The 57,671-nt window shown below is 49.5% G+C and carries 54 protein-coding genes and 1 pseudogene (2 of these 55 cut by a window edge); 27 read left to right on the top strand and 28 right to left on the bottom strand.

The window, feature by feature from the left end:
* The 3 genes from rpsB to pyrH form a co-directional block, all read left to right on the top strand.
* Window positions 1-242, top strand: partial view of a 30S ribosomal protein S2 gene (rpsB, locus tag FPG75_RS17750; RefSeq protein WP_143308396.1) — the 3' portion only. It extends 736 nt beyond the left edge of the window; only the last 242 of its 978 coding nucleotides appear in the window; its start codon lies beyond the left edge, outside the window; it ends in the stop codon at window positions 240-242.
* 118 nt (window positions 243-360) lie between these two features.
* A complete protein-coding gene (gene tsf / locus FPG75_RS17745; RefSeq protein WP_143308394.1) occupies window positions 361-1,185 on the top strand; it encodes a translation elongation factor Ts in 825 nt (274 codons plus the stop codon).
* Window positions 1,186-1,356: 171 nt separating this feature from the next.
* Window positions 1,357-2,070: a UMP kinase gene (gene pyrH, locus FPG75_RS17740; protein ID WP_143308391.1), complete on the top strand. Its 714-nt coding sequence runs from the start codon at window positions 1,357-1,359 to the stop codon at window positions 2,068-2,070.
* Between the two features lie 51 nt (window positions 2,071-2,121).
* On the opposite strand, the gene FPG75_RS17735 is transcribed toward pyrH, so the two are convergent.
* On the bottom strand, window positions 2,122-3,234 hold the full coding sequence (locus FPG75_RS17735; protein ID WP_143308389.1) for a DUF3298 and DUF4163 domain-containing protein: 1,113 nt from the start codon (window positions 3,232-3,234) through the stop codon (window positions 2,122-2,124).
* Between the two features lie 92 nt (window positions 3,235-3,326).
* On the opposite strand from FPG75_RS17735, the gene pdxH reads away from it, so the two are divergent.
* Complete coding sequence (pdxH, locus tag FPG75_RS17730; protein ID WP_201747980.1) at window positions 3,327-3,974, top strand: pyridoxamine 5'-phosphate oxidase; 648 nt, start codon at window positions 3,327-3,329, stop codon at window positions 3,972-3,974.
* 125 nt (window positions 3,975-4,099) lie between these two features.
* Here pdxH and FPG75_RS17725 read toward each other — a convergent pair whose 3' ends face one another.
* The 6 genes from FPG75_RS17725 to FPG75_RS17700 all read right to left on the bottom strand — a co-directional run bounded on the left by FPG75_RS17725 (window position 4,100) and on the right by FPG75_RS17700 (window position 9,974).
* A complete protein-coding gene (locus FPG75_RS17725; protein WP_143308387.1) occupies window positions 4,100-4,216 on the bottom strand; it encodes a 30S ribosomal protein THX in 117 nt (38 codons plus the stop codon).
* Window positions 4,217-4,369: 153 nt separating this feature from the next.
* A complete protein-coding gene (locus FPG75_RS17720; protein ID WP_012788562.1) occupies window positions 4,370-4,639 on the bottom strand; it encodes an HU family DNA-binding protein in 270 nt (89 codons plus the stop codon).
* Window positions 4,640-4,955: 316 nt separating this feature from the next.
* Window positions 4,956-5,258 carry a DUF4286 family protein gene (locus tag FPG75_RS17715; RefSeq protein ID WP_143308385.1) on the bottom strand — a complete coding sequence of 101 codons (303 nt, stop codon included), beginning with the start codon at window positions 5,256-5,258 and terminating at the stop codon, window positions 4,956-4,958.
* A 48-nt stretch (window positions 5,259-5,306) separates the two neighbouring features.
* Window positions 5,307-6,071, bottom strand: coding sequence for an exodeoxyribonuclease III (locus FPG75_RS17710; RefSeq protein WP_143308384.1), 765 nt, complete (start codon window positions 6,069-6,071; stop codon window positions 5,307-5,309).
* Window positions 6,072-6,164: 93 nt separating this feature from the next.
* Window positions 6,165-8,924, bottom strand: a complete 2,760-nt coding sequence (gene metH / locus FPG75_RS17705) for a methionine synthase (RefSeq protein ID WP_143308382.1) — start codon at window positions 8,922-8,924, stop codon at window positions 6,165-6,167.
* A 33-nt stretch (window positions 8,925-8,957) separates the two neighbouring features.
* Complete coding sequence (locus tag FPG75_RS17700) at window positions 8,958-9,974, bottom strand: homocysteine S-methyltransferase family protein (RefSeq protein ID WP_143308380.1); 1,017 nt, start codon at window positions 9,972-9,974, stop codon at window positions 8,958-8,960.
* Window positions 9,975-10,358: 384 nt separating this feature from the next.
* On the opposite strand from FPG75_RS17700, the gene FPG75_RS17695 reads away from it, so the two are divergent.
* On the top strand, window positions 10,359-10,577 hold the full coding sequence (locus tag FPG75_RS17695; protein WP_143308378.1) for a hypothetical protein: 219 nt from the start codon (window positions 10,359-10,361) through the stop codon (window positions 10,575-10,577).
* 134 nt (window positions 10,578-10,711) lie between these two features.
* Here FPG75_RS17695 and recR read toward each other — a convergent pair whose 3' ends face one another.
* The 3 genes from recR to FPG75_RS17680 form a co-directional block, all read right to left on the bottom strand.
* Window positions 10,712-11,332 (bottom strand): recombination mediator RecR, encoded by a 621-nt coding sequence (gene recR / locus FPG75_RS17690; protein ID WP_143308376.1) that lies wholly within the window; start codon window positions 11,330-11,332, stop codon window positions 10,712-10,714.
* Window positions 11,333-11,405: 73 nt separating this feature from the next.
* Complete coding sequence (locus tag FPG75_RS17685; RefSeq protein WP_143308374.1) at window positions 11,406-12,884, bottom strand: Ig-like domain-containing protein; 1,479 nt, start codon at window positions 12,882-12,884, stop codon at window positions 11,406-11,408.
* 48 nt (window positions 12,885-12,932) lie between these two features.
* Window positions 12,933-16,088 carry an ATP-dependent helicase gene (locus tag FPG75_RS17680; RefSeq protein ID WP_143308372.1) on the bottom strand — a complete coding sequence of 1,052 codons (3,156 nt, stop codon included), beginning with the start codon at window positions 16,086-16,088 and terminating at the stop codon, window positions 12,933-12,935.
* Window positions 16,089-16,179: 91 nt separating this feature from the next.
* Between FPG75_RS17680 and FPG75_RS17675 the strand changes: the two genes are divergently transcribed.
* A complete protein-coding gene (locus FPG75_RS17675) occupies window positions 16,180-16,653 on the top strand; it encodes an SRPBCC family protein (RefSeq protein ID WP_143308370.1) in 474 nt (157 codons plus the stop codon).
* Window positions 16,654-16,658: 5 nt separating this feature from the next.
* Here the strand turns inward: FPG75_RS17675 and FPG75_RS17670 are convergent, their stop codons facing one another.
* Both FPG75_RS17670 and FPG75_RS17665 read right to left on the bottom strand, forming a co-directional pair.
* Window positions 16,659-17,207, bottom strand: a complete 549-nt coding sequence (locus FPG75_RS17670; protein ID WP_143308369.1) for a hypothetical protein — start codon at window positions 17,205-17,207, stop codon at window positions 16,659-16,661.
* A 23-nt stretch (window positions 17,208-17,230) separates the two neighbouring features.
* Window positions 17,231-18,244 (bottom strand): lipid A deacylase LpxR family protein, encoded by a 1,014-nt coding sequence (locus FPG75_RS17665; RefSeq protein WP_143308366.1) that lies wholly within the window; start codon window positions 18,242-18,244, stop codon window positions 17,231-17,233.
* Window positions 18,245-18,386: 142 nt separating this feature from the next.
* On the opposite strand from FPG75_RS17665, the gene FPG75_RS17660 reads away from it, so the two are divergent.
* From FPG75_RS17660 to FPG75_RS17640, 5 genes are all read left to right on the top strand, one after another.
* Window positions 18,387-18,887, top strand: a complete 501-nt coding sequence (locus FPG75_RS17660; protein ID WP_143308364.1) for a GNAT family N-acetyltransferase — start codon at window positions 18,387-18,389, stop codon at window positions 18,885-18,887.
* Between the two features lie 46 nt (window positions 18,888-18,933).
* Window positions 18,934-19,506 (top strand): RNA polymerase sigma factor, encoded by a 573-nt coding sequence (locus tag FPG75_RS17655; protein ID WP_143308362.1) that lies wholly within the window; start codon window positions 18,934-18,936, stop codon window positions 19,504-19,506.
* A complete protein-coding gene (locus tag FPG75_RS17650) occupies window positions 19,497-19,985 on the top strand; it encodes a hypothetical protein (RefSeq protein WP_143308360.1) in 489 nt (162 codons plus the stop codon). The genes FPG75_RS17655 and FPG75_RS17650 overlap by 10 nt, the downstream gene beginning before the upstream one ends.
* 118 nt (window positions 19,986-20,103) lie before the next feature.
* The gene (locus FPG75_RS17645) at window positions 20,104-20,586 is read left to right on the top strand and encodes a hypothetical protein (RefSeq protein ID WP_143308358.1); all 483 of its coding nucleotides are present in this window, start codon (window positions 20,104-20,106) and stop codon (window positions 20,584-20,586) included.
* Window positions 20,587-20,712: 126 nt separating this feature from the next.
* Window positions 20,713-21,201, top strand: a complete 489-nt coding sequence (locus FPG75_RS17640) for a lipocalin family protein (RefSeq protein ID WP_143308356.1) — start codon at window positions 20,713-20,715, stop codon at window positions 21,199-21,201.
* Between the two features lie 76 nt (window positions 21,202-21,277).
* Here the strand turns inward: FPG75_RS17640 and FPG75_RS17635 are convergent, their stop codons facing one another.
* Window positions 21,278-23,359 (bottom strand): TonB-dependent receptor family protein, encoded by a 2,082-nt coding sequence (locus FPG75_RS17635; RefSeq protein WP_161596840.1) that lies wholly within the window; start codon window positions 23,357-23,359, stop codon window positions 21,278-21,280.
* 143 nt (window positions 23,360-23,502) lie between these two features.
* Between FPG75_RS17635 and FPG75_RS17630 the strand changes: the two genes are divergently transcribed.
* Together FPG75_RS17630 and FPG75_RS17625 are read left to right on the top strand one after the other, a co-directional pair.
* On the top strand, window positions 23,503-24,252 hold the full coding sequence (locus FPG75_RS17630; RefSeq protein ID WP_143308353.1) for a metal-dependent hydrolase: 750 nt from the start codon (window positions 23,503-23,505) through the stop codon (window positions 24,250-24,252).
* An 85-nt stretch (window positions 24,253-24,337) separates the two neighbouring features.
* A complete protein-coding gene (locus FPG75_RS17625; RefSeq protein ID WP_161596839.1) occupies window positions 24,338-24,772 on the top strand; it encodes a GNAT family N-acetyltransferase in 435 nt (144 codons plus the stop codon).
* A 16-nt stretch (window positions 24,773-24,788) separates the two neighbouring features.
* Here the strand turns inward: FPG75_RS17625 and FPG75_RS17620 are convergent, their stop codons facing one another.
* The 6 genes from FPG75_RS17620 to ispG form a co-directional block, all read right to left on the bottom strand.
* A complete protein-coding gene (locus tag FPG75_RS17620; RefSeq protein WP_143308349.1) occupies window positions 24,789-25,682 on the bottom strand; it encodes a LysR family transcriptional regulator in 894 nt (297 codons plus the stop codon).
* 131 nt (window positions 25,683-25,813) lie between these two features.
* On the bottom strand, window positions 25,814-26,725 hold the full coding sequence (locus tag FPG75_RS17615) for a molybdate ABC transporter substrate-binding protein (RefSeq protein ID WP_143308347.1): 912 nt from the start codon (window positions 26,723-26,725) through the stop codon (window positions 25,814-25,816).
* Window positions 26,726-26,734: 9 nt separating this feature from the next.
* The gene (locus FPG75_RS17610) at window positions 26,735-27,154 is read right to left on the bottom strand and encodes a DsrE family protein (protein ID WP_143308345.1); all 420 of its coding nucleotides are present in this window, start codon (window positions 27,152-27,154) and stop codon (window positions 26,735-26,737) included.
* A gap of 18 nt (window positions 27,155-27,172) precedes the next feature.
* Window positions 27,173-28,192 carry a c-type cytochrome gene (locus tag FPG75_RS17605; RefSeq protein WP_236652824.1) on the bottom strand — a complete coding sequence of 340 codons (1,020 nt, stop codon included), beginning with the start codon at window positions 28,190-28,192 and terminating at the stop codon, window positions 27,173-27,175.
* A 189-nt stretch (window positions 28,193-28,381) separates the two neighbouring features.
* Complete coding sequence (locus FPG75_RS17600; protein WP_143308343.1) at window positions 28,382-28,771, bottom strand: hypothetical protein; 390 nt, start codon at window positions 28,769-28,771, stop codon at window positions 28,382-28,384.
* Between the two features lie 75 nt (window positions 28,772-28,846).
* On the bottom strand, window positions 28,847-30,805 hold the full coding sequence (gene ispG, locus FPG75_RS17595) for a (E)-4-hydroxy-3-methylbut-2-enyl-diphosphate synthase (RefSeq protein WP_143308341.1): 1,959 nt from the start codon (window positions 30,803-30,805) through the stop codon (window positions 28,847-28,849).
* A 139-nt stretch (window positions 30,806-30,944) separates the two neighbouring features.
* Here ispG and FPG75_RS17590 point away from each other — a divergent pair, with 139 nt between their 5' ends.
* The 4 genes from FPG75_RS17590 (at window position 30,945) to FPG75_RS17575 (ending at window position 37,795) form a co-directional block, all read left to right on the top strand.
* On the top strand, window positions 30,945-31,805 hold the full coding sequence (locus tag FPG75_RS17590; RefSeq protein ID WP_143308339.1) for a helix-turn-helix domain-containing protein: 861 nt from the start codon (window positions 30,945-30,947) through the stop codon (window positions 31,803-31,805).
* 117 nt (window positions 31,806-31,922) lie between these two features.
* Window positions 31,923-33,338 carry a TolC family protein gene (locus FPG75_RS17585; protein ID WP_201747979.1) on the top strand — a complete coding sequence of 472 codons (1,416 nt, stop codon included), beginning with the start codon at window positions 31,923-31,925 and terminating at the stop codon, window positions 33,336-33,338.
* A 43-nt stretch (window positions 33,339-33,381) separates the two neighbouring features.
* A complete protein-coding gene (locus FPG75_RS17580; RefSeq protein ID WP_143308337.1) occupies window positions 33,382-36,627 on the top strand; it encodes an efflux RND transporter permease subunit in 3,246 nt (1,081 codons plus the stop codon).
* A gap of 43 nt (window positions 36,628-36,670) precedes the next feature.
* Window positions 36,671-37,795 (top strand): efflux RND transporter periplasmic adaptor subunit, encoded by a 1,125-nt coding sequence (locus FPG75_RS17575; protein WP_161596838.1) that lies wholly within the window; start codon window positions 36,671-36,673, stop codon window positions 37,793-37,795.
* A gap of 211 nt (window positions 37,796-38,006) precedes the next feature.
* Here the strand turns inward: FPG75_RS17575 and def are convergent, their stop codons facing one another.
* On the bottom strand, window positions 38,007-38,528 hold the full coding sequence (def, locus tag FPG75_RS17570; protein WP_143308334.1) for a peptide deformylase: 522 nt from the start codon (window positions 38,526-38,528) through the stop codon (window positions 38,007-38,009).
* 90 nt (window positions 38,529-38,618) lie between these two features.
* Here def and FPG75_RS17565 point away from each other — a divergent pair, with 90 nt between their 5' ends.
* A complete protein-coding gene (locus FPG75_RS17565; protein ID WP_143308331.1) occupies window positions 38,619-39,392 on the top strand; it encodes a helix-turn-helix transcriptional regulator in 774 nt (257 codons plus the stop codon).
* Here FPG75_RS17565 and FPG75_RS17560 read toward each other — a convergent pair whose 3' ends face one another.
* The 4 genes from FPG75_RS17560 to kbl all read right to left on the bottom strand — a co-directional run bounded on the left by FPG75_RS17560 (window position 39,393) and on the right by kbl (window position 43,541).
* Window positions 39,393-40,136, bottom strand: a complete 744-nt coding sequence (locus FPG75_RS17560; RefSeq protein WP_201747978.1) for a tetratricopeptide repeat protein — start codon at window positions 40,134-40,136, stop codon at window positions 39,393-39,395.
* Between the two features lie 42 nt (window positions 40,137-40,178).
* Entirely contained in the window at window positions 40,179-41,207 is a 1,029-nt protein-coding gene (locus tag FPG75_RS17555; protein ID WP_143308327.1) for a VWA domain-containing protein, read from the bottom strand.
* A gap of 227 nt (window positions 41,208-41,434) precedes the next feature.
* Window positions 41,435-42,247: a class D beta-lactamase gene (gene blaOXA, locus FPG75_RS17550; protein ID WP_236652823.1), complete on the bottom strand. Its 813-nt coding sequence runs from the start codon at window positions 42,245-42,247 to the stop codon at window positions 41,435-41,437.
* A gap of 106 nt (window positions 42,248-42,353) precedes the next feature.
* Window positions 42,354-43,541: a glycine C-acetyltransferase gene (gene kbl / locus FPG75_RS17545; RefSeq protein ID WP_143308325.1), complete on the bottom strand. Its 1,188-nt coding sequence runs from the start codon at window positions 43,539-43,541 to the stop codon at window positions 42,354-42,356.
* Between the two features lie 361 nt (window positions 43,542-43,902).
* Between kbl and FPG75_RS17540 the strand changes: the two genes are divergently transcribed.
* The 6 genes from FPG75_RS17540 (at window position 43,903) to FPG75_RS17515 (ending at window position 50,574) form a co-directional block, all read left to right on the top strand.
* Complete coding sequence (locus FPG75_RS17540; RefSeq protein WP_143308323.1) at window positions 43,903-44,388, top strand: RNA polymerase sigma factor; 486 nt, start codon at window positions 43,903-43,905, stop codon at window positions 44,386-44,388.
* A 27-nt stretch (window positions 44,389-44,415) separates the two neighbouring features.
* Entirely contained in the window at window positions 44,416-45,465 is a 1,050-nt protein-coding gene (locus tag FPG75_RS17535) for a hypothetical protein (RefSeq protein WP_143308321.1), read from the top strand.
* 16 nt (window positions 45,466-45,481) lie between these two features.
* Window positions 45,482-46,420, top strand: a complete 939-nt coding sequence (locus FPG75_RS17530; RefSeq protein ID WP_143308320.1) for an outer membrane beta-barrel protein — start codon at window positions 45,482-45,484, stop codon at window positions 46,418-46,420.
* Between the two features lie 31 nt (window positions 46,421-46,451).
* Window positions 46,452-46,820, top strand: coding sequence for a hypothetical protein (locus tag FPG75_RS17525; protein ID WP_143308318.1), 369 nt, complete (start codon window positions 46,452-46,454; stop codon window positions 46,818-46,820).
* A gap of 159 nt (window positions 46,821-46,979) precedes the next feature.
* A complete protein-coding gene (locus FPG75_RS17520) occupies window positions 46,980-49,922 on the top strand; it encodes a M16 family metallopeptidase (protein WP_143308316.1) in 2,943 nt (980 codons plus the stop codon).
* An 85-nt stretch (window positions 49,923-50,007) separates the two neighbouring features.
* Window positions 50,008-50,574 carry a L,D-transpeptidase family protein gene (locus FPG75_RS17515; RefSeq protein ID WP_143308314.1) on the top strand — a complete coding sequence of 189 codons (567 nt, stop codon included), beginning with the start codon at window positions 50,008-50,010 and terminating at the stop codon, window positions 50,572-50,574.
* Window positions 50,575-50,765: 191 nt separating this feature from the next.
* Here FPG75_RS17515 and FPG75_RS17510 read toward each other — a convergent pair whose 3' ends face one another.
* The 3 genes from FPG75_RS17510 to FPG75_RS17500 all read right to left on the bottom strand — a co-directional run bounded on the left by FPG75_RS17510 (window position 50,766) and on the right by FPG75_RS17500 (window position 54,175).
* On the bottom strand, window positions 50,766-51,707 hold the full coding sequence (locus tag FPG75_RS17510) for an alpha/beta hydrolase (protein ID WP_143308312.1): 942 nt from the start codon (window positions 51,705-51,707) through the stop codon (window positions 50,766-50,768).
* A gap of 51 nt (window positions 51,708-51,758) precedes the next feature.
* Window positions 51,759-53,672 carry an acetate--CoA ligase gene (acs, locus tag FPG75_RS17505; RefSeq protein ID WP_143308310.1) on the bottom strand — a complete coding sequence of 638 codons (1,914 nt, stop codon included), beginning with the start codon at window positions 53,670-53,672 and terminating at the stop codon, window positions 51,759-51,761.
* Window positions 53,673-53,893: 221 nt separating this feature from the next.
* Window positions 53,894-54,175, bottom strand: a complete 282-nt coding sequence (locus FPG75_RS17500) for a hypothetical protein (protein ID WP_143308308.1) — start codon at window positions 54,173-54,175, stop codon at window positions 53,894-53,896.
* Window positions 54,176-54,671: 496 nt separating this feature from the next.
* Here FPG75_RS17500 and FPG75_RS17495 point away from each other — a divergent pair, with 496 nt between their 5' ends.
* Window positions 54,672-55,289 (top strand): helix-turn-helix domain-containing protein, encoded by a 618-nt coding sequence (locus FPG75_RS17495; RefSeq protein ID WP_143308306.1) that lies wholly within the window; start codon window positions 54,672-54,674, stop codon window positions 55,287-55,289.
* A gap of 71 nt (window positions 55,290-55,360) precedes the next feature.
* On the opposite strand, the pseudogene FPG75_RS17490 reads toward FPG75_RS17495, so the two are convergent.
* Window positions 55,361-55,851 (bottom strand): annotated as a pseudogene (locus tag FPG75_RS17490) (5' nucleotidase, NT5C type).
* A 146-nt stretch (window positions 55,852-55,997) separates the two neighbouring features.
* Here FPG75_RS17490 and FPG75_RS17485 point away from each other — a divergent pair.
* Both FPG75_RS17485 and FPG75_RS17480 read left to right on the top strand, forming a co-directional pair.
* A complete protein-coding gene (locus FPG75_RS17485; RefSeq protein WP_143308305.1) occupies window positions 55,998-56,744 on the top strand; it encodes a DeoR/GlpR family DNA-binding transcription regulator in 747 nt (248 codons plus the stop codon).
* Between the two features lie 20 nt (window positions 56,745-56,764).
* On the top strand, window positions 56,765-57,671 hold the 5' portion of the coding sequence (locus FPG75_RS17480; protein ID WP_143308303.1) for an MFS transporter. Its footprint extends 245 nt past the window's final position; only the first 907 of its 1,152 coding nucleotides appear in the window; the start codon lies at window positions 56,765-56,767; its stop codon lies beyond the right edge, outside the window.

Below are 57,671 nucleotides of genomic sequence, written 5' to 3'. Positions count from 1 at the left end.
ATAAAGCACGCAAATTTGAAGTAGAAGGTGGTGAAGACCGCGAAAGAGGCCGTAAACCAGGTGGTCCTGGTCGTGGCCAGGGTGGTGCTAACGCTGGCCGTGGCGGTCAAAACCGTGGCGGTGGCGCAGGCGCTAACCGCGGTGGTGGCCAGAACCGTGGCGGCAACGCTGGCGGTGGTCAACGTCGTCCTTCTAACGCTGGCGGCGGTGGTCCCAGAAAACCAGGCGGCGGCGCTAAATAATATTCCGAATTATGAATTACGGGTTAAGAATTACGATCGATCGTAATTCTTAATTCGTAATTTGTAATTTGCAACAACTCCAATAAATCATTTCAATCTTTTAAACTTATTATAGCTCATGGCAACAATTACAGCAGCTGATGTAAACAAACTGCGTCAGCAAACTGGTGCTGGTATGATGGATTGCAGAAAGGCACTGGTAGAGAGTGATGGCGATTTTGAAAAAGCAGTAGACTACCTCCGTAAGAAAGGTCAGAAAGTAGCTGCGCTGCGCTCCGACCGCGAAACCAAAGAAGGCGTTATCATCGCTAAAACTGCGGCTGATGGTAAATCCGGCGTTATCGTAGGTCTGGGTTGTGAAACCGACTTCGTTGCCAAGAACGAAGACTTCATCAAATTTGCCCAGTCTATCGTAGACCTGGCACTGGCAAAAGGTATCTCCAGCGTAGATGCATTGAATGCAGCTGAACTGGATGGCGCAACTGTTGCCGACAAAGTAAACGACCAGGTAGCCAAGATCGGTGAAAAAATCACCCTCAATAAATTTGAGTACGTAACTGCTGGTGGCGTTACTGCCTACATCCACGGTAACTACCGTATGGGCGTACTGGTAGGTTTCACCAAACCTGTTTCTGAAGAAGTAGGTAAAGACATCGCTATGCAGATCGCTGCGATGAACCCTATCGCAGTAGATCCGGAAAGCGTTCCTGCTGAAACGATTGCCCGTGAAAAAGATATCGCTATTGAACAGGTGAAAGCGGAAGGCAAACCTGCTGAAATGGCCGAAAAAATCGCTGCCGGTAAAGTGAACAAATTCTTTAAAGAGAGCACCCTGATCCAACAGGCTTTCGTTAAAGATGCTAACAAATCCGTTGGCGACTATCTGAAGTCAGTAGACGCTGACCTGAAAGTGACCGGTTTTAAACGAATCGCTTTAGGTTAAGCCAATCATATTAAAAAAAAGGAGAGGATGAAAATTTCTCTCCTTTTTTTTGCGCTTAAAATTCTGGCGCCCGCAAATTGAAAGGCATTCGCCTTTTTCTGCTTTTAAGTTGTATCTTAGAAGACCGTAATTACACAAGCAAGTCACAATCTTACAATTCTTTATAGCGTCATGTTGCCAAAGTATAAGCGAATCTTGCTCAAATTGAGCGGTGAGGCCCTCATGGGGGAAGGAAATTATGGAATAGATCCAAAGGTGATAACACAATATGCCTATGACATCAAAGCAGTAACAGACCTGGGTGTTCAGGTGGCCATTGTGATAGGCGGTGGAAACATCTACCGGGGTATGAACGAAGCTGAAACAGGCATCGAGCGGGCACAAGGTGATTATATGGGCATGCTTGCCACCGTGATCAACGGAATGGCGATGCAAAGCGGTCTGGAGAAGATCGGCCTCTACACCCGTCTGCAATCCGCTATCAAAATGGAGCAGATCGCAGAACCGTATATCCGTCGCCGTGCGATCCGCCACGTAGAAAAAGGCCGCGTAGTGATCTTTGGCGCCGGTACCGGTAACCCTTATTTCACTACCGATACTGCCGCTTCCCTGCGTGCCATCGAAATACAGGCCGATGTGATCCTCAAAGGTACCCGTGTGGATGGTATCTATACCGCTGATCCGGAAAAAGATAAATCTGCCGTACGTTTCGAAACGATCACCTTTGCCGAAGTATATCAGAAATCTCTCAACGTGATGGACATGACCGCCTTCACGCTTTGCCAGGAAAATAAACTCCCTATCATCGTTTTTGACATGAACAAACCAGGTAATCTCCTGAACGTGATCATGGGCAAAAATGTAGGCACACTGGTGCAAGGGTAGCAATCATACAGCTGAAGAAAAGCTCCACTGCCAACGGCGGTGGAGCTTTTCTTATTTTAAAAGCGGCTTGAGGTCTTTGAAAGGAAGGAACAAGGTTACCTGCCCCAATACATAAGGTCCTATTTCGTAAGGTACATAGCTAAAGGCCACTCCCTTATCTGTCACAATAAAATTATCATTCGGCGGAATCGTTTGCACCAGCAGGTTTTGTCCCAGGGGCTGGTCGTCGCTCAGGTTGTACTTCTTCTTGAAAGCCTTGTCCAGCAAAGGACTCAGCTGTGTTTTGTAAGCAGGCTTGAAAATGTCTTCCGGCCGGAGTATTTTCTGTTTGGAGAGATCGAGCGTAACGTAAGTAACGCCCCAGTTGCCATGTGCGCCTCCGCTGAAATCATACACGTAGCGCTCCAGTACCAGCAATGGCCATTTGTTCCATACTACTTTGATATCGTTGTCGCTCGACCAGTTCCAGGAGGTGAAAGTGGTTTCATCTGCAAACTCGCTGCTGTCGGCCGTTAGCGCAGCTCCTTTGTAACTGGTAAGGAAGGAGTCTATACCCTTGCGCAGGAAGGCGACCGGGTTAGTATGTGCATTGCCGGTGATGGCGGCTTTGATGAAATCAGCCACTTTAGGGGCGGTTGTTGAATCAGGCCACAACATACTGGAAGCGATAGTGCCTACAGGAGAAGAAGCCCTTCCCGGCAGTAATTTGGCGGAATCCATCGCATAGAGCACGATGAAGGGAATGGCTTTATCCATGGAGGTATGCAGATCGAAATGATGAGAGGTACCGTCGCCATGCCATACGCCTTTGAAGGTGCCTTCATTGGTCAGCTGGCCACTGAAGAACCTTTCATTGTCGCCGGTAGTGCCTTCCTCGTAGATCTTCACCAGGCCTGAATCGCCGGTGCCGGTGAGGCTCAGCGGCATGCCGATGCTATCATAACAGTAATATCCGGTATAAGCATTGGGTGTAGTTCTCAGGAGTTGCATGGTGATGGGCTTATTGTCCATGCTGCCCTTGAGTTGTGTGTAAAAGAACGGGGTAGATACCAGTGGCGTTACGGCGGCCGAGGTGCTGTCGCTGTCGTGCTTAGCGCCGTTGTTCTGATAGCAGGAACCTAGCAAACCCGCTGCCAGCAGCAACAATAAGGATATTCTTTTCATAGTATGATTTATATCAGATCATCAAATTTACTATTATCCTTCCATACCTTTGTGTTAACTAGTGCTATCAGATAACAACTAATCAGTAAACCATGTTGAACCAGAAAATAGCAGATCTCCGGAAAGATTATAAGCTGGCTTCTCTGGATGAGCGGGATGTGGCGCCCTATCCTTTGCAGCAATTTGAAAAATGGTGGCAGGATGCCACTACGGGGGAAGTAGAAGAGCCCAATGCCATGACCTTGGCCACCAGTACGCCGGATGGCCATCCTTCGGCGCGTATCGTGTTGTTAAAGGGTTTCGATGAAGAGGGTTTTGTATTCTTTACCAACTACGAAAGCCGCAAGGGGCAAGAGTTAGCGCTGAACCCACATGTGTCTTTATTGTTTTTCTGGCGTGAGTTGGAAAGGCAGGTTCGTATAGAGGGCACCGTTAGTAAGGCGAGTGCGGGTATCAGTAATGATTATTATAATAGCAGGCCTGTTGGCAGCAGGATTGGTGCAATTGCATCGCCACAGAGTAAGGTGATACCTGGGCGCACATTCCTGGAAGAGCAGGTAGATCAGGTGGCGAGACAATATGCGCAAGCAACGCCGCAGCGACCTGATTACTGGGGTGGTTATGTGGTAAAGCCCAGCGTAGTAGAATTCTGGCAAGGCCGTAGCAGCCGTTTGCACGACCGTATCTTATACACCTTGATGCCAGGTGGCAGTTGGAAAATAGAACGGCTGGCGCCGTGAAAATGTGAGAATTTATTGATTTACGGATTTATGAATTTGAGGATTTACGGATTTGAGAATTTATTTGTCAATCCTCAAATTCATAAATCCGTAAATCCGTAAATCAATAAATTCTCACATACCGCTTAGGCTTTCTTATCTGCTTTTGCAGCAGTAGTTTTCCTGGTTTTTGCAGGTCTGGATTTACCAAAAGACTTGTTGGAAATCTTACCTCTTTTGGTTTTTACATCTCCTCTACCCATAACGAATAAATTGAAGTTTGTTGTTTAATATGATGTTGATAACAGCCTGCAAATTACTTTAAATCGCTGAAATAGCATACTGCTGGCGGTTTTATATAATAAAAAAAGCAAGAAACATGATTGTTCCTTGCTTGAATAAGTTGTGCTAACTGATTAGAGCTTGTCAGATAAAGCTTTACCAGCTTTGAATTTAGCAACTTTCTTAGCTTTGATCTTGATGATCTGGCCAGTCTGTGGGTTTCTACCGTTACGAGCAGCACGTTTAGAAACTGAGAAAGTACCGAAACCAACCAGCGTTACTTTACCACCTTTTTTCAGGGTATCAGCAACAGCTTTAGTGAAAGAATCCAATGCTTCGTTAGCCTGGGTTTTAGTAATGCCAGCATCTTTGGCAAGTTTGTCGATTAATTCGGCTTTGTTCATAGTTAGTAAGATTTAACTAGTGAAAAAATGTTTGATGTGAGCAAATATAGCGCGTTTTATCAGATTACCAAATTTTTTGCAACTTTTTTATACAAATTTTTATCGGCTGAAAAACGCTACTGGTAACGGTTACAGCTGATTGGTCGTTTTCCTGCTAAAGTGTAAAAGATTAGCAGGATCTTATAAAACCCTGTGCCCTAGCTCATTTGCCAGTCTTTTTACTATAAACGCACCTTTTTCCCAACTATTGTACCAGACTCCCAATGCCTTGAAAATAGTGAATTTCCTGTGGATAAGTTTCAAAACAACAGCAGTTTTATACCGTCTGCATCAAGGTAGAAAAGGCGATAAACTGATCGCCAAAGAGGTCGAAACCCCTTTGCCGGAGGGCGGTGGCGTGTTCTTCCAGGAAAGTGTTATAGTTCTCCATACTGTCAGTAAAGTACTGAATAGCATAGGTAGGCCCGTCTGCATCATCCTGCTCCAGCAGGCGGCATATGCGGTAATCATGGAAAAGCCCGGTGTTGAGCATGGCGGGTATCTGCTCATCCCGTATCCAGTCTAACCAGCGCAAATGCTGGTCTGTAGCCACTTTAACGGTAACGTTATAAATGATCATCTTGCTTGCAGATAGTTGAAAATTCAAATCAATATATGGTGAAACCGCTTACAGTGCCAGTTCCAGGAAAACCGGGCAATGGTCGGAATGTTTCACATCCGGGTAAATGGTGGCATGTTTCAGCTTCTCCTGCAGCGGGGCGCTAACATTGATATAGTCGATACGCCAGCCTTTGTTATTGGCCCGGGCATTGGCACGCACGCTCCACCAGCTGTAATGGTGCGGCGCAGGGTTGAAATGCCGGAAAGTATCTACAAAGCCGCTGTCAAAGAGCTTGTCCATCCAGGCACGCTCTTCGGGCAGGAAGCCGGAAGACTTCTTATTGCCCACCGGATCGTGGATATCGATCGGCTTGTGACAGATGTTATAATCGCCGCAAACCACCACATTAGGGCGGGTTTTCTTCAGTTCGGCGATATGCAGGAAGAATTCATCCAGCCATTGGTATTTATAGGCCTGCCGTTCGTCGCCACTGGTGCCGGAAGGGAAGTAGGTATTGACCAGCGTGATATCGCCGAAATCCAGCCTTATAAAGCGGCCTTCTGCATCACTCTGGACATAGCCATTACCGTACTGCACATGATCCGGTTTGATGCGGGTGAGCACTGCCACCCCGCTATAACCTTTTTTCTGGGCAGGGTACCAGTAATGCTCATATCCGAGCTGGTCGAACTGCGCGAAATCCACGTTTTCCTTGTGTGCTTTGATCTCCTGAAGACAGATAATATCCGCGGGATCTTCTGCGAGCCATTGCGTGAAACCCTTGTTCATGGCAGATCGCAGGCCATTTACGTTGTAAGTAACGATACGCATCTTTTGATTATTATAGGCTGAAAATTACGAATTAAAAAGAAACGGGTGTTTATACAAACACCCGTTTCTTTTGCAAAACCCTTTAGTAAAGGGTTACATATCATACTCCAGGTTAGGACGTAGCCATTTCTCGGCTTCTTCTATCGTCCAGCCTTTGCGCCGGGCATAGTCTTCCACCTGGTCTTTCTCTATTTTACCGAGGCCGAAATATTTTGCCTCCGGGTTGGCAAAATACCAGCCACTCACGCTGGCGGCGGGATACATGGCCAGTGATTCGGTGAGGGTGATACCGGTGTTTTCGGTGGCATGTAAAAGATCGAACAGCTTGTACTTTTCGGTATGTTCCGGACAGGCAGGATAGCCGGGCGCGGGGCGGATACCTGTGTATTCTTCTTTGATCAGATCTTCGTTGCTCAGATGCTCTTCGCTGGCGTAGCCCCAGAACTCTTTACGTACACGCTCGTGCATCAGCTCTGTGAAAGCCTCTGCCAGCCTGTCGGCCAGCGCTTTCAGCATGATGCTGTTATAGTCGTCGTGGTCTGCTTTGAAGCGGTCGAGCCATTTTTCAATACCAATGCCTGCAGTAGCGGCAAAGCCGCCGATATAGTCCTGGTAGCCGCTTTCAGCCGGTGCAATGAAATCGGCGAGGGAGAGGTTAGGCTGCCCCGGCGCTTTTTTGATCTGCTGGCGCAGGAATTCGAGCTTCACGGGCGCGATGCCTGGCTGCTCTGGTGTTACCTGTATAGTGTCCGGCGCTACGGCATTGGCGGGAAACAGGCCAATAACGGCGTTGGCGCCCAGCCATTTTTCATCGATGATCTTCTTGAGCAGGGCCTGTGCATCGTTGTAGAGGCGCGTAGCTTCCACGCCTACTACCTCGTCGGTCAATATCTGCGGGAATTTGCCATGCAGTTCCCAGGAGATGAAGAACGGCTGCCAGTCGATATAACGGGCGATCTCTCCGAGATCATAATCTTCAAATTTCCTGATGCCGGTAAAGGCAGGTTTCACCGGTTTGAAGTTTGACCAGTCGATCGCTGTTCTATTCTGTTGTGCTTCCGCAAAAGGCAGGTATTGCTTTACCGGCTTCTTGTTGCGGAAAGACTCATTCAGTTTATGGTATTCGGTCTGGATATCACCGAGGAAATTCTTTTTCAAAGCCTTGTTGAGCAGGCTGCCGGTAACGGTTACACTGCGGGAGGCATCGAGCACATGTACTACGCCATGCTCATATTCCGGTGCGATCTTCACCGCGGTATGGGTGCGGGAAGTGGTGGCGCCGCCGATGATCAGCGGGATATCAAATGCCTGGCGTTTCAGTTCACGGGCTACGTGTACCATTTCGTCCAGACTAGGCGTGATCAGGCCACTGAGGCCGATGATATCCACTTTTTCCTGTTTGGCCACCTGCAATATTTTGTCTGCGGGCACCATTACGCCGAGGTCGATGATTTCGTAGCCGTTACAGGCCAGTACTACGCCTACGATATTTTTACCGATATCATGTACATCACCTTTTACCGTGGCGAGGAGGATCTTGCCGGCGGACTTCAGCTCTCCGCCTTTTTCGGCCTGGAGGCGCAGTTTCTCTTCTTCGATGAAAGGGGTGAGCACGGCCACGGATTTCTTCATCACGCGGGCGCTTTTCACTACCTGTGGCAGGAACATCTTACCACTGCCGAAGAGGTCACCTACGATGTTCATACCATCCATGAGCGGGCCTTCGATCACATCGAGGGGGCGCGGGTATTTCAGGCGGGCTTCTTCTGTATCTCCTTCTATATAATCGGTGATACCATTTACCAATGCATGGCTAAGGCGTTCTTCCACGGAGCCGAGGCGCCAGCTTTCATCTTTCTCTATTACCTTGCCTTTGGCCTTTACTGTTTCTGCAAATGCGATGAGCCTTTCGGTGGCATCTTCGCGGCGATTCAGTATGGCATCCTCACAAAGTTCGCGGAGTTGCGGTTCGATATCGTCGTATATCTGTAACATACCCGCATTCACGATACCCATGTCCATACCCGCTTTGATGGCATGGAACAGGAATACGGAGTGCATGGCCTCGCGCACGGTTTCATTACCGCGGAAAGAGAAGGATACGTTACTCACGCCGCCGCTCACTTTGGCCAGCGGCATCAGTTCCTTGATACGGCGGGTAGCGTTGATAAATTCTACTGCATAGTTGTTATGTTCCTCGATACCGGTGGCGATGGCGAAGATATTGGGGTCGAAGATGATATCCTGCGGATCGTAGCCTACCTGCTCGGTGAGGATCTTGTAGGCGCGATGGCTGAAGGCGACCCTTTTTTCTTCTGTATCGGCCTGGCCATGTTCGTCGAAGGCCATTACCACCACTGCGGCGCCATAGGCTTTACAGATGTAAGCCTGCTCAATGAATTTGGCTTCGCCTTCTTTGAGACTGATAGAGTTCACGATACATTTACCTTGCACGCATTTGAGGCCGGCCTCTATCACGGAGAACTTACTGGAGTCGATCATGATAGGGATGCGGGAGATATCCGGCTCGGCGGCGAGGAGGTTGAGGAAGGTGGTCATGGCCTTTTCGCCGTCGAGGAGGGCGTCGTCCATGTTCACATCCAGTATTTGCGCACCGTTTTCCACTTGTTGGCGGGCAACGGACAATGCTTCTTCGTATAGTCCTTCCCGTATGAGGCGGGCGAACTTCTTAGAACCGGTTACGTTGGTACGTTCGCCGATATTGATAAAATTGGTTTCCGGCCTTACGATCAGGGGCTCCAGGCCGCTGAGGCGCATGAAAGGAGAGATGGTCCTGCGTTGGGCGGTAGCGTCCCCGATGGGGCCGATGTCGTTTATGGTGGTTGCGCTCATTGTTGCTGTTAGTCGTATTAAGGTGGAGATCCGTTAAGCCAGTGCTGCGGCCAGTTCAGGCTTCAGGCGTGGACTGACATTTTTCACATGTGCTGCGATGTGGCGGATATGATCGGGCGTGGTGCCGCAGCAGCCGCCCACGATATTTACGAATCCGGATTTTGCAAAGTCTTCGATGATGCAGGCAGTATCTTCCGGCTGTTCATCATATTCGCCGAAGGCGTTGGGCAGGCCGGCATTGGGATAGCAGCTCACATAGCAGCTGGCGATATTGGCCAGCTCTTCGATGTAAGGCCGCATCTGTTGTCCGCCCAGCGCGCAGTTCAGGCCTATGGAGAAGGGGTTGGCGTGCATCACGGAAATATAGAAGGCTTCCAGTGTTTGTCCGCTCAGCGTTCTGCCGGAGGCATCAGTAATGGTACCGGAGATCATGACTGGCAGCTCTGGCTGGCCGCTTTCCCGGAAATATTTTTTGATCGCGAAGATCGCGGCTTTGCAATTGAGCGTGTCGAAGATGGTTTCTATCAGCAGGATATCTACGCCGCCTGCTACCAGGCCTTTGATCTGCTCTTCATAAGCGGCGGCTACTTCGTCGAAGGTAACGGAGCGGTAGCCGGGATTGTTCACATCCGGCGAGAGCGACAATGTTTTGTTCAAAGGGCCGATAGCGCCTGCTACAAAGCGGGGCTTGTCGGGGTTTTTAGCGGTATATTCCTGTGCTGCTGCTTTAGCAATGGTGGCAGCGGCTACATTCAGTTCATAGGCCAGTGCCTGCATGTCGTAATCGGCCATGGCAATGGAAGTGCTGCTGAAAGTATTGGTTTCAATAATGTCGGCGCCGGCTTCCAGGTATTCTTTATGGATGGCAGCGATGATCTGCGGCTGAGTGAGATTCAGTAGGTCATTGTTCCCTTTAAGATCAGTATGGTAGTTGGCAAAGCGGGTTCCGCGGTAGTCAGCTTCCTGTAGTTTGTATCGCTGGATCATGGTGCCCATTGCACCGTCAATAATGAGCACACGCTCATTTGCGCAGTCTTGTAAAGATTTCATGTCTGATGCGTTTATTAGTTACTGTTTAAGTACCAGGGTCGAACAATAAACAAATCCACCCTGTATATCCTTGCAAATTTAAAGTTTTCCCTGTTAATTACCTACTGTACTAATTTCCCGCAGAATGATACGATTTGTTTTTTGTATAGATTTTATCTATACATAGAAATTTTATTTGGAGATAGTCTATAAAGTCTACTATATTTGTAGGGTAATAGAAAAAGCGCCATGCAACAAAATGATTTAAAGATAGTGAAAAGAACGGCCAGGGCCTCCCGCCAGCCCTTAAACAGCAGAACAACCCGCTGCTGTTGCTGTATGTGCTAACAACAGCTCCTTTGTCATTAGTTCTCCATTTTCTTTACAACAAAACCAACACCCGACATGACGATCTCAAAGCATATCCAAAGCCTGCGTGAACACCTGGCCAGCCTGGGTTTACAACCCGTGCCAGACCTGAACACAGGAGATAGTCAGAACGAAGTTTTTAAAGTTTGTTTCCTGAATAAACTGGAAATGCAGCGCTGGAAAGCCTTGCAGGAACAGCAAAAAGCAGAGACCAACCATAACATATTACACGGATCAAAAGATCAGATCCGTTGAGCATTTTTCATAACGTGGAATTACAGGTTAAACGAAGACGGGTGCTATTGAGCACCCGTATTTATTTTGGGATTTAGGGATTTTCGGATTTTTTGATTTAAATCCGAAAATTCAAAAATCCCTAAATCCCTAAATTATTTCTGTTGAACGTAGCTTTCCAGTGGTAGCCGGTTGGAGATGGAGCGAGCCAGCGTCATCTCGTCGGCATATTCGAGTTCGCCGCCAAAAGCAATGCCACGGGCAATGGTGGTGATCTTCACCGGAAGATCTTTCAGTTTTTTAGAGAGATAGTAGATCGTAGTATCGCCTTCAATGGTGGGGCTTAAAGCCATGATCACTTCCTCTACACCCCGCTGCTGTACACGCTCTACGAGGGAATGTATATTCAGCTGATCGGGACCTACGCCATCAATAGGGGAGATGATGCCTCCCAGCACATGATACAAGCCATTATACTGCTGCGTGTTTTCGATGGCCATCACATCACGGATGCTTTCTACCACACACACTACATTTTTATGACGGGAGTGGCTGTTGCAGATGCTACAAGTATCTTCATCTGATACGTTATGGCATATCTGGCAAAACCGGATCTGTTCCCGCATACGGGAAATAGCATCGCCAAACTGCTGCACCTGGCTCAGGTCTTGTTTGAGCAGGTGCAATACCAGGCGCAGCGCAGTTTTCTTACCGATACCCGGCAACTTCGCAAATTCATTTACTGCGTTTTCTATCAATGCGGATGAGAAGACCATAATGCAAAGTTAGAGATTTATTGATTTTCGGATTTTTTGATTTAAATCCGAAAATTCGAAAATCAATAAATCCTCAAATCCTAAACGGTTTCCTGACGGTCCAACCGGCCTTCAGGTTTTCTTTTTCTGGCAGCAGGATCACTTGTTCCGGCTGCTTTTTGGGTTGGGTATAGTAATTACCACGGTCCCATTTGCCGTTACCGTTTTTATCCAGCAATACCCGGATCTCGTATTCGCCAGGCGTGATCAGCGTTTGCGACCATTTACCATTCACTACTGTGCCGGAATATTTGATCACTTTGTCCTGCACCAGTTGGAACACATAATGCATGGTAGTATCATCGATGGCCTTGCGGGTGCTGTCGCTCAGCTCCAATGAGGCGGTAAAGGCGGAATAGTCGTTGAGCTTTTTGGTCTTGAAGTTGACGGTATCCGCCTTTAGTAATGTCTGTCCGGAAGTGTCTTGTACGGCGTCTTTCGGGATGATGAGGCGGTACGGCATGTTCTCTTTCCACTGGTAATCCATGGTGAGCTTCATGCGTGTGGAGTCCATGCTGCTGGCGAAGGTAACCGGTGTGTGGAGGGTGTCTTCCAGCAGCTGGATGCGGCTGCTGTCCAGCGTTTTAAGCGGCAGGTTGAAGGCCACGCGCAACGGCTGCGGCAATTCCTGCTGGCCGCCTTCAAGGGTGGGGGAGGCCGTCAGCCTTGGTTTCTTTTTGTCTTTATCTTTCTCCCGTTGTCTTTCTTTCTCTTCCTGCTGCAGCTGTAACTCAAGCGAGTCGAGCTTTTCCGGCTTCTTGACGGTGCTGTCTGTTTCCATGAACAGCAGCATGTTCACATCGGCTACGTTCTTGTTGGTCAATCCAATCGGTTTGTCTACAAATGCGATCATCTCGGAAGGCTGGTTATATTGCAGGTCGCGGTCTTCCTCTTTCAAAGCGAATATCTTGTATTCGCCCGGTGCGATGTTCTTAAAGCGGAAGGTGCCATCACCGCGACTTTTGGCGTAGTACAAAGGTTTTTCCTTGGATACTACGGAGTCGGTAAGGTCGCGGTAGAGCATCACGGCTACGTTGCTATCGAGCTTTCCTGTTTCTGCGTTGATGATGCGGCCGGTGATTTGCAAACTATCCAGGTAATCGCCGGTAGATATCACATACTGGAAATCCTGCACAATATTGCGCTCATTGATATCGCGGATAGCGTCAGCGAAGTTGAAAGTGTAGGTGGTATTGGGTTTGAGCGTATCTTTTATTTGCAGGGTAACGGTATGCAGCTTGGCCGTAACCAAGGGCACACGTTTGAGTGTGGGTGATACGATCAGTTTATCGTTCACATTATCCAGCTCCACAAATTCATCAAAAATGAAGGTAACCTTGTTGCCTTTGAAGTGCAGGGTGGAGTCATGAGGGTTTACCTGCAACAGCACCGGCGGAAGCGTATCCCGCGGGCCACCGCCCGGCGGCACTATATTGGCGCAACGTGTAAAAGAAATAGCTACTACGGTTATAAACATCAGCCAGAAAGCCCAGCTCCGGATATTTTGATTCATGAATGTTGGAATATTTGGCAAACTTACGAAAAGACGGGAAAGCTGTGCTTATATTTCCGGCTCTTCTTCGAGGGTGTGCAGGGCTACGTACAGCTGATTGTCTTTCACAAAGTTGCACCAGGGGCATTCCGGCTTGCCACAGCCGGTGTAGAAGTCCTTCTGCTGGATTTTAGACCAGGTATCAGTGATCTGTTGTGATACGGTAGTAAGGTCTTCCGGGGTGATGACCACCTTCTCCTTGTGATATACTTTTTGTTTGTTAGGCTCGATGAAGTCGAACTCGGTGCTCACCACCTTCCAGCTTTTGGGGCGGTAATTATCGAGCAGCAGTTTGTAAAATACGGCCTGCCGCCAATAGTCGCCACCATTGGGGTTTCGCTCATTGGGCCGTTCGAATTTCCGGTATTCCCTGATCGCTTTTTCGTAGTCGCCGGTTTTATAATCCACCACGTTGATCTCGTTGCCGTCAAATTCAAGTTTGTCCACTTTCCCTTTCAATGGCACGCCATTGACCGTTACATTGCGGATATTCCGTTCTACGCTCACGATCTTGTTCCATTCGTTGATATAGTTATCGTAATAACTGCTGAGGATATCCTTGCCATATTCCAGTCTTCGCTCGAAAGACTCTTTGGTAAAGCATTCGCGGTTGCGCATCATGGACCAGCGGAAATCTTTCAGGAACTCTTCCTTGCCGGGGAAGATATTGCTGTTGGCCTGCATTTTCACGAACAGCTTTTCCACGGCATAGTGCACGGCCGATCCAAATTCGGTACTTTCCGAGCGGCCTGTAGGAACGCGTACCAGGTTTTTGTAGAAGAAGCTGAGCGGGCAATCGAGGTAGTTGTTCAGCGCTGTTACGTTCATCACAAAAGTGCTGAGCAGGCTGTCGATGAAAGCATGGTCCACGGCTGCGATCTCGGGCGATTGCTGCTGTTGGTAGTGCAGCACTTCAAACTCAAACATCAATTCATCGTTCAGTTGTACACGTTCCTGTGGCAGCGGGTGTTCTTCCTGTATTTCTGCGATGAACATGCTGGGCTCGAGCGGTTTCCCATCCTGCTTGTATTCAGGATAGCTGATGTAGAGATGTTTTTCGGCGCGGGTGATGGCCACATAGAAAAGCCGGCGCAGTTCCTGCTCGTCTGTAGACGTAGCTTGTGTGGTGAACACCGTATCAGGAAAGGAAAAGCCGGTGCTGTTCTTTCTCTTTTTCTCCCAGAGATGCGAGTTGGTGCCCGCCATGAACACATATTCAAACTCCAGTCCTTTGGAGCCATGGGAGGTAATGAGATTGATACCTTTATCATTGCCGGATACCTGTACCAGTTCGATGGGGATGCCATTGGCTTCCATCAGGTCAATGGTTTCCATCAGCGCGATCAGTGTGAGGTCGGGATTACGGCGGGTTTCGTCTTTGATGAAATCGAAGAGGGCCTGCAATACTTTCATGAGCCACATCTTTTCAGGAGAGGCCATAATGTAAGTGAGTACGCCGCCTTCGCCGATGATGCGGGCGAAAAGCTGCTGCAGCGTTACGTTGTAGGCATCGCCGATCCATTTTTCCAGGAGGCGGCTGAGGTGCATGAGCGCATCGTCAGGCGCTTCAGAGAAAAGCGTGAGGTTGCGGGTAGACTGCCACTCCTGCAAAAACTGGCGGATAGATGTTTTTTCATCATAGCCTTTTTCTGCTACCCGGATGCTCACTTTCGCGGCTTCCACCGGTTGTATGTGGTAGAAATCGTAGTGCATGATCTCGAACAGGAGGCCATCGCCGCTATAGGGAGTGTCCATCTCTGCGGCTACATAACGCAGCAGGTTGAGCACATTGCGGGCGAAAGGCACCTGGAAGAGATTGATGTTACGTTTGGAATAAAAGGGCAAGCCCTTCAGCCGGAAGTATTGCGCCAGCTCTTCCCCGTATTTGTTTTCGCGGTAGATGACGGCGATCTTGCCAGGCGTAATACCCCGTTCAATGAGTTGGGTTACTGCCAGGGTAATGCCTACCATCTCGTCTTTCGGCGTATTATAAATTTGTATGACCGGCGGGATGTTGAGCGATACCAGATTTTTGTTGCTGGCCACCAGTTGTTTGCTCAGGCCTGGCAATTGGTTTACCAGCCTCGAATTGCCGTTGTTGTCGATGAGGGTCATGGCGGTATCGAGGATGTTCTGCACGGAACGGTAGTTCTGTGTAAGCACGATGGTGCGCAGGGTGTCGGAGAAGCCGCCGGCAAACTGTTCCATGTTCTCGACATTGGCGCCCTGGAAGCGGTAGATAGACTGGTCGTCATCTCCCACCACAAATACATTGGGCAGTTCTTCGCCTTTTATCAGCAGTTGTATCAGTTTGTTCTGTGTACCGCTGGTATCCTGGTATTCATCTACCAGTATATATTGGAATCGTTCTTTATAATCTGCGAGGAGGTTGTAATTTTCTTCAAATGCGCGGATCACCCACATGATCATGTCATCGAAATCGTAGCGGTTGGCGTTGAGCATGAGTTGCTGAAATACGTCGAACTGCGCTACGGCGGCCATCAGGCGGGCCATCTTCTCTTCTTCAATCGCTATTTTATCTGTGCGTATATCGCCTTTTTTGAAATTTTTGGTGGCGCGTTTGCAGATATATTCCTCCCGTTGTGGCAGGCTGTTGATGTATTCATCAACCCGTTCGCGGATGAAGGGCACTGTCCAGCCTTCCCGTTTCATGGTGGAGAAGAGGCTGGAGAGGTTCTTCATATCGAAGTAAACATCGCCACGGTAGCGTTTGAGCGGGTTGTTCTTGTCGAAGCCGTCGATCAGCTTTTTCAGCAATTGTATCTTCTCCAGGTCGGAGATGGGATCGAGTACGGTTTTATCGAACAGGCCCAGGTTGTCCTGGATCACTTCATTACAAAAAGAATGGAAAGTGTGGATGTTGACGCGGTAGGCATCTGGCCCGATGAAATCGGTCAAACGCTTGCGCATGGCCACAGTGCCGGCATCTGTATAGGTGAGGCACAGGATGTTCTGCGGCATGAAGTCTGAGTCGCGCAAAATTTTGCCGATGCGCGAAGCGAGGATCTGTGTTTTACCGGTGCCCGGACCGGCAATAACCATTACCGGACCTTCCGTATTGTCCACTGCTTCTCGCTGCTTCTCATTCAACTGCTCGTAAACTTCCTCGAAGCGTTCATGATATTGATGTGGGTCGCGGGCCATGCATTCTTTTTTATGACGATCTGCAAAATTACGATTAAGTTAGACGTTATTGCAGATATCCGGACTGGATGTTACTTAATTGTGCAAAAAGATGCCCATGATTTATTCGCTGATACGGGAACAGCTCATTCCTGCGCCGCTGGCGGCCGTGTGGGATTATTTTTCATCGCCTGGTAATCTGCTGGAGATAACGCCTTCGTATATGCGTTTCCGCGTTACTTCACGGCATTACGAAGGACCGATCTACCCCGGGCAGATCATTACCTATAAAGTGAGTCCTGTGGCGGGTATCCCGCTGTTATGGGTAACGGAGATCACGCAGGTGAAGCCGTTGGCATATTTTGTAGATGAACAGCGCAGCGGCCCGTACCGGATGTGGCATCACGAACATCATTTTGAAGCGGCGGGCGATGGCACACGCATGAAAGATATCGTGCACTACCGCCTGCCGCTCGGATGGCTTGGCACGCTCGCCCATGGCTTGTTTGTGAAACGCCAGCTGGAATCGCTGTTTGATTACAGGACAGCCCAGATCACGCGGCGCTTTGGCCCGGTTTCGCTATGATGCCACTATTCTTTTTCAGTGATTGTTTTAGTAAGATGATCGCCGGTGTACAGGCTGATGGAACTTTTGCCACTCTTCGGGATGGCGCCCAGCCACAGCGGCACGATCGAAGAAGATCCTTTTTCCTGCTGGCCTGTTGCCACGAAATGCAGCTCTGCATTGTTATTGTTGCTGTTGTTGGTGGCAGATTGCAACTGGATCTGCGTGCCATAGAAAGTGGGCGGCATCGTTACGGCAATCACGAGATGCGTACCGAAGTCGGGCTTGTCGATGGTGTTGTTCATCGTTTTGGCCATACCGAAAAGACTGTCGAACGACTGCTGGTTATCAATTACCAGGAAGGTGAGGCTATCCGTTACTTTGATAGTGTTCTTCACAAAGTAGCCGTTAATAGGTTGTACTTCCAGGTTAGTGACGGGGTTTGCGCTTACAGCCAGAGAGGTGTCGTTGTTGCCATTGGCGGCACTGTCGGCAGCGCCTTTGTTGCCGCCGCTGTTGCAGGATAGGGCCAGCAAAGCACTTGTTGCCATTAAAATAGATCTTACAGCGTTCATATAAGAGATGATTTGTTGACTAATTAACGTCCCGGCGACGGAATGGTTGCCCTGGACAGAGAAATTAACAAGGTAATATTTCCAACCGAGTGCTTACCGGTTCCGCTCATCCATGCGGTGCGTGGTTGCTGAGTATATACGACCGAGCAGCGGTTGATGCCAAAAGCTATGCCGTAATCCATCCCGATGGTGAAATGCCGCATGTGGGTGAGGCGGTTGCTGCTTTCGTCTACGAAGTGTTGATCGCGCGACCGGAAAATGCCGCCTTGCAGCAGGGCGTTGTACATCATGATGTCAAACCGGGGTCTTGCAAAGAGGTATACCTGGAACTTGTGCCTGGTAGCGGTTTTGAGATCGGCATCTCCGAAATAGGAATTGTATTTCCCGACGCGCAGGTATGTTTGTGCGAAGAGCCCTGTGGCCATGGTGCCGGCCCTGCCGCCGGCGCCGCCGATGATCTCGAAATATTTTCTGGGATGCCACAGCATCCGCTCATAGGTGAGGTTGTAGTTGAGTAACGGCGCGTTGGGCACCTGGTGACTCCATCCGCGGGGGAGTTGGTCGCCGATGATGTGGTGAACAAAGGTTTGCGTTTGCTCAACGAAGGCCCAGGGGCCCATCACGCCAAATACGATCTCGGAATGCAGGCTGTACTGTTTGGCGCTATTGTAGGAAGTGACGCCGTGTGTAGCGAAGAGCGCGCCGGCATAGTAGAAATCGCTGGGGATATAGGACGTATCGGCAATATTGTCTGGCGTGATCATTACCTGCATCAGGTCCCATTCGTACACGTTTACAGCCTTTCTGCCGGCCTTGGCCAGCAGCCACCGGTCGATGAAATGGTTTTTCTTCTTTTTCATATACAGGTATCCGATAGCAGTACCGTTGCTATACGCTCTGTCGGTACCCCGGCCCCACACATTGAAGAAGTCGTCATCTTCGTATAGGCGTAGCTGTTTGCTGGCATTTTGTTGAAGTTGGCCGCTGGCGTTTATGCTGCTGATACACAGTAGGAGCAGCCATGCTGATCGTTTCATTTCCGCGCTGAATTTATCTTGCTGGCAAAAAAATATGGATGAGTAACGGTGTCTTGTAATTTTATGCTTCTCCCGGCGTTAAAAGGAACAACAAATGAACGGCAATTGTTTCCTGACTATTCATTAAACAATACTAACCTGTATGCATATACTCCATTACCGGCTGGCTACCGCTGCCGATGCTGCTGCTATCGCTGACCTTTCCGTGAGGAGTTACGAAGAATTTGCGGCAGTGATGACACCGGGCAACTGGGAGCGGATGCGTACCAGCCAGGGAGATATGGATATCCTGGCGGCCCTGATGAAGATGAGCTATACTTTTGTATGTGAAAGCGGTGCAAAGTTGGTAGGGGTTGTGTTCCTGGTGCGCTCCGGCAACCCTACCGTAATCTACCCGGAGGATTGGGCTTATATCCGCCGCCTGGGGGTGGATCCTGATTTCCGCGGACTGGGTATCGGGCAGCAGCTGATGGAGATGGCCATCCGGCAAGCGCGTGAAGATGGGGAGAAAATATTAGGCTTGCATACCAGCACGGCCATGCCTGCCGCCAGGAAGATGTACGACAAGCTCGGTTTTGAGCTGGTAAAAGAGCTGGAACCGATCATAGGTCTCCAATATTGGCTCTACCGGATGACCTTGTAAGCTTGTCCATTTTAGCAGGAGTTGTGAATAAATTCATATAAGAGAGTTGCTCCATATATGGATTGTTTTTGCTAGTTTAGCTATTTCTAATTATCAGCACAACTTCTTGCGCAGAGATCTGGCACATATAAGTGAAAACGCGCTGGTGGAGCGGCTGATAAAGGGGGATCATGCAGCAAAAGAGCTGCTGTATGACCGATATGCAGGAGCACTCTACAGTATTGCGTTACAACTGGTGCCTATAAAAGATAGGGCCAATGATGTTATCGTCCGGGTTTTTACCTGGGCTTTCCATCAGATAGGGACATTCAGGACTTCAGGTTACCGGACCCTTTTTTTATGGTTATTGAGGAAAACCAGGGAATACGCTATCCAGGAAGCACTACCCGAAACCGCACTTACCGGAAATGAAATAATGGAAATGGAACACGGCATGCTGCAAAAGTTCTATTCAGCTTTACCGATCAACGAACAGCAGGTGTTCAGGTTATGTTATTTTAAAGGATTGTCTATAACAACGATAGCCCGTATGCTGGCATTGCCGGAAGGGCAGGTAAATGAAATGCTGGGAGCCGCTATGAAGGCTTTCAGAAAATTCTTAAAAGACGCTTGGAACTAAAATTTTACATAGAAAGCGGTATTATCGAATCCTTTGTGATGGGGCTCGCCACTGAAGACGAGGTGGAAGAGTTGCAGCATATGAGAAAGCTGTACCCTGAACTGGATACCGAGGTGGACATCGTGGAGCGCCGCCTGGAGAAGGCTGCCTTTGCCGACGCCGCTATGCCACCCGTGGAAATCCGCAACCGGATACTGCAAAGATCCAGATGGGACCGCGATACCAGCAATGGCGATACGCCACCCAATTACACTTTCATCAACATCCAACCAAAAGATAATGATCACATCTCCGTACACAAATACTGGAGGTTCTTCCTTATCTTCCTCGTATTACTGGCCAAAATATTACTGTTCTTCGCCATCTTCTACTATCTGAAATACGCTCAGATAAAAGAACAGGAAAAAGAGAGATTGAAAAGACCGGCTCCCGCCAGCGCCATTTATTCAAGCAACGAAAGAAATTGCTACCTGTTATAATTTCTGCCCGGATAATATCGTTTTGTAAAAAAAAGTAGAATTTTGAGAATCCGGGAAACGGAGGATATTCGTATATAGATATTATTATAATATATTTCAGGGCCTTACAAAATTGAACTTGCAAGATTACATAGAAAGTGGCATCATTGAACGTTGCCTGCTGGGATTGGCCACTCCTGAACAAGAGGAGGAGCTGATCTACCTTCGTAAAATATACCCGCTGTTGAATGCGGAGGTAGCGGCAGCAGAAGAACGGATTGAGATGCAACTGTTTGCGGAAGCGGTGCCTCCACCTGTGGAGGTGAAAAGAACAGTCTTGCACCGCTTAAACCGCGGCAGCCGCTTCGATCACCGCACGCGCAGGGATAACGACTATGTACATACGAATACCGGCGATACTTATATCCACATCAAACCAGGATGGAACCGCACCATCTCCGTAAGCATCTGGTGGAGATGCGCCTTCATCGCGGTATGTATCCTGTGTCTGTCGCTCGCCGCCAGCACCTGGTATCTCCACAACCGCGTCAACCAGCTTGAAGATGTTTTGATAAGGCTGAAAACGCCTGCCATAGCGGCCCCCGCACTTCCTACCCACTAAGCGCCTCTTTTCATTTGGTACGTTTATTGTAAATGCTGAACTTGCCAGCGTATTTTGCTGTTATAGAACCTTATGCTGTAACAGTTGTTGAATTACCAGAGCATTTAAAACACAAATTCGTTTCCCATGAAAAATTTCTCATTTGCTGCTGTACTGCTCGCAGTGATCGCTATTTTCGGATCATCCTGCGCTCCAAAGCAAGGCGTTACCACCTCCATTAACAAAGCGGCTGTAAAAGGTAACTGGGTACTGACCGACGTTCACTATGAAGGAATCCCCGACAACGCCAAAGTGACCATATTTGACCAGGCCTCCGCCAAATGCTTCATCGGCAGCCAATGGGTATTACCCGACAACGGTATGGGCTCTTATACGATCTCTTCTAACACTGATGGCTGTACGCCCGCTTCCCAGAACATTGTATGGTCGCTCAACAAAGCTAATGGCGGCACACAATTCCAGTTCAAGAAACTGTACAGCGGCGAAAAAGCCAAGAACGTAACAGAAGGATACCGTGTTGATGTACTAGGCGCCGGCAGCACCATGACCTGGAGAGCCAATGTGAACTTCGAAGGTAACAACGCTACCATTACTTATACCCTGCAACGCAGATAGCGATTGCATTTCATCTTAATAAAAAAGATCAGCCAAAGCTGCTAGCAGCAGCTTTGGCTGATCTTTTTTATTAAGATTAGAATTTTACAAATACAGACGACTGGAAGTTGCGCCCGGGCGCCGGCATAATACCTCCCCAGAAATCCCAGCGGCGGTTGAAATATTTTTCATCCGTAATATTGTTGACGCCAAATCGTGCGCCCCAATGTTTCCGTTCATAGTTCAGGTGCAGGCCTGCATAATGATAAGCCGGTATAGGACCGTTGAAACCATTTGCACTGGCCACTTCCGAATTGGATTCATCACTGTATTGCTTACCTACATAGTTAAAGGCAACATTGGCATTGAATACGCCCTCACCGATCTTATGACTGTATTGCACACCTGCTGATGCCAGCTGCACCGGTGCATAACGGAGATAGTTGCCTTTGTTATCGCCTTCCGTGATACGGGCTTCCTGCCAGGCGCCGGTCACAAATGCGGAGAGACCTTTCCATTCGGTGGTTTGCAGTTCCAGCTCCACACCTTTGTGCGTTGATCCGGCGATGTTCCGGGATACGCCTGCATTGGCATCATAGATGATCTTGTCTTTAAAACTGAGATAGTATACCGCCAGCTGCACCTGTAACCAGTTAAGCGGCGACACCCGCGCACCGGCTTCATAGTTCATAGAGTATTGTGGCTTCAGCCGGATGCCTTTATCGATGGTGCCTGCATCCAGCACATCATAGATCAGCGGCGGCTGAAAGCCTCTGGACACGCTGGCAAATATTTCATAGTTGTCGTTGAACAGGTAGTTCGTGCCAAGAGAATACACCCAGGCCTGCACATGGGTGCGGTCTTCGCGGCCGATGCTCTTATCGGGGTTCTGTATGGTGTAATTGTCCTCTTTGTAGTTGATATTGCTGAAACGCAGGCCGGCAGACACGGAGAGCGGTGTGGTGATATGGAATTTATCGTAGGCATATACTTCGGTACTGAAGGTAGACGTAGTTTTGATACCGGTCATTTCACCTATATGTGCGCCAGGATAAAAACCTTTCATGGTATTGTTATTATAGCGGTCGGTATGTAAACGGGTACCGGCGATGAACTGGTTTTCATGACCGCCAACAGGGCGCGTGAGCTTGTAATCCGCTACAGTGCCCACTGCCGGCAGGTCGCGGATATAGCCCGTAACGTTGGTGTATTGGTTGTTGGCATCTTTACGGGAAATGAACCAGTTGCGTTGAAAATAGTTGCCATAGGCCGCAATGCTGATGGCGTCGTAACGGCTCAGTTGTTTATCCAGACTGATATGCGTGCTGAAACGTTTGGAAATGAAATCGTCATAAGGGTTTTGCACTTGCCTGGGATTCTCGTCAAACTGTTGCTGGGTGAGGCCTCCGGGCGTTTGTGAATTCTCCGTATAGCCGTCGAGGTAGATGGAGAGGTGGGTACTGGAATCGGCTTGCATGCCAATGCGGGCGGTGATGTTGTTGACATCGAACTTGCTGCGCGACTCACGCGGGCCATCGCCCTGGCGGCGATAGCCATTGATCCAGTAATCGAATTTACCTTTACGGGCGCCGGTATTCACCTGAGCGGTGAGCTCGTTCCAGCTGCCATAGCCCAGTTCCACGCGGGTTTCAGGCTGGAAGGGGGCTTTGCGGGTAACGAGGTTCACCACGCCGCCAATGGTGTAGCCACCGAAAAGCACGCTGGTAGCGCCGCCTTTGATCACCTCCACGCGTTCTACCTGGTTAAGGGGCATCATATAGTAGCCGCCAGGATCGCCATAATACATGGTGCCGCTGGGTATCTTGCCATCAACGAGGGTGAGCACACTGCTGCTGCGCTCCGGATCAAGGCCACGAAGGCTGTAGTTGGGCTTCAGCCCACGGCCGTCTTCATCCTGCGATACAGCGCCGGCAATGCGGGTGATGGCCTGATCCAGCGAACGGATACCCGCATCTTCCAGCTGCTTTCTCTCCAGCACCTGGATGGAAGCATCCATGCCCTTGATCTGCTGCTGGATACCGCCGGCAGTGATAATAACGGTATTGAGTATACGATTACGGAACGAAACACTGTCTGTTCTAACAGTGTCTTTTTGCTGTGCCTGCATAGTGCCGGCGCATAACAGCAACGAGCATAAAGGCCATTTGATGTTGGACATACAGAATATATAGATGGACGAAATGAGGCGCAAAACTACTCGCATGGCGGGCCTTGCTGTTTACGGGATCGGGAAAATAAATACGCGAAAACGGAATAAAAACAGAATCTGTATATTTAGTCAGCGAACCAATACCGTATTTTATGAGCACGCCGCACACCCGGATCCAGTTCCTGGCGCATGCCAGTTTCCGGATCAATACACCTGAAGGCCGGACCATCCTCATCGATCCCTGGTATACCGGCAATACCTATCTGCCGGCAGATCTGTCTATCCCCGAAAAAATTGATCTCCTCCTCCTTTCACACGGACATGGTGATCATCTCGACAAAAACATCCTCGATATCATCCACAGCAGATCTCCCAGAGTGATCGCCAATCCTGCGGTGCGCGCCTATCTGCTGGAGCATGGAGTTCCCGAGCATACCTTCGAGCCGATGAACGCCGGCGGCACCGTGTCTCTTCTGGATGTGAAGGTGACGATGACCAACGCCTTTCATTTCGCTCACATCACACTGCCGGATGGTACTACGGCCTTCCGCCATACCACCAACGGCTTTATTCTGTGGTTGAGCGATGATATCTCGATATATTATTCGGGAGATACTTCCGTATTCGGTGATATGGCTTTGCTGGGCGAGATCTATGAGCCGGATATCGCTATACTGCCGATCGGCGACCGTTTCACCATGGGCCCGCTGGAAGCGGCTTTCGCTACCCGCCTCCTCAAGGTGAAACATGTGATCCCTTGTCATTATGGTACCATGTCGTTTCTAACGGGAACGCCTGAACGATTAAAAGCATTAACGGAAGATATTGCCGGCCTGGAAATACACGCACTCAAAGCCGGCGAAACATTGGATACATCTACACTGCGGCTCAAGCAATGGTGAACTTAAAAAAACGCGGATGTTACCCCTCACAACGAAAAGACTACTCGTACACCCTTGCAGGCTACCGCTTGTAACGGAAATATATTTGAACAATCCGCACGGCGATAGCAGTCTGGATGCGCACATTCCGCCGGAATGGCCACTGCCCGACCTCCGTGAGCAGCTTCCTTATTTCATTGAACTGCTGCAACATGACCCGGGATTATATCCCTGGCTATTCTGGATCATCATTGAATCGAAAAGTAAAACGGTGATCGGTGATGTGGGCTTTAAAGGGCGGCCCGACAAGGATGGAGAAGTGGAGATCGGTTATTCGCTGTTACCGGAATACCGTAATCAGGGTTACATGTCGGAAGCGGCGGCGGAGCTGATCCGCTGGGCTTTTACTGCTACGCCGGTACGGCGTATCGTGGCAGAATGCGATGTGAGCAACCTGGCGTCTATGCGGGTACTGGAAAAACTGGGCATGAAACAAACCGGAAGGTCTGGCGAAATGATTTACTGGCGACTTCGTAAATAACGTATATCCGTTACCGTTATTCGGCCATATGCTGCCGGGTGAATTTGATAAAAAGCTGTGCCAGCTTGTCTTGCAGGCCTTGCAGGTATGTGAAGTGCAACTTCCTGACCAGTTTAAAATTTTTCACCGGCAGGATGGTGAACTCACCGGCTTCAAGTTCGCGCTGCACTGCTGCCAGGGAAATGAAAGCGGCGCAAGGAGAGTAGTGCAGGTACGATTTGATACTTTCCGTACTGCCCATATACATTGCGATATTGAGATCGGTGATCTTCAGTTTTAATCTTTTCAGCTCTTCTGTGATCACTTCCAGCGTGCCCGAGCCGTGCTCGCGCATCAGCAGGGGAATGGCTTTCAGGTCGGCAGCGGAAAGCGGTTCTCCGTTGCCATAGGTATGCTTCGCGTTGGCTACCAGCACGATCTCGTCTTTTGCAAACTCCACATATTTCAGCAGGGGGTTCTTGGAGCTGCCCTCTATAATGCCCAGCTGGATGCTCTTTTCAAAGAGCGCCTGTTCTATCTGTTCGGTATTGCCATTGGTGAGAGATGTTTTCACATCCGGGTACCGCTGGTTAAATTTTGCCAGCAGCGGCGGAATAAGATATTGCGCGATAGTAGTGCTGGCGCCTATCGGCAACATCCCGCCCTGTGTATGTTTCAGCTGATTGATGTCATACTCCAGGTGACGGTAATCGGTGAAGATGATCTCTGCATGATGCATCACGATCTGCCCGGCGCGCGTCAACTTGATCTTGTTGCCGATACGCTCGAACAAAGCCATGCCCAGCTGCTGTTCCAGCTCATGAATATGTTTAGTCACCGCCGGCTGAGAGATATACAACTCTTCAGCTGCCTTGGTAAAACTAAGCCGTTTGGCAACAGTATGGAATACTTTGAGTCTGAAATCGAACATGGGTTAAAATTAAGGATTTTCGAATTTATTGATTTTCGGATTTATTGATTTAATTGGAGCGGAGATGAACAATGTGTTATCTCCGCTCCAATTAAATCAATAAATCCGAAAATCAATAAATTCGAAAATCCCTAGTTCGCGCCACTGAAGCCGAAGTACTTGTAAATTGCCTGTCCGCGTTCGCTCAGGAGGAAATCCATAAAATCTTTTGCGGCTTGTTGGTGTGGGGCGCTTTTGAGAATGCCTGCCCAATAAGAGGCGGTGATGTTTTCTTTTTCCGGGATGGCGACGGTGCTCACCGGGTGTTTCAGCAGTTGCTGATAGTAGGCTTCTGTAAACCATACGGGGCCTGCATCTGCCTGGTTGTAGAGGATGCGCAGTGGCGTTTCGCGGTGATGTATCTGGGTGAGGTAGGTGGTATGGCTTTTTACCTTCTCGTTCATGATACTGTTGCGAAGCGGCTCTCCGCCTGCTTTTACATAGGCTTCTTCGATACGTTTGCCGATGCCTTCCCAGGCGGGATTGGGCATGGCTACGCGTATATCTTTACGGGCGAGATCGCGCAAACCCTTGATGTGCCTGGGGTTTCCGGCCTGCACCATGATGGCCAATTTGTTACCTGCATAATGGTTTACGACGGAGAAGCTGTCGCGCAACTGATCGATACGGCTTTTGCCGGCGGTATAGATATCGGGGCGTATATCAATGCGCAGGTTGCCGAGTACCAATGAGCCGCTGAGGATCTGTTGCGCCAGGATGCCCGGCGGCAGCGTTTCCGCGAATACGCGCCGGTATTGCGGATATACCTTTTTGAAATCATGGATCAGGGAATCGATCACCATAAACTGGTTGCCGGCAAAGAAGATGACGAGCTGGGGATCGACGATATCGCCGTAGAGATCGGGTACGTTATCGATGCCAGGTACGGTGAAGTGTACGCCTCCCTGTGGTGGCGTGTTCCAGGGCGGATCAAAACGATGGTCCTGGGCAAAGAGCAGCTGGGCTGGCAGCCATGCCAGCAGGGTGATAAGATATTTTTTCATGACTAACGGTTATGGATGTACGTAGGCCCAGCCTTCCTGTTGTTTAATAATCAGTTCGCCGTTGCCGCTGGGAGTGTAGTTGATGAACGGGAACAGTTCGTCTTTCTGGATATTGCGTTCGCGCAGGGTATTTTCGCATTCCACGAGGATCACGCCGCGGGCTTTCAGGTCTTGCAGCAGTGATTCGTAGGGATGATCTTTCCTGAATACCGTTACGCCGCCGCTATGGGCCACCAGCTCAATGGTGAGCTGCTTTTGCAGGCGTGGGTCTTCCAGCGCGTTTTTGATATTGCGGAGGGTGGCACGGATCACTTTGTCGTCGTCGCTATTCAGCTGGTACACGGCGCGGTACTTGGTGGGCTGCTGGCTGCTGGCGGAGTGGATACCGATAGCAGCGAGGAGGCAGCAGAGAAGCAATGTCTTTTTCATTGTATGCTATTTAATGGATTAATGTTGTAATGGCTGGAAAGGTCCGTATTTATGTTGTTTTTCGGAGAAATTATCCGCGTAGGGGCCGAAGGGAAAATCGAATGGCTTCTTGGAGATATCGTGCCAGTCGGCCGATTGGTCCTTATGCGGCCTGGGTTGCGAGTTGATGAAGGCGGCTACATCCCAGGCTTCTGCGTCGCTTAGTTGCGGGTTGTTGTGATCCACGCCAAGGGGCATATTATACTTCACATATGCAGCGAAATTGGAGAGGCGGTAAAGGCCGGCGGCATCGTTGTAACTATGTTCTCCCCATAGTGGCGGATACGTATAGGCGATACCGTTATCCTGCCATTTGCCTTCGCCCCTGGCGCCGTGGCAGCTCTGGCATTTGGTGAGGTATACTATCTGGCCGCTATCGGGGCTGGCGGCGCGCGCAGGGAGGGGCAGCTTTTTGAGGCCGCAGCCTGCGGGCTGTTCTCCTTTGGCAACATTGGCGCCGAGCCATTCCATATAGGCTTTGATGGACTGCATCTCGCGGCTGTTGCTATCCGGTGCGCTGCCATTGAGGCTGCGCTCGAAGCAGTCGCTCACTCTTTTGATAATGCTTTCATTGCTGTTGGAGCGTGCACGGAACTTGGGATAGCAGGAGGCTACGGCGCTGTAGTTATTGCCATAGGCTTTGGTGCCGGCATTGAGGTGGCAGTTCTGGCAGTTCATGCCGTTGCTGATCTGCATTACGCTGCCTTTAGGCCCGAGGTAGCGGGCGGTTTCGCGGATGAGCGCCTGGCCGTAGCGGATACTGTCGCCGCGCGGCCCCGCCGGAATAGAGGCTTCATCCGGCGCCTGCCACAGCTTTACTGGCGGCGGCGTTTTGCTGGTGGTAGCGGTGGCACTGTTACAGAGGTCGGCCCACAGTGTCCGGTAGCATAGGAAAAATGTTTCAAACAATACTACCAGTACCAGCATGAACAGGCAGACAACCAGTTGAAAGACGGTGCGCTTGTAACGTAGAATCTTTTTGTCCTTGTTGGTTTCCATTTCAAATTACAGGTTGGTGATATAGCTGCAAAGCTAGTAGCAGCGAGCACCCCAGTCAAATTACTAATCTTTATCACCAATAACTTTTGGTTATGGGTGGATGTAGAGAAATGTTATAAGGACTTAAAGATATAAAAAAAGGAGCCTTTTTAAAAGGCTCCTTTTTGTTATGATTTTGACAGCGCAGAATTATGACTTAGCTTTCTTCTTGCCTGCGTTTGGATTGTTAGCTTTGTAGCGCATGTCTGGAGTACCGTCTTTTTTCAGCGGACCAGCAGCTTTTGCTTCTTTTACTTCTTTGTTTTCTTTGAAGCGTTTGTCAGGAGTACCGTCTTTTTTCAGGTGCTCACCGGTAGTAGCTGCAGTGGTTTTAGCAGCTTTTACATCAGACTTTGCTTCTGTTTTGGCGGCTTTTACATCAGATTTGGCTTCGGCTTTAGCCGCTTTCGCTTCAGATTTTGCGTGTTCGGTTTTAGCCTTTGCTTCTTTCTTTGCAGCAGTAGCAGCAGCCGGAGCTTGTGCCATGCTTACAGAAATACCCAGAAACAGCGCTAAAATGCCTGAGATGAACTTTTTCATAAAAAGAATGTTTTAGCAAAAATTAAAGATAATTTTCCAACTGTCCGATATTTATTCCAATTTTTTAAGGAAGATTTAATTTTTCTCTACCCACATGCCGTTTTCGCGTATGAGATTGATCAACTCATTCACGGCAACGTCGCTATTTAAACCACGCTTGACAATCTCTTTCCCTCTATAGAGTGTGATCTTGCCCACGCCGCTCCCCACGTAGCCGAAATCGGCATCCGCCATCTCTCCGGGACCATTTACGATACAGCCCATGATAGCGATCTTGACGCCTTTGAGGTGGTGGGTTACCGCACGGATGCGGGCGGTGGTTTCCTGCAGGTCGAACAGGGTGCGGCCACAGGAAGGGCAGGAGATATATTCTGTTTTGGAGATGCGCGTACGGGTAGCCTGCAGAATACCAAAAGCGATGTTGTTAAGCATGGCTTGCTGCGCGGTATCCGTGCCGGTATTGGTTAGCCACAATCCGTCGCCGAAGCCGTCCAGCAGGAGGGCGCCGGCTTCTGTGGCATGGTGGATCAGGTGTTCGTCGGCGTTGGAATGGCTGCTCACGCTGCGGATGATCACAGGCGACAGGATGTGTTTATTCAATAGTTCCGCAAAGAAGCGGCGTACATGCATCATGGCGCTGTTGCCGCTGGCTTCCGCTACGAGCACCGTGCGTGCCGCAAAAGCAGCGTCAGTGAGCTTTTCCAGCAGGGCGCCGATCTCCGGAGCATCCAGCTGCTTGCAAGGCACATTCACGAAGTTGAGCGGCGCCGTGGTAGTAGCCGACAGGTATTCACCGAGAGTGAAGTAAGGAATGTAATGTGCTTTATCGGCAAGTGTTTGCCAGTAGGCGGCGTTCAGCACTACCCGCAGTGTGCCGGGCAAACCGAAGGCGGGCGCCTGGTTGGCGGTGAAAAGATAATCGGCGGCGGCATCTGCGATGTTCCATTTGTCGCTCGGCTCATCATAGGCGTAACCCGCAGCGCTAAGATCGGCAGGCTGTAAGGGGCCATGGTGGCTGTAATCCGCCACTACGACCGGCACTTGTTTGTCGCCGATATTTTCTATGTGAATGCTTTCGCGGCGTTTGTAGTTGAAAGGATCATAGGGAACGTTGACCAGTGGCTCGTTAGCGGCTGGCGACTCGGGCTGGCGGTTGGCGTATCTTTTCACGATGTCGCGGCATACGGGCAATTCAAATTCCGGATCTTCTGTGAGGGATACCCGGATAGTGTCGCCTACGCCGTCTTCCAGCAAGGTGCCGATGCCGATGGCGGATTTGATACGGCCATCTTCACCATCGCCGGCCTCTGTAACGCCGAGGTGGAGCGGATAGCAGTGGCCCAGCTCCTGTTGCATGGTATGCACCAGCAGGCGGTAAGCCTGCACCATCACCTGCGGGTTGCTGGCCTTCATGCTCAGCACAATATTGCGGTAGTGCAGGTCTTCCGCGATACGCAGGAACTCCATGGCGCTTTCCACCATGCCCATGGGCGTATCGCCGTAGCGGCTCATGATACGGTCGCTCAGCGAGCCATGATTGGTGCCGATACGCATGGCGGTACCGTATTCCTGGCAGATCTTCACCAATGGTGTAAATCTCTCCCGGATACGGTCTATCTCTTCCTGGTATTCACTATCTGTATATTCGATCGTCTCGAATTTCTTTTTATCTACATAATTCCCGGGATTGATACGCACTTTTTCTACAATGCGGGCGGCGATCTCCGCGGCATTGGGCGTAAAGTGGATATCCGCTACCAGCGGGGTATGATAGCCCTGACGGCGTAATTCGTTCTTGATGTTGAGGAGATTCTCCGCTTCGTTCTTGCTCGGAGCAGTGATGCGCACGAGTTCTGCCCCGGCTTCAATACACCGGATGGTTTGAGCTACAGTGCCTGCAGTATCCATGGTGTCGGTGGTGGTCATCGTCTGGATACGGATAGGGTGATAATTTCCAATGAGCAGATCCCCGACTTTTACCTCCAATGTGGCCAGGCGCTTGTATTCTGTTAGTGAGTTGCAATAAAGCTGCATACGTTTTTTCGTTTTCCGCAGTACAAAGTTAATGAATGGACAGCGCAATTCTCCCGCTGCCTTAAAGCTACATTAAAATACACGAATGGCCCGGGCTACGCAGGACAAAAGCGCATAAAAGCGTAAATTTGAAACAATTATGCTAGTGAATAAAGGCGCCGACATTCCGTACCAGCATTTACCATATAGCGGACAGTTCAACATATTTCCGCTGGGTGGCTTTTCAAATGAGCTGACCCACCAGCCTCACCGCCATGACCATTTCCAGGTCATCTGGTTCACCAGGGCAGCAGGCCGGCATATGGTAGATTTTGTATGGTATGATGTAGAAGATAACATGGTGTTCCTGCTCCGCCCCGGACAGGTGCACCAGCTGGACTGCACGCGGGAAGGCTATTCCATCATCTTCACTGAAAAATTTTACTTCGCTAACAAGCACGATAAAGAAACGCTGTACGACTTTTCCAATCTTTTCGACAGCTGGCACGGCTATGGACCTATCCGCATCGGCGCTTCTACCACCGCGTCTTTCCTCGGACTTACAGAGCTGATGTTCAGTGAAATGGATCATGAGCCAGACAGTGGCAGCGTCATGAAACATTATCTCAATGCTTTTTTGTTATTGGCAGAGAGAGAAAAAAAACGCAACGCCAGCGAAACCATGATGCCCCTTAGCCACGATAGTCGCGTGGTGCAGCTCCGCCGCCTGATTGAAAAACATTTTCACTGCGAGCACCTCGTAGCCTTCTATGCCAATGCTTTTGCCCTTACTCCCAAACGTCTCAACGAGATCACAAAAGAATCCACCGGGCGTACGGTAACAGAACTGCTGCACGATCGCATCATCCTGGAATCCAAGCGCAACCTGGCTTTCAGCCACAAGAGCGTGAAAGAGATCTGCTATCAGCTCGGATTCGAAGACCCCGCTTATTTCAGCCGCTTCTTCAAAAATAACACAGGCATCTCTCCACAAGATTTCAGGGATATGATGTTCAAATAGTACAAGTCAATGGACGGATTGTCCAAACAAAGTGCATGAACCCCTCACTACCTTTGCGTCACTTATTTGCTCCGCCTTTGCAAACGAACGGCATTTTTAGACGCTATTAACAACAGTATGAACATTTGGAAACCGTTTTTCCTGCTGGCTTTTGCCGTGGGAAACGTTCCGGCAATGGTAGCGGCACAAACCCATCCTCTTACCTTGCAGGAAGCACTAACAACAGGGCTTAACAACTATCAATCGGTAAAAGCCAAAGAGAACTATGCCAAGGCAGCGAGCGAGAACATCAACGTAACAAAAAGAGAGTTCCTGCCCGACCTGAACCTGTCTGCGCAAAATAGTTATGGTACCATCAATGGCCAGAATGGTCCGATGTGGGGTTACAAGGGCTGGACTACCGGCGCTTCCGGGCCTGCATTGCCCAGCCAGAACTGGAATGCCGCCTTCGGAGGCCTTTACCTGGCCAACATCTCCTGGGATGTAGTCACCTTCGGCCGCCGTGTTGCCAAAGTAGATATGGCAAAGCAACAACTCTACAATAGCAACGCCGACCTGGAACAGGAAAAATTTGAACAACAGGTGCGCATCGCGGGCGCCTACCTCAACCTGCTGGCGGCGCAGCGCCTGCGCGGCTCCATGGAATCAAACCTGCACCGCGCACAGGAACTGCAACGCATGATCGTTACCCGCGCGCTCAACGGCCTGCAAGCCGGCGTAGACAGCTCCATCGCCAATGCGGAAGTATCCAAAGCGAAACTCTCGCTGGTAGATGCACTCAACTATGAACAGGCACAAAGTAATAAGCTGGCGGAAATGATGGACGTAACGCCGCAGAACTTTATACTCGATACCACTTTCATCACCAGGATACCGGCGCAAATGATGGAATCCGCTACCACAACGGATTCCGCCACACTCAAACAACAGCCGATCCTGAGGCTCTTCAGCAGCCGCATCTCGCTGAGTGAGGCCAACCAGCGCTTCATCAGCAAAAATGTGATGCCCCGCCTCTCGCTTATGGGCGTGATGCAAACGCGCGGCTCCGGTTTCAACTCCGACTATAACCTCGCGAACCTCAACAGCTATAGCAGCGGCTGGTGGGAAGGCATTCATCCACAGCGCTCCAACTATCTCCTTGGCCTTAACCTGTCATGGACCATCACAGACCTCTGGCGCACGCACTCGCAGGCAGCGCGCCAGCAATACACCACCGAAGGATTGAAGAACGAATATAACCAGACCTATCACCGCTTGCAACAGCAATTGGTATTGTCTGACCAACAGATCGCCAACGCCGTGAAAAAATACAGAGAGGCGCCCATCGGCCTGAAAGCCGCCAGCGACGCCTTTTTGCAGAAAAGCACCCTGTATGAAAATGGATTGAGCAACATCGCCGATCTCTCACAGGCATTGTACAACATCAACCGCGCAGAAACAGATCGTGATATCGCCTACAACGGCGTATGGCAGGCGCTGTTGTACAAAGCGGCCACCGTTGGCGACCTGCAACTGTTTTTAACGCAGCTGTGATCCCGTATCACCGCTATCTATCACGCATTCACTATTCAATCATATGAACCTGATCAGAACGGCATTACAGAAACCGATAGCTATTATGGTAATAGTGGTGGGCCTTTTGTTCTTTGGTATTTCCTCCATGCGGAGCATCAAGATAGATATCTTCCCCGATCTGAACCTGCCCGCGATCTATGTATCGCAGCCCTTTGGCGGCATGTCGCCACAACAGATGGAAGGTTTCATCGCCACCAACTACTCAAATCTCTTCCTGTATGTAACAGGTGTAAAAGATATTGAAGCAAAAAATATCCAGGGCCTCACCATGATCAAGATATCCTTCTATGAGGGTACCAACATGGCGCAGGCAGCTGCGGAAGTAACGGCCATGGCTAATCGTGCCTTTGCTGCGATGCCCCCTGGTACGCAACCCCCGTTTATCATCCGCTTCGACGCTTCCACACTGCCGATCGGGCAGCTCGCATTGAGCAGCTCCACCCGCAGCAACAACGAACTGCAAGATCTCGCGATGACCATCGTACGTCCTTCGTTCAGCCGCATAGCAGGGCTGACATCTCCTGCTCCTTTCGGCGGTAACTCCCGTACCATCGTGATCCACGTAGATCCGCAACTGATGCGCAGCCATAACCTCACACCCGATCAGATCGTGGCCGCCGTCAAGGATAATAACCAGATATCTCCCGCAGGTAACGTGCGTATCGGCGATGTTACCTATCTCACGCCTGCCAACACCGTGATCCGCACTGTGAAAGAGTTTGAGAACATTCCGCTGGTATCCGGCAGCGGTCCTACTATATTCGTGCGCGACGTAGCCAAAGTGGAAGACGCCGCCGACATCACTTCCAGCTATGCCGTGATCAATGGCAAGCGCTCTGTTTATCTTCCCGTAATCAAAACAGCAGACGCCTCTACCTGGACAGTCGTGAACAATCTTAAAAAAGCATTACCGAATATTCAGAAATTATTACCGGAAGATGTGAAAATATCTTTCGTATTCGATCAGAGCGTATATGTAGTGAATGCCGTGAAAAGCCTCATCAGTGAAGGAGTGATCGGCGCTGTGCTCACAGCGCTGATGGTGCTGCTCTTTCTCGGCGACCGCCGTAGCGCCTACATTGTGATCATCACCATCCCGGTATCCGTGATCATCGGTGTGATGTTCCTCAAGCTCGCAGGGCAAACCATCAATATCATGACGCTGAGCGGGCTTGCGCTCGCCATCGGGATATTGGTAGATGAGTCCACCGTAACGATCGAGAATATCCACCAGCACCTGGAGATGGGCAAGCCGAAGGCGCAAGCCATCTGGCATGCCTGTCAGGAGATCGCGTTCCCGAAACTGTTGATCCTGCTGTGTATCCTTGCCGTGTTCGTGCCTTCCTTCACCATGACCGGCGTGCCCCGTGCCATGTTCCTGCCGCTCTCGCTGGCGATCGGCTTCTCGATGATCGCCTCTTACCTGCTCTCACAAACCATGGTACCGGTATTGTCGAACTGGATATTGAAGGCAGATAAATTCAGGCATGCACCGGTGCATCATCATGTACACAGCAGCGATACCCACAAAACAGCCGATTATATTGAAACGGAGCTGGCCAGTGAAAAGTCGCACCAGCAGGACCTTTCACGCTTCGATAAGTTCAAGCTGCGTTTCATGGGATGGCTCGAAAGCCTGATGAAACGCCGCAAACTGGTGATAGGCGCCTATTTCCTGGTGATAGGAGGCGTAGTGGTATTATGTGCAAGTATTATTGGCCGTGATATATTACCTAAACTCAATAACGGACAATTTCAATTAAGGCTCAAGGAGCCAACCGGCACCCGCATCGAACGGACGGAGGCCATGCTTATCAATACGACGGATATTTTGAAGGAGATCGTTGGTGCCAACAACATCGACATTACGTCTTCCTTCATCGGGATGCATCCGTCGTCGTATTCCACCAATCCCATTTACCTCTTCATGGCCGGCCCCAATGAGGCAGTGCTGCAAGTGAATCTAAAAGAAGATTACAAGGTGAACCTGGACAAGCTGAAAGAAAAACTACGGAAACGCATCCACGAAAAGATGCCGGAAGTAACGATGAGCTTTGAACCAATCGACCTCACCGACAAGGTGATGAGTCAGGGCGCCAGCACCCCCATTGAGGTGGCCGTGATGGGTAAAAACCTGAAAGAGAGCAGGCCTTACGCAGAGAAGATCCTCGCTGAAATGAAGAAGATCCCCTATCTCCGCGATGTGCAGCTCAACCAGGCCATGAATTACCCGGCTATCCGCATCAACATCGACCGCGAAAGAGCCGCACAGCTGGGCCTCTCCATCGGAGAGATCGCCCGCTCTCTCACTGCCGCTACTTCTTCCAGCCGCTTCACGGAAAAGAACGTATGGCTTGACGAGAAAAATGCAACATCGTATTTTGTGCAGGTATCTGTTCCGGAAAATAATATGGCCGCAATAGACGACCTCGCCGCGATTCCGCTCAGTAAAGACAAGGCACGCCCATCACTCGGTGATGTAGCCTCCTTGCAACCCGATACCGTAATCGGTGAATACGATCGTATCGGCGCAGTACGTATTATCTCTATCGGCGCCAACATTCATAAGAAAGATCTCGGCTCCGCTACCGAAGCTGTAGAGCGGGCTATCAAACATGCAGGAGAGCCGCCCCGCGGCATCACCGTGGAAAAACGCGGCCTCATGAACCTGCTCGATGAAACGCTCGACAGCCTGCAGGCTGGTCTTGCCGTGGCAATCATCGTGATATTGTTGCTGCTGGCTGCCAACTTCCAATCATTCAAAGTGGCGCTGGTATCTATCAGTACCATCCCGGCAGTACTTGCAGGCTCGCTGCTCATGCTGCTCGCCACTGGCTCCACGCTCAACCTGCAAAGCTACATGGGCATCATCATGTCAGTAGGCGTGTCCGTTTCCAATGCTATCCTGTTGGTGACCAATGCAGAGAAATTGAGGAGAGAAAATGGCGATGCCACACAATCCGCGCTGGAAGGCACTTCCATCCGCTTGCGCCCCATCCTGATGACGAGCATCGCGATGGCTGTAGGTATGATTCCGATGGCTTCCGGCCTCGGCGAAGCCGGCGATCAAACTGCGCCACTGGGCCGCGCCGTGATAGGAGGGCTCATCGCCAGCACCCTGGCATCGGTGTTCATCCTTCCGCTGATCTTCTCCTGGGTACAAAAGAAAGCAACAACAACATCTATTTCACTGGATCCTGAAGATGAAAGCAGCCCGGTGTATGTGCCAGGTCCTAAATATGCCTGATAAAGTAATGATAACTATAACGACTAAACGATCTTTAAATACCATGAATACGATTCATTACAACCCTAAGTTCCGGATCATGACGGCGGCGGCATTACTGCCACTGGGCTTGTTTTTCACCGCTTGCCACAGCACGCATGCGGAAGATGAAAGCGATGTTGCCAGCAATAAGGGTGTACAGGTAAAGACCATACGCCTGCAGAAAAGCCAGCTGGATGCCCAGCTGAAATTACCCGGAGAAGTGAAACCTTTCCAGTTCGCCGACCTCTACGCGAAAGTGAACAGCTATGTGAAAAATGTAAGCGTGGATATGGGCAGCCAGGTGAGCGCCGGCCAGGTGCTTGCTACACTCGATGCCCCTGAAATGAATACGCAACTGCTGGAAGCGCAATCGCGCCTGCATACCAAAGAGGCGATGTTCCGCGCCAGCAGGGCCACTTACGAGCGCCTGCTCAAAACCAGCCGCGTGCCGGGTACGATCTCTCCCAACGACCTGGAAATGGCACTGGAAAAAATGAGCGCCGACAGCGCCGAACTGCTATCCGCCCGCTCTTCCTATCATGAAGTACAACAAATGTTAGGATACCTTACTATTAGGGCGCCATTCAGTGGTGTGATCAGTCAGCGTAATGTGCACCCGGGCACCTATGTTGGCCCGGCGGGTAAAGGCTCCGATAAGCCGCTGTTCCGCCTCGAGGAGCAACAAAAATTACGTCTCGCGATTGCAGTACCGGAAATATATACAGACGATGTGAAAAATGCCTCCCTGGTGCGCTTCACCGTGAAATCCCTGCCAGGCGATACTTTCACCGCACAGGTAAACCGTATCGCGGGCAGCCTCGACACCCGCCTGCGCTCAGAGCAGCTGGAAATGGATATCATCAACAAAGACAAAAAACTGCTCCCTGGCATGTACGCTGATGTACAGGTGCCGCTGCCTGGTAAAAAAGATGTGTACGTTGTGCCTAAATCCGCTGTGGTGAGCAATTCCGAGAAAGTGTTTGTGATCAGGGCCGCCAACGGCAAAGCCGTATGGGTACCGGTAGAAAGAGGCAATGAAGCTAACGGCAAAGTAGAGATCTTCGGCAGCCTGTCGGACAATGACGAGATCGTACAGAATGCCAGCGACGAAATCAAAGAAGGAACGCCTTTACAGGCAACAAAATAATGTGTGTTTGAAGTTTGGGGAGGCGCCTGCCGATTAATTTATAGAGTGATGAATAACGATTAATCAGTCAGGATAAAAGGTAAAGAGTGACCGTTTAACCAGTGTGGGCGCCGACCTCAAATTTCTCACGAATGAATGAAAGATGATGTTACAATTGCGTAACAGTTGTAGGTTTAGGTAAAACGGCCGGAATAATCTTATTCCGGTTTTTTTATTTCATGGGGTAGGGCGCACGGATTTTACCAGTGCTGATCATTTTCAATTTGTGTTGAAGTAATTGTTTACGGAGCGGCGGGAGATAGTCGATCATCAGCTTCCCGTTGATATGATCATACTCATGCTGTATCATGCGCGCAAGATCGCCATGGAAGGCGTTTTCTCGGAATATGAAATTTTCATCTTCATACCGTATTAAAATACTTTCCGGCCGGGAGATGTCTTCCCATATCCCCGGGATGCTCAGGCATCCTTCTGTATCTGTTGTCATCGTTTCACTCTGATCGATGATCACCGGGTTAAGAAAGGCTTGTCTGAAATCATGTGTTTCGCTGTTGATCACAAATAGCCGCAGGGCTTTTCCTAGTTGCGGAGCGGCCAGCCCCACGCCGCCAGCGCGGCGCAAGGTATCCCACATGTCAAGGGTCAGCTGCGGCAGGGCAGGGGTTTGATGAGTAACGGGATCGCATATACGTCGTAGTATGTTGCTGCCATAAGCTACAATAGGTAGTATCATCTTTTTGTTGCAAAGAACGCATCTCGTTATCAATGCAGATAGTAGATTTTGGACACTTGCAGACATCTCCATTAGTGCTACCTTTACGGTATGCCAATAGATCTCCTTGTTCATATTTACCGTCGCCAGCTGTATACGCAGCGGCCGGCTGCTGCGTTGTTGCAGGCCGTAACAGCTTATTGCTGGTATACGCACCGGCAGCAAGAGCGGACATGGGCAGCATTGGATGGACAACCATCGTTGGTGATACTGCTGAGTGATACCACGGTTACTTTCAGCGGCGCATGTCATTTCGTGGTAAGAGACGCTTTCTTCTGTAATGGCGCCTTGCAACAAACTTACATTCATCTCCAGCCGGGCACACGCTTGCTGATCATCCGTTTCACCGCAGATGGGCTATCGAGATTACAGGCGAGAAATGGAACAAAATTGCTGACGGCCGCAAAGGAAGTGTGGGAAGCCTTGCCAGTAGCAGCTTTGCGGCAATTGCGAAATAAACGGGAACAGGCGCGCTTGCTGGATCATTTTCTGGAAGAACAATTACAGAAAGATGTCATGGGCAACTATCTGCTGCAAGCCGCCGTGCAACAGGTGTATGCAGCGAAAGGCAATATCAGCGTGGCAGCGCTGTGCAGCATAAATCGTGTAAACTATAAGTGGCTGGAAAGAAATTTCAGGCAACAGCTGGGCATCACTCCCAAACTATATATTGATAATATCCGTTTTTTACACGCCTACCTGGATATGGCGCTGGAACAGCAATCCCTCACTGGTATTGCGTTAAACAATGGCTATTACGACCAGAATCATTTTATCAAAGCCTGTAAAAGATATACAGGCTGCATCCCTTCTACGATCCGCTGATCACCAGTCTTTTTCAACAGGAACAGGCTGCCCCTTTACTTTCTTGGCTTTGTCCTGCAATTTCTTTTCTTCCTGCGACAAGGCCTGTAACAGGCGTTCTGCCTCTTGCTTGTTCATTTTGCTGGGCTGTGGTTCTGGCTTCTGCTGTTCTTCCTTGTCTTTATCTTTATTCTGATCCTTGTTCTGGTCCTTATTCTGCTGGTCTTTGTTTTTATCCTTGTTCTGGTCTTTATTCTGGTCTTTGTTCTGATCTTTATTTTTGTCTTTGTCTTTGTTCTTGTCTTTTTTGTCTTTGTCGTTCTTGCCGCCGCCACCTTGGTTCTGTTGTTTCTTCAGCATCGCTTGTGCGTAAGCGAGGTTGTAGCGGGCATCTTCATCGGCAGGGTTGATTTTGAGCGCCTGTTTATACGACTTGATACTCTCTTCCCATTTTTTATTCTCCATGAAAGTGTTGCCGATGTTATAATCAGCGTCCGACTTGAGATTGTTCTTATCTGCCAGTTTCAGGCTGTTGGCGTATTGTGCGCGGGCATCGTCATAGCGTTTTTGCTGGTAGAGGGAGTTGCCGAGGTTATAATTGCCGATGGCCGATTGTCCGTTCTTTTCCAGTGCTTTTTTGTAGTTGGCTTCCGCATCGGTGTATTGTTGTTTGCTATACAGCTCGTTGCCTTTGCGGATATATTTATTGCTGCCGTTCTGTGCAAAAGCGGCAAGGCTGCCCAGCAGTGCAACAGTAACCAACATGCAATATTTTATAAATTTTATTTTCATGATCTGTTGAGATGATTACGCCTGGGCAACGGCTGTGCTGGCGGGAATGCGCTTGCGGCGCACTTCCGGGATGAAAAACTCTATCAGCAGCAAGGCCAGGCTCACGCCCAGGAAATATTGAAAATAGCTGTTGTAATCTGTGAAGATGTTTTCACCGAACTCTTTCTGCTCCATGCTATCGATCTTGGCGGCCAGGGTGTTCACCACGTCATCCGTGTTATTATCAAGATGGTCGTAGATGCCTTTGCCGGCCGCAGCGATGCCTTTCAGCTCATTCTCATTGAGTTTGGAGATCACGGTATTGCCTTCACGATCTTTTTTGTAGCCGCCGGTTTCCGGATCGGGGAGCGGAGAGCCGGTAGGAGAGCCGATCCCGATGGTGCTGGTCACTACGCCGTTTTCGAAAGCTGCTTTGGTTTTTGCGATTGCGGATTCGTCATGATCTTCACCGTCAGAGATGAGGATGAGGGCTTTGTGTTTCCGTTCTTTTTTATTGAAAGCATCGTCGGCGGTCTGTATCGCTTGCCCGATGGCGGTTCCCTGTGTGGGTATCATATCCGGGGATACGGTGCTGAGGTACATTTTAGCGGCGGAATAATCCACGGTAAGCGGCATCTGAAGATAGGCGTTGCCGGCAAACACCACCAAACCGATACGGTCATTATCGAGCTTGTCCATCAGTTTGGTGATCAGCTGCTTGGCGCGTGTGAGCCTGTCTGGCTGGATATCCGCTGCCAGCATACTTTTGCTCACATCCAGCGCGATCATCACATCTACGCCTTTGCGGGTGATCTTCTCCATTCGGCTGCCCTTTTGCAGATTGGCGACGCCCAGCACCCCGAAAAAGAAAGCGAGAAAAATGAGCAGGAACTTCAATACGAATAGTTTACGGGAATAGCCGGTAAAGAGTTTCTCCACCAGGGCAGGGTCACCGATGCGGCGTACCGACCGGCGTTTCCACCAGGAAACGGCCAGGAATGCCAGCTGAAGCACCAACAGCAAGGTCAGCGCCCACAAATATTCACTATGCTGAAAACGTAACATATACTTTTTAAGATATCCATTACCGGTAGTAAACCAGGTAAGAACTCAAAAATAATTTTTTTGTCACGTAAACCAAGAGGCAGAAAAAGGGTTTAGGTAATTTTTAACGGATTTACGAAATTTTTGATTTACGGATTTTTTGATTTGATTGGAGCGGAGATGATAACACTGTCCATCTCCGCTCCAATCAAATCAAAAAATCCGTAAATCAAAAAATCCCTAAATGACTACATTTCTCCTTTGAAATATCCTGCATCGGTGAGGATGTTCCGCAGGATATTCATCCGGATGCCGGACATATCGGCATTAGGGTCTTCAGATTCTATGTTGAGCACAAAAAAGCTGGGATGCCTGTTTTCTTCGATCCAGCCTACGATCCAGCCGATTCTCTTTTTACCTGCGTTGCCCAGGCCTGTTTTGTAAGCCAGTTCATATTTGGGTGTTTTCTCCATCAGCATTACGTCGCGCACCTTTTTCATGGCTGTTTTCGAGAAAGGCAGCTGGTCGAAATATAATTTCTTTACAAATCCGAGTTCTTCATCGGGGGAGATCTGAAGGGAATTATCCAGCCAGAAAGTATCGATACGGCTCATTTTCATGTTGCCATATTTTACGGAATCGAGCCACAGCTGCATGGTTTCCTTGCCGATGCGACGGGCTACCTCCTGAAAATAGGGTACTGCAGACACTTTGAAAGCCTGCTGTATGCTGAGGTCTTTGTTCCATTCCGGTATGCTGCGGGTAACGCCATCCCAGGGGATCACCATGCCGGTATCCTTGATGGCGCCGGTTTGTAGCCCTACGAGCGAATTGAATATCTTGAAAGTAGAGGCGGGTAAAAAGCGTTCCTTAGCCCTGTCGAGATTATATACCTTGAACTCGCCCTGGCTGTTGCTGAACAGCATGAAGGTCCCTTCCACTTTGTATTGGGTGAAATATTTTTCCCAGCTTTTTTCCACTTTCACATTGTTGGGGGCACAGGCTGTCAGTGAAAGGCCTATGGCGGCCATTATCCAGCCAAGTCGTTTCGTAAGCTTCATGATTGTAGTGATTTACCAGCTGCAAAAGTAACGTATGAACAGGCAATTGCACAAAAAAAGCCCCGGATCGCTCCGGAGCCTTTATGATTATCACGATGTATGGTTGCTATTTGATCACGCCCAGTTCCTTGCCCACTTTGGTGAAGGCGGCGATGGCTTTGTCCAGGTGCTCCTGCTCATGACCGGCGCTCAGCTGTACACGGATGCGGGCCTGTCCTTTCGGTACTACCGGGAAGAAGAAGCCGATCACGTAGATGCCTTCCTGCAGCAGTTTATCAGCAAACTGCTGGCTCAGTACGGCGTCGTAGAGCATTACCGGCACGATCGGGTGATCGCCGGGTTTGATATCGAAACCTGCTTCGGTCATCTTGGAACGGAAATATTGAGTGTTGTATTCCAGTTTGTCGCGCAGCTGCGTTGTCTCGCTGAGCATGTCCAGTACGGCGATGGAAGCGCCTACGATGCTGGGAGCTACAGAGTTGGAGAACAGGTAGGGACGGCTGCGCTGGCGCAGGATATCGATCACTTCTTTCGGGCCGCTGGTGAAACCGCCGGAAGCGCCGCCCAGGGCCTTGCCCAGGGTGCCGGTGATGATATCTACACGGCCCATTACGCCACGATATTCGTGGGTGCCGCGGCCTGTTTTGCCGAGGAAGCCGGAAGAATGGCTTTCGTCGCTCATCACGATGGCATCATATTTATCCGCCAGGTCACAGATCTTGTCCAGCTGGGCGATGGTGCCATCCATGCTGAAAGAGCCGTCTGTAACGATAATGCGGCTGCGACAGCCTTGGGCTTCCTGGAGTTTGGCTTCCAGGTCGGCCATGTTATTATGTTCGTAACGGAAGCGCTGGGCCTTGCAAAGGCGCACCCCGTCGATGATAGAAGCATGGTTGAGGGCGTCGGAGATGATAGCGTCCTGCTCATTGAAGAGGGGTTCAAATACGCCGCCATTGGCGTCGAAGGCCGCTACGTAAAGAATGGTGTCTTCAGTACCGAGGAATTTGGAAATTTTTTCTTCCAGCTCCCGGTGAATATCCTGTGTGCCGCAGATGAAACGCACACTGCTCATGCCATAGCCATGGGTATCGATGGCATCTTTGGCTGCCTTGATCACTGCCGGGTGCGACGACAGCCCCAAGTAGTTATTTGCACAGAAATTGATCACTGTTTTACCGCCTACCTGTATTTCAGCGCCCTGCTCGGAGGTAATGATGCGCTCTCTTTTATACAAACCGGCTTTGTTGATTTCATCCAGTTCTTCCCGCAAACGGGCCGTAAACTTGCTGTTCATATGGTTTTGCCTGATTTAGAAACGATGTAACAAAGTTAATGGCATTAAAAGTATTACGATTATCTGTCCGTCAGATCACAACAGCCGCTATGGGTAAAAAGTTTTACGGAGGTGTAACATTTAGGAACTGCTCTCCGTCATAGTACTATCATGATGATAAATGCCATGTAAAGGAAAACTGGTCTGTCCGCCATTATTTAAAACAAATGGCTGATCGTCAGTCGAATTCAAAATTCCTACAACTACGAACAGAGGACAGCGGATGATTTTAGTGAAGCATGTGGGAAAAAGATGGACAGGGTCCATGATGGGTATTAAAGTATTTGTCGGACATTAGCACTAAAATCCCCGCGCCACCGGAATGACGGAAAAGGAGTACAATAAATGCGTGGATCTGTATTCGGACAACCTCTTTCGATTCATAGTCAAGAATCTCGAGCATGCGGAAGATGCCAGAGACGTAGTACAGAACGCGTTCGAAATATTGTGGAGACACTGTCAGGATGTGCCTTTTGAAAAGGCCAAGTCATACCTGTTTACAGTCGCGTACCACAATATGATCGACCATGTGCGTAAGGTGAAGCGGATTACATTGGTAGACCAGTTCAAGGAAGAAGAGAAAGTATCAGAACAAAAGGTCAATAATGCGCGGGAAGTGATCGCAGAAGCACTGTCAAGGCTCAGCGAAGTACAACGCTCCCTGATTATGCTGAAAGATTACGAAGGATACAGCTATGAAGAGATCGGTGAGATCATGGAACTGAATCCGTCCCAGGTAAAGGTTTATCTGCACCGGGCACGGCTCCATCTGAAAAATTACCTTGTCAAGATGGAAAATGTAATATGATATTCATATAATTGATAATAAATTATTTTGTCTGTAGATATTAACATATCAAACTACGAATCTTACCTGCTCAGCTTCATCGATGGTGAGCTGAACGGGGAAGAGTTGACGGCGTTGGAAGCCTTCCTCCGGCAGCATCCTGTTATTCAGCAGGAGCTGGACCTGTTGCAGGCCGCCCGTCTCGTGCCGGATGATCAGGTGGTGTTTGATAACAAGGCGGCCCTCTACCGCAGCGAAAGCACGGTGGCGGCCAGCTACGAATCTTTGCTCCTGGGGTATATCGATGGAGAGCTCAGCACAGCCGAAGCGCTCCGCCTGGAAGAATACCTGGCAGCGCAACCTGCCGCCCGCAAGGAATTGGCGCTGTTGCAGGCTGCCAAGCTAACACCCGATACCAATATCACTTTTGGAGATAAAAGTGTATTGTACAGGCATCACCGCAAGCCGGTACGCCTGTATCCCACCATCTGGTGGGGAGCCGCCGCTGCTGTGGTGGCCGGCCTGATCATTTGGCTCCTGCCGCCGGCAAGCCGGCAGCAGCCAGCAGGCCCCGAGCTGGCCCACAACGTAGCGCCGGCAAAGGTTACACCCGCCGCACCGGCAATAACGCCGGCACCCATGGCAGTGGATAACCAGGCAGCTGCCAAAAACGAAATAGCCATTACAGAAAAGAGAAGGCCCGCCATAGCCTCTGCACATAAACATGCACCTGCTCCCGCCCCGGAAACCAGCGCGCCACAAGTGGCCGCCGCTTCAGTAAAATCGCCGGACGCCCCGGTACTGTCGCAGCTGCCGCCCCCACGTAATACCTCCGATGATATCATGGAGAAACGTGTGACCGCCCCGGAACCCGCCGTCAGCAGCATCGCCGTAAATGTTCCCGGTAAAACCGGCGCCGACAAGGAACCCGTACTGGCCACCTCCGCCAACACCAACGCAGTAGCCAGCACCATCCATCCCGCCGCATCCGAAAGCATCAAAGGCGAATTGATTATGTCTGTAAGCGGCAGTGACAGCAAAATACTGGATAAGGTCACCAACGTGGCCAAATTCTTCTCCCGAAGAAAGAATAAATAAATTATGGTAAAAGCATATGAAGCATAAAGTTTTACTTTTTTTGTTGTTGATGCTGTGTGGTGGAATCGCTCATGCGCAGAATGCCGTTACTGCTACCCCCGCACCCACCCCTGATACCATACAGATCAAGGGCTTGATCATTATCAAAGGAAAAAATGAAAAGGGCCGTACCAGCTACCGGTTCTATAACGATACCGCCTATACGCGCAATAAACTCAAGAAAAACCTGCAAACGAAGTGGTTTGTTTTTGATATCGGGTTTAACAACTATATCGATCGCAGCGACTATAGCGGCACTACTTTCGTGAACTACTTTACCAACAGCGCCGGCTACTTCGCAGGCGCTAACGCCACACCAAGAGCATACGATTATTCCGCCGTAGGCCTGGCCACTTTTGCACCAAGGGAGGCAAATGCGCCATTAACGCCATCTGAATTTAAACTTATCACTGGAAAATCAATCAATTTTAACATCTGGTTGTTCCAACAGCGACTTAATATAACAAAACACAAACTTAACTTGTTATATGCTTTAGGACTAGAGATGAATAACTACAGATACGCCCGGAACATTACCTATGTACCAGGCTATCCGACTAAGATAATCCGTGATACGGTTGAATTCTCGAAGAACAAGCTGTTTGCCGAATACATCACAGTTCCGGTAATGCTTAATTTCAATTCTAACCCTGCCCGCCGTGGACGAGCTTTCCAGGCGAGCATTGGTGTCTCTGGCGGTTATCTGATCAAATCCAGGACCAAGCAGATCAGTGAAGAGAGAGGAAAGGTGAGAAAAACTGATGACTTCAATCTCAACAAGTGGAAGTTTGGACTTGCCAGCGAATTGGGCTACGGCCCCGTGAAATTGTACGCGAATTTCGCTCTTACTGCACTGCACGACTACGGGCTCCAACAGTACCCGTTCTCGATCGGACTCCGTTTAAACGGGTTCTAATTTTTTCTTGACCAGATTCTAAATTGTGTTTATGCGTTCATTCGTAGCCCTCATGGCATGTATTGGCTGCATTGCATGGATTCATTCCTGTGAAAAGCGTTTCCTGGGCGTCCGTACAGATGCCAACAATGACGGCGCCCTCTCCGGCGCGCCCTTCGTTGATAACAGGCCACTGGAAGTGCCCGTGGTAGCCGTTTCCAACAAACAAACCGGAAATGGCGAAACAGCAATACCCGCTCGCTATGCGCTGATGATGAAAAATATGCCGGCGCCCCGCCACACCCGGCAACATCTCAAACTCAGGAAATTAGCCATCAGTCAGCCATCTGAAGATACCTTCATATTGGGCGCACTCGTATGCAAGCGACCCAATATACCGCTTAGCACCATGATCCCCTGATCTGATAACAGGTCAATACCCCCGTTTCTGCATCCGGCAATCGGTTGTAGTGTCCCCACGTTTACCGTTCATAAAATCTCCGTATTTTACTGCGGAAAATTTTCCGCATGCCTTTATATTTGATATCCTATATTATTAAACCAACTATTACCTGACAATATGAGCACACTCAAAAGAGCAGCATTATCGCTGCTACTTGCCGGCTCGCTGCATTTCGCAGGCGCACAAGGCAAATATGAATGGAAGGAGGCTAACTCCGGAGGTTATAACTACAAGTATATAACCAACGACCCCATGAAAGCCCGATTCTACAAACTGAAAAACGGCCTCACTGTTATCCTCAGCGTTAACAAAAAGGAACCCCGTATCCAAACATTGATCGGTACCCGCGCCGGCTCCAACAACGATCCCAAAGATCATACAGGCCTCGCTCACTACCTCGAACACCTCCTGTTCAAAGGCACTGAACAGTATGGTTCGCTCGACTGGGCCAAAGAAAAGCCGTATATCGACAAGATCGACAACCTGTACGACAAGTACAACAAAACCGTTGATCCAGCCGCCCGCAAAGCCGTATACCACGAAATCGACAGTGTATCCGGCATCGCCGCCAAATACGCCATCGCCAACGAATACGATAAAATGATGACCGCGATGGGCGCACAAGGCACCAACGCGCATACCTGGGTGGAAGAAACCATCTACGAAGAAGATATTCCCTCCAACGCTGTAGACAAGTACCTCACCGTACAAGCCGAACGCTTCAGGGACCCCGTTTTCCGCCTGTTCCACACCGAACTCGAAGCCGTATACGAAGAAAAGAACCGCGGCCTCGACAACGACGGACGTAAAACCTACGAAACCATGCTGGCAGCACTATTCCCCACACACAACTACGGGCAGCAGTCTACCATCGGTACCGTAGAACACCTGAAAAATCCCAACCTGAAAGCCATCCGCCAGTTCTATAATGAATATTACGTGCCTAACAACATGGCCGTTGTAATGGCGGGTGACTTTGATCCGGATTACGTGATCAAAACCATCGATCAGAAATTCGGTTACATGAAACCCAAGCCGGTAAAGGAATACAAGCCTGCGCCTGAAGCGCCCATGACCGCGCCCGTGGTGAGAGAAGTTTTCGGCCCTGATGCAGAAAACATCAACATCGCCTTCCGCGTACCCGGCGCATTGGACGTAAAATCCAATTTAGTACTGGGCGTGCTCTCCAGCATCCTGCAAAATGGAAAGGCCGGCCTGCTCGATCTCAACATCAACAAACAACAGAAAGTGCTCAGCGCCAGCGCATCTACACTGAACCTGAAAGACTACTCTGTACTGCTGCTGTCTGGTAAAGCCAAACAAGGCCAATCACTGGATGATGTGAAAAGCCTGCTGCTCGGTCAGCTCGAGATCCTGAGAAAAGGCGACTTCGATGAAACACTGGTGAAAGCCATCGTCAACAACGCCAAGCTCGCAGAGCTGCAAGGCCTCGAAAGCAATAACAACCGCGCTACTTCCATCATGGATGGCTTCATCAAAAGCAAAGGTGAGAACTGGGCCTACGATGTATCTTATGTAGACGATATGAGCAAAGTTACCAAACAGCAGATAGTTGACTACGCCAACAAATACCTGAAGGATAACTATGTGATCGTTTATAAACGTAAGGGTGAAGACAAGAGCATCGAGAAGGTAGAAAAACCTGCCATCACACCGGTAGAAGTAAACCGTGAAGCTCAATCTCCCTTCCTGCTGAAAGTGGCTTCCATCCCTGCTACACCAGTGAAACCACAGTGGCTGGATTACGACAAGGACATACAGAAAACCACTATCGGTAACACCGATATGATGTACGTGCAGAATAAAGATAATGGTCTCTTCCGCCTCTACTACCGCTTTGATATGGGCAGCTGGAACAACAAGAAACTGGCGCTGGCCGCTCAGTACCTGCAGTTCCTCGGTACGGATAAATACACGCCGGAACAGATCAGCAAAGAGTTCTACAACATTGCCTGCAACTTCAATGTAGCTGCCGGCCCGGAAGTAACCACCATCACGATCAGCGGCCTGCAGGAAAACTTTGATAAAGCAGTTACTTTGTTCGAACACGTGATCGCTAATTGCCAGCCTAATGAAGCTGCACTTACCGCGCTGAAAGGCCGCACTAACAAGGCCCGCTCCGATAGTAAGCTCAACAAGGGCGCTATCATGAGAGGCGTTGTGAACTATGCCATGTATGGTGCAAAAAATCCGTTTAACAACGTATTATCACAATCAGAGCTGGAAGGCATTTCCGCTGCTGAGCTGACCAATATTCTCCATGAGCTGCCCACTTACAAACACACCATTATCTATTACGGCCCTCAACCACTGGCTACCGCTGCCGCAGATGTGAAAAAACTGCACCCGCTCGCTGCCAACCTGAAAGACGTGCCCGCTCCTGTGAAATTTGTAAAAGACAATCAGGACAAAAACCAGGTGCTCTTCGCCGACTACGATATGGTGCAAACGGAAGTGAACTGGCTGAGAAACAGCAGCGCTTACAATCCTGATAACACCGCTATCGTAACGCTGTTCAACTCCTACTTCGGTGGTGGCATGGGCTCTATCGTGTTCCAGACCATCCGCGAATCCAAAGCCCTGGCTTATTCTACCTATGCTTTCTATTCTTCGCCAGACAAGAAAGACGATCGCTACTCTGCTATCGCTTATGTAGGAAGTCAGGCCGACAAGATGAATGAGGCAGTTGCCGGTATGAACGAACTGCTCAACGATATTCCCCGCTCCGATAAGCTGCTGGCTACTGCCAAACAAAGCATGAAGCAGGATATCGAAACAGAGCGTATCACTAACGACGGTATCATCTTCAGCTATCTCGCTGCAAAAAAACTGGGTCTGAACACTGACATCCGTAAACAAGTGTATGAGGCTATCGACAAGATGGGCTTCGATGATGTGAAGAAATTCCACGACGAAAATCTCTCACACAAACCATATACATATTGTATCGTGGCGTCCGAAAAGAAAGTAAATGTGGACGAGCTTAAAAAATATGGCGACGTGAAAAAACTCACCATGGAAGAGATCTTCGGATACTGATAATATTCATCTTGGTAAAGAAGGGCACTTTTTATTTTCACAATAAAGAGTGCCCTTCTTACGTTAAGGACATATTTAATACCCTATGGAAAAGTGCCGTCTTTGTTGGTGTATAGCGCTATTGCTGCTATTGCCTTTATCTGGATTTATCAACCATGTTGACTTGTATAATGTGAAGATTACCCCGGAGAATATTGATGCAGATAAAGTTTTTTTATTGATAGACAAGAGCGATTACCGGATGTATTTATATGAAGATGTAACGTTGAGAAAAATCTACAAAGTGGTGTTTGGCAACCGCGATCAGACGGATAAAAAAGTTGAGGGCGACCGCCGCACACCTGAAGGGACCTTTCACATTTTAAGCAAGCGATACGATAAACTCTGGAGCCGGTTTCTGCTGCTGGATTATCCGAATGAAGCATCCTGGCAGAAATTTCATCAGCTGCAAGAGGCTGGCGAGCTGCCCGCAAGCGCCACTCCAGGCGGCGGAATAGGTATTCATGGCGTGGAAACTAACTCTGGTATCCGCGACAACTACGTAGATGCCCGTATCAATTGGACGCTGGGTTGTATCTCCATGAAAAATGCCGATGTCAACGAATTGTATGAGATATTAAAAGTTGGAACCCCGGTGGTGATCCGCCGTTAAAAAAACAGGAAAGATTTTTGCAAGTATTACAACAGTGATTTACTACGGCAGCCATAGTCGGTATCTTTGTATACTACATCTGCCATGCATCTAGTGATGTTCAGCAGCACAGCCGCGGGACATCATGAATCCATATATATGTCGGGTATGACCCTGTGAAGGGCGCGCTCCACTCGGATGGTGCGCGCTTTTTATTTATCCATAAATTGCTTTACGGCTGGCTTCCACACCTCCGGCGCTTTTTTGCAGAACGACTCATGGCCGGCATTTTCAAGCACATACAATGTCTTGTCCTTACTGGCGATGTTAGCATAGATTTCCTGTGTTTCATGAGGCATCACCCGGATATCCTGTTTGCCCCAGAAATATAATACCGGCATGTGCATATCGCGGGCATAAAGGGCCGGTTTGAGGCTGAAACCCCAGAACCCCTGCTCAAGGCCGCCCCAGAAGGTAAGCAGCTGTGATAGCGGAGTGCCAGGCAGATGCACAGAACGCATGCGGCTTTTAACGGCATCTACCAGGGTGGCGTAGGGGCACTCAAGGATCACCTTTTGCGGTTGCAAACCATAGCTGGAAACAGCGTGCAGGACGGCTGCGGCGCCCATGCTCATGCCCCAGAGTATCACAGGTTGTGGTGTACGGCGCTGCACATAGTCATATGCCAGCTTTACTTCTTCTTTTTCGTAATAACCAATGCTACAGGTATGGCCTTCACTGTTGCCCGAAGCGCGGAAATCAAGCAGGAAAGTGTTATATCCCAGCTGGCGGAAATAGGCCGCTTCGGCCAGTGTACCGTCTTTGCCACCGTTGTATCCATGGAATAATATAACCGTGCCTTTGGCTTGGGATACCGGTATCCACCAGCCTTCCAGGCGAAGGCTATCAGCGGTATAAAGAGAAATGGTTTCAAAAGGAACTTCCGGTTGATGCCTGATCACGTATTTGGAAATACGTACGCCTAACAATACGATCTGCATTTTTTCGCCCACACTCATTTGTTCGGGGCGTTTGTTGATGTGATGCGCATCGTCGTAAAAATGGGTGAATTTCCAGGCGTGAAAAGCTGCAATAAAGTTGAGCAGGAGGACCAGGCTCAACAACGTATAGCCGGCACGTTTCAATTGCTTCATGCGGATAAGAAGTTTGAAGACCACGCCAGTGCAGCGTGGTCTTCAAATATATTAAAGTCTTCCATTCTTGATATCGTCTACTACTGCGGGGTCGAGCAGGGTAGAGGTGTCGCCGAGATTGTCCAGGTCGTTCTCGGCGATCTTGCGCAGGATGCGGCGCATGATTTTGCCGGAGCGGGTTTTGGGCAGTCCTGTTACAAACTGTATCTTGTCTGGTTTCGCGATAGGCCCGATGATGCGGGCTACTGTTTGCGCAATATCTTTCTTGGTCAGCTCTGCATCATGTGTCATTTTTTCCATGGTCACATAAGCATAGATGCCTTGTCCTTTGATATCATGCGGATAGCCTACCACGGCGCTTTCTACCACGCCGGCGTGCATATTGATGGCGTTCTCCACTTCGGCGGTACCGATGCGGTGCCCGCTCACGTTGAGCACATCATCAACACGGCCGGTGATGCGGTAGTAGCCGTCTTCATCGCGGAGACAGCCATCGCCGGTGAAGTAGAGGTTCTCGTAAGTAGAGAAATATGTTTTACGGAAGCGTTCATGATCGCCGTAGGTGCTGCGCAGCATACCTGGCCATGGGAATTTGATACAGAGATTACCATTTACGCCGTTGCCTTGTATCTCTTTGCCATTCTCATCTACCAGTATGGGTTGTACGCCAGGAAGCGGCAGGGTGGCGTATCCTGGCTTTTCCTTGGTGATGCCGGCAATTGGCGTGATCATGATACCGCCGGTTTCAGTTTGCCACCAGGTATCCACGATGGGGCATTTGCCTTTACCGATGTTGTCTTTGAACCAGTGCCATGCTTCTTCGTTGATTGGTTCGCCTACGCTGCCGAGTTTGCGGAGAGAGCTGAGATCTTTGTGGTTCACCGGGCCGAGGCCATAGCCCATCAGGCTGCGGATGGCGGTGGGTGCGGTGTACAGGATGTTTACACGGAATTTATCGGTGATCTCCCAGAGCCTGCCGGCATCGGGGTAGGTAGGTACGCCTTCAAACATCAGTGTGGTGGCGCCGGCGCTGAGCGGGCCATATACGATGTAGCTGTGGCCTGTGATCCAGCCTACGTCTGCGGTACAGAAGTAGACTTCGCCGGGCTGGTATTGGAAAGTATTGACGAAAGTATAGTTGGCATATACCATATAGCCGCCGCAGGTGTGCACTACGCCTTTGGGTTTGCCGGTGGAGCCGGAAGTATAGAGGATGAAGAGGAGGTCTTCTGCATCCATTTCTTCCGCAGGGCAGGGGGGATTGCCCATGGTTTCCACTTGTTTGATCTCATCTTCCCACCATACGTCGCGGCCTTTGAGCATGCTCACGGGCGTGCGGGTGCGGGTGCATACGATCACTTTTTTAACGGTGGGGCATACCATGAGGGCGTCGTCGATCACGGGTTTCAGCGGAATGTCTTTGCCGCCGCGGAAAGCGCCGTCGCAGGTGATTACAAGGCTGCATTCGGCATCCTGGATCCTGTCTGCGATAGATTGCGCACTGAAGCCGCCGAACACTACGGAGTGGATCGCACCGATGCGGGCGCAGGCCAGCACAGCGATGGCGAGCTCCGGTATCATCCCCATATAGATACAAACGCGGTCGCCTTTTTTCACGCCATTGTTCTTGAGCACATTGGCGAACTGGCAAACCTTGTTATAGAGGTCGCGGTAAGTAATGATACGATGATGTTCTTCAGGGTCATTGGGTTCCCAAATGATGGCGGGGCTGTTGCCTAATGTGCCGAGGTGCCTGTCCAGGCAGTTCTCTGTGATGTTGAGTTTGGCGCCGGTAAACCATTTGATTTCCGGGTCCTTGAAATTCCAGTCCAGGACTTTGTCCCATTTGCGGCGCCAGAGGAAATGGTCGGCAACATTTGCCCAGAAGCCTTCGGGGTCAATTACGCTTTGTTGGTAGGCCTGTTGATATTCTTCTATACTCTTGATCTGATATGGGTACGACATAGCACCGTAAAAGTTATTTGGTTAAATACAAGCATTTTCCTTGCGGGCGTTAAATTTAAGAAAAACTGGGATTTTACTAGAAGAAATCTAAGAAAATAGAATAAAAGTGAATGAATATTCAAAAAAGAAAACCCCGCTATCCGGCAAGACAGCGAGGCTCAGTTCATATTTAAATGCGGAAATACGTTGATTCGATTGTTGACTAAACCAAAAGACAACCACTACTTTGTCTGTGATTTAAAATACCTTTTGAAGTACTCGCCTTCTGAGGTATACACTTCTTCCATCACTTCGATGATCTTTTCTTTTTCTGCGTTACTGAGTGCCGGGATCATCTTTCCCTTCTCAGTAGGACTGGGCCTGTCTTTCAGGCGCATCTTCCTGTAAAAGGTAGGAATGCTCCAGTTACATTCTTCGCAAACTCTTTCCCTGAATCTGATAGGAAAGCCGGTCAATTTCGTGTGCATATCCAGCAACACGTTGATTGGTTCATCTGTGCTCATAGTGGATGTTTTTTTGATTTTCGTTTGGGTATGGTTAACAATGAATTTTCGATACTGGTTATTCTCATGATTTACAAAATAATGGTTGTAAGCAAATGTATTTATAATCGCGCAATTTATAATTATAAAAGATTAGTTTCAATAAAAAAAATTGCATATCGCTGAAATTGCCTGCCATAAAGCATTTGGGAGGATGGCGAACGATTTTTTCTACAGGTAAATGCCTGCGTTCTGCACAAAAATGACCACCGCAGATTTTTAGATTAGAATGTAATTTTCAATGCGATATTTATTGCATAGAAATGAGAAGGGGAGTGTCTCGCTCTTATTTCGTATACCCGTCAACGTTATCACCGTGCCTTATCTGTTTATTATCTCTTTGTAATAATTTTTATCATTTCTATTATTTTATTTAAGTAATGAGAGATAAATTGTTATATTATACGGCATATAACAGGAGCAGCCTTGTTTCAGACCATTAAAAAATGTAAAAAAGATGCAGCAGTCGAGCCTGATACATATGGGTCAGCGGTTAAAGCAGATACTCAAACAAAAAAAGATAAAGGTGATAGACTTCGCCAAGATGGCGGGTTTTACGAACCAAATCGCGCATTATCACCTCCGTAAAAGTGATATGAAGCGCGCCAATATTGAACGTTTCTGTGCGCTCATCGGTATCAGTACCGATGATTTCATGCGATGGAATGGCGCTATGCTGGTTACGCAGGGCCAGAGCATTCACCACGGAAACCGCCTCCAGGGCGTTATTGCCGAAAAAGGCCTCAATAAAAGCAAGCTGGCCGCCCGCCTCAATATGAGTCGCCGCACCATGTATAACCTGTTTGAAAAAGAAACCTTTTCGCCCGATGAGCTGGACCGCGTTGTGCGTGGGATGGATATGAGTATGGAAGCCTTTCTTGTGCCTGGCAGCATAGAAGAATCAAGGCAGGCCGATAATGAAGAAAATTCCCAGCTCCGTGAAAAATATTACAAACTCCTGGAAGAGCATACCGAATTGCTGAAAGGCCACTCCGCCCTCAAGGACGAAGTGAACCTGCTCAGGAAAGAACTGGCCGCCCTGCAGAAACCCGCCAGGAGCAAGTCGAAACGTTAACCACTGATTAAAAATGTTTACACTTGTAAACACTGTCAATATACAGCGGTGCAAGCATGCCTGCACCAGTATCAATATACCTGAAGAACATCTGTGGTAGCAGGCGTGAGCTTGAAATAAGTTGCCACTTCCTGCCAGTTATTCACGCGCGTATAGCCGTGGAGGTTAATATTGTGCGGCGCCGTAAACAACAGCGGCGTGCCCTTGAAATAACGCAGGTTTTTATCGTGGTCATCAATCATGTAATCCGCATCCACAATGGTTTTCGAGCCGCAGAAAACAATATTATGCCAGCTGATATAAGGAAAATGTTCTCCCAGCCAGGCCAGCTTTTCTGCCAGCGACAGGGGAAATTCTGTGGCCGCCGATACATAAATACTTCATGCTGCGCAGATAAGGACTTGATGATCTCTTGACTGTCTTTCATAACCGGCAATGACCTGAAGAAACCAGCGCTGCGGATGTACCTGTGCACTACCCCCGGCACCGGGTAACCTTCTCCTTCCGGCAGCCCGTTCAATGTTGCCGCATCTATCCTTTCTCCATATTCCGCCTCATACATATCTATCAGCTGAGGCGTCAGATCTGCCATTACATTGTCCATGTCGATTGCTATTCTTGCCATATTTTGCTATTTCTTGCAAATTTATGCTGTTTTTGGCAAAATGTGGCAAAAAATTTCATAATATTGCAGAAAATAGCATTGGCATGTTAAAAGAGGAAAGACTTGATTATATCCTTAAAAAGCTGCAAGCGGAGCACAAAGTGCTGCAAACAGAGCTGAGCAGTGATTTACAGGTATCGGAAGACACCGTGCGCCGCGACCTCGAAGTGCTGGCCCAAAACGGCCAGTTGATCAAAGTGAGAGGCGGCGCCATCCCGCATTCTCCCAATCCTTATGCATTTAAAGACCGCATCGGTTATCATGAAGATGATAAAAAGAACATGGCCCGCAAAGCCTTACAGTTCCTGCACGACGGGCAAACGATCGTGATGGATGGAGGTACCTCTACCTTGACGCTGGCAAAAATATTGCCGCCTAACTTACGTGTTACTGTTGTTACCAATAGTGTTCCCATTGTTGCACAGCTGATTGAACACCCGGTGATAGAAGTGGTTTTCACAGGGGGCCGTATCGGCAAGGATTCACAAACCGCCGGCGGCATGGATACCATCCGTATGTTACAACGGATCAAGGCAGATATCTGCTTTTCCGGCATTTGCAGTCTGCACCCGGAAGCCGGCGTTACCGGCCTCGATCTCGGCGAAGCAGATGTGAAAAGTGTGATGATGGCATCTGCCTACAAAAATGTAGCACTGGCCACCAGCGATAAAATAGGCACCGCAGAACCTTATAAGGTATGCGATATCACTGTACTGGATATTATCATTACCGATAAACCAGACCTGCCATCTTTCAAACCATACTCTGACCTGGGCATCCAGGTGATATAATCATTTTACCAACACAGCCGATGTTACAAGAACTGACGATAGGGATGATCAATAAAAGAAGCGCGCGCATTGCGGTGAGCGCTTTGTTTTTCCTCACCGGATTTTGCTTTGCCAGCTGGGCATCGCGTATTTCCGATATCCAGCAAACCCTGCATCTCAATGATGCCGGCCTTGGTAGCGTATTGCTTGCATTGCCGGTAGGCTCGCTGGTGGCGCTGCCTGTTGCGGGTGTAATGGTATCGCGCTTTGGCAGCCGGCACGTGCTGATCATTGCCAGTGTCGTATATGCGGCACTGTTACCCCTGATCGGCCTGGCAAAGGCGCCATGGGAGCTGATCTCCATCCTGGTGCTTTTCGGCTTCAGCGGCAATATGGCCAATATTGCCGTTAACACGCAGGCAGTTGTAGTAGAAGCGATGTATGGCCGTTCTATCATGGCCTCATTTCACGGATTGTGGAGTGTAGGCGGCTTTGCTGGTGCTTCTGTAGGGGCGTTCCTCGCAGGTTTGCACATGGCGCCGGTTTATCATTTCCTGATCATCACGGCCATCGGCTGGATGATCGTGATGGTGGCCATGCGCAACATTGTACAGCAGGATATCTCTTCACAAGCCAATCAGCCGCTCTTTGTGATGCCCGACAAGTTCCTGCTTACGCTCGGCATTATTGCGATGTGCTCTATGATCTGCGAGGGGACGATGTTTGACTGGAGCGTGATCTATTTCAAAAGAGTGGTGCGTGCCGCCGATGCTTCCGGTATAGGGTATTCCGCTTTTATGAGCACGATGTTCCTCGGGCGTTTTGTGGCCGACTGGCTTACCATGCGGCTGGGTGTTAACAGGATGTTGCTGATCAGCGGTATCCTCACTGCCGGCGGGCTTTTGCTGGCGGTAACATTGCCTTATTTCATTCCTGCTATTATTGGTT

The sequence above is a fragment of the Chitinophaga vietnamensis genome, assembly GCF_902167635.1.
Lineage (GTDB): Bacteria > Bacteroidota > Bacteroidia > Chitinophagales > Chitinophagaceae > Chitinophaga > Chitinophaga vietnamensis.
Note: the sequence above shows the minus strand (reverse complement) of the source record. Positions and strands in the feature narration are given on the sequence as shown.

What these genes read in the sequence shown, in the direction of transcription:
- FPG75_RS17540 (WP_143308323.1), top strand. Translation starts at nt 43,903, where the DNA reads ATGACGGAAAAGGAGTACAATAAATGCGTGGATCTGTATTCGGACAAC.
- FPG75_RS17685 (WP_143308374.1), bottom strand. Translation starts at nt 12,884, where the DNA reads ATGAATCAAAATATCCGGAGCTGGGCTTTCTGGCTGATGTTTATAACC.
- FPG75_RS17575 (WP_161596838.1), top strand. Translation starts at nt 36,671, where the DNA reads ATGAATACGATTCATTACAACCCTAAGTTCCGGATCATGACGGCGGCG.
- ispG (WP_143308341.1), bottom strand. Translation starts at nt 30,805, where the DNA reads ATGCAGCTTTATTGCAACTCACTAACAGAATACAAGCGCCTGGCCACA.
- FPG75_RS17615 (WP_143308347.1), bottom strand. Translation starts at nt 26,725, where the DNA reads ATGAAAAAATATCTTATCACCCTGCTGGCATGGCTGCCAGCCCAGCTG.
- FPG75_RS17565 (WP_143308331.1), top strand. Translation starts at nt 38,619, where the DNA reads ATGCCAATAGATCTCCTTGTTCATATTTACCGTCGCCAGCTGTATACG.
- tsf (WP_143308394.1), top strand. Translation starts at nt 361, where the DNA reads ATGGCAACAATTACAGCAGCTGATGTAAACAAACTGCGTCAGCAAACT.
- FPG75_RS17495 (WP_143308306.1), top strand. Translation starts at nt 54,672, where the DNA reads ATGCAGCAGTCGAGCCTGATACATATGGGTCAGCGGTTAAAGCAGATA.
- FPG75_RS17715 (WP_143308385.1), bottom strand. Translation starts at nt 5,258, where the DNA reads ATGATCATTTATAACGTTACCGTTAAAGTGGCTACAGACCAGCATTTG.
- pyrH (WP_143308391.1), top strand. Translation starts at nt 1,357, where the DNA reads ATGTTGCCAAAGTATAAGCGAATCTTGCTCAAATTGAGCGGTGAGGCC.
- FPG75_RS17675 (WP_143308370.1), top strand. Translation starts at nt 16,180, where the DNA reads ATGCCCATGATTTATTCGCTGATACGGGAACAGCTCATTCCTGCGCCG.
- FPG75_RS17610 (WP_143308345.1), bottom strand. Translation starts at nt 27,154, where the DNA reads ATGAAAAAGACATTGCTTCTCTGCTGCCTCCTCGCTGCTATCGGTATC.
- acs (WP_143308310.1), bottom strand. Translation starts at nt 53,672, where the DNA reads ATGTCGTACCCATATCAGATCAAGAGTATAGAAGAATATCAACAGGCC.
- metH (WP_143308382.1), bottom strand. Translation starts at nt 8,924, where the DNA reads ATGAGCGCAACCACCATAAACGACATCGGCCCCATCGGGGACGCTACC.
- blaOXA (WP_236652823.1), bottom strand. Translation starts at nt 42,247, where the DNA reads ATGAAGCTTACGAAACGACTTGGCTGGATAATGGCCGCCATAGGCCTT.
- FPG75_RS17515 (WP_143308314.1), top strand. Translation starts at nt 50,008, where the DNA reads ATGGAAAAGTGCCGTCTTTGTTGGTGTATAGCGCTATTGCTGCTATTG.
- FPG75_RS17735 (WP_143308389.1), bottom strand. Translation starts at nt 3,234, where the DNA reads ATGAAAAGAATATCCTTATTGTTGCTGCTGGCAGCGGGTTTGCTAGGT.
- FPG75_RS17510 (WP_143308312.1), bottom strand. Translation starts at nt 51,707, where the DNA reads ATGAAGCAATTGAAACGTGCCGGCTATACGTTGTTGAGCCTGGTCCTC.
- FPG75_RS17670 (WP_143308369.1), bottom strand. Translation starts at nt 17,207, where the DNA reads ATGAACGCTGTAAGATCTATTTTAATGGCAACAAGTGCTTTGCTGGCC.
- FPG75_RS17665 (WP_143308366.1), bottom strand. Translation starts at nt 18,244, where the DNA reads ATGAAACGATCAGCATGGCTGCTCCTACTGTGTATCAGCAGCATAAAC.
- FPG75_RS17620 (WP_143308349.1), bottom strand. Translation starts at nt 25,682, where the DNA reads ATGTTCGATTTCAGACTCAAAGTATTCCATACTGTTGCCAAACGGCTT.
- FPG75_RS17585 (WP_201747979.1), top strand. Translation starts at nt 31,923, where the DNA reads ATGAACATTTGGAAACCGTTTTTCCTGCTGGCTTTTGCCGTGGGAAAC.
- FPG75_RS17530 (WP_143308320.1), top strand. Translation starts at nt 45,482, where the DNA reads ATGAAGCATAAAGTTTTACTTTTTTTGTTGTTGATGCTGTGTGGTGGA.
- FPG75_RS17635 (WP_161596840.1), bottom strand. Translation starts at nt 23,359, where the DNA reads ATGTCCAACATCAAATGGCCTTTATGCTCGTTGCTGTTATGCGCCGGC.
- FPG75_RS17600 (WP_143308343.1), bottom strand. Translation starts at nt 28,771, where the DNA reads ATGAAAAAGTTCATCTCAGGCATTTTAGCGCTGTTTCTGGGTATTTCT.
- FPG75_RS17680 (WP_143308372.1), bottom strand. Translation starts at nt 16,088, where the DNA reads ATGGCCCGCGACCCACATCAATATCATGAACGCTTCGAGGAAGTTTAC.
- FPG75_RS17590 (WP_143308339.1), top strand. Translation starts at nt 30,945, where the DNA reads ATGCTAGTGAATAAAGGCGCCGACATTCCGTACCAGCATTTACCATAT.
- FPG75_RS17640 (WP_143308356.1), top strand. Translation starts at nt 20,713, where the DNA reads ATGAAAAATTTCTCATTTGCTGCTGTACTGCTCGCAGTGATCGCTATT.
- FPG75_RS17560 (WP_201747978.1), bottom strand. Translation starts at nt 40,136, where the DNA reads ATGTTGGTTACTGTTGCACTGCTGGGCAGCCTTGCCGCTTTTGCACAG.
- kbl (WP_143308325.1), bottom strand. Translation starts at nt 43,541, where the DNA reads ATGAACAGCAAGTTTACGGCCCGTTTGCGGGAAGAACTGGATGAAATC.
- recR (WP_143308376.1), bottom strand. Translation starts at nt 11,332, where the DNA reads ATGGTCTTCTCATCCGCATTGATAGAAAACGCAGTAAATGAATTTGCG.
- FPG75_RS17520 (WP_143308316.1), top strand. Translation starts at nt 46,980, where the DNA reads ATGAGCACACTCAAAAGAGCAGCATTATCGCTGCTACTTGCCGGCTCG.
- FPG75_RS17710 (WP_143308384.1), bottom strand. Translation starts at nt 6,071, where the DNA reads ATGCGTATCGTTACTTACAACGTAAATGGCCTGCGATCTGCCATGAAC.
- FPG75_RS17525 (WP_143308318.1), top strand. Translation starts at nt 46,452, where the DNA reads ATGCGTTCATTCGTAGCCCTCATGGCATGTATTGGCTGCATTGCATGG.
- FPG75_RS17580 (WP_143308337.1), top strand. Translation starts at nt 33,382, where the DNA reads ATGAACCTGATCAGAACGGCATTACAGAAACCGATAGCTATTATGGTA.
- FPG75_RS17725 (WP_143308387.1), bottom strand. Translation starts at nt 4,216, where the DNA reads ATGGGTAGAGGAGATGTAAAAACCAAAAGAGGTAAGATTTCCAACAAG.
- FPG75_RS17555 (WP_143308327.1), bottom strand. Translation starts at nt 41,207, where the DNA reads ATGTTACGTTTTCAGCATAGTGAATATTTGTGGGCGCTGACCTTGCTG.
- FPG75_RS17630 (WP_143308353.1), top strand. Translation starts at nt 23,503, where the DNA reads ATGAGCACGCCGCACACCCGGATCCAGTTCCTGGCGCATGCCAGTTTC.
- FPG75_RS17720 (WP_012788562.1), bottom strand. Translation starts at nt 4,639, where the DNA reads ATGAACAAAGCCGAATTAATCGACAAACTTGCCAAAGATGCTGGCATT.
- FPG75_RS17695 (WP_143308378.1), top strand. Translation starts at nt 10,359, where the DNA reads ATGACGATCTCAAAGCATATCCAAAGCCTGCGTGAACACCTGGCCAGC.
- FPG75_RS17485 (WP_143308305.1), top strand. Translation starts at nt 55,998, where the DNA reads ATGTTAAAAGAGGAAAGACTTGATTATATCCTTAAAAAGCTGCAAGCG.
- FPG75_RS17660 (WP_143308364.1), top strand. Translation starts at nt 18,387, where the DNA reads ATGCATATACTCCATTACCGGCTGGCTACCGCTGCCGATGCTGCTGCT.
- pdxH (WP_201747980.1), top strand. Translation starts at nt 3,327, where the DNA reads ATGTTGAACCAGAAAATAGCAGATCTCCGGAAAGATTATAAGCTGGCT.
- FPG75_RS17700 (WP_143308380.1), bottom strand. Translation starts at nt 9,974, where the DNA reads ATGAAATCTTTACAAGACTGCGCAAATGAGCGTGTGCTCATTATTGAC.
- def (WP_143308334.1), bottom strand. Translation starts at nt 38,528, where the DNA reads ATGATACTACCTATTGTAGCTTATGGCAGCAACATACTACGACGTATA.
- FPG75_RS17605 (WP_236652824.1), bottom strand. Translation starts at nt 28,192, where the DNA reads ATGGAAACCAACAAGGACAAAAAGATTCTACGTTACAAGCGCACCGTC.
- FPG75_RS17500 (WP_143308308.1), bottom strand. Translation starts at nt 54,175, where the DNA reads ATGAGCACAGATGAACCAATCAACGTGTTGCTGGATATGCACACGAAA.